This window comes from Oceanicola granulosus HTCC2516 (genome assembly GCF_000153305.1).
GTDB lineage: Bacteria > Pseudomonadota > Alphaproteobacteria > Rhodobacterales > Rhodobacteraceae > Oceanicola > Oceanicola granulosus.
Window position 1 is genome coordinate 1375010 of sequence record NZ_CH724107.1, and the last position, 54054, is coordinate 1429063.

Annotated in this window: 61 protein-coding genes and 1 tRNA gene (1 of these 62 running past the window's edge); 22 read left to right on the forward strand and 40 right to left on the reverse strand. The window is 70.6% G+C overall.

The genetic code is table 11. The annotated features are described in order from the left end of the window. Nucleotides 1-9: 9 nt before the first annotated feature. The 8 genes from OG2516_RS06495 to OG2516_RS06530 all read right to left on the reverse strand — a co-directional run bounded on the left by OG2516_RS06495 (nt 10) and on the right by OG2516_RS06530 (nt 7786). Nucleotides 10-885 (reverse strand): polysaccharide deacetylase family protein, encoded by an 876-nt coding sequence (locus tag OG2516_RS06495; protein ID WP_007254836.1) that lies wholly within the window; start codon nt 883-885, stop codon nt 10-12. Nucleotides 886-954: 69 nt separating this feature from the next. Continuing rightward, the gene (locus OG2516_RS06500; RefSeq protein ID WP_007254837.1) at nt 955-2061 is read right to left on the reverse strand and encodes an ABC transporter ATP-binding protein; all 1107 of its coding nucleotides are present in this window, start codon (nt 2059-2061) and stop codon (nt 955-957) included. Nucleotides 2062-2138: 77 nt separating this feature from the next. Then, a complete protein-coding gene (locus tag OG2516_RS06505) occupies nt 2139-3350 on the reverse strand; it encodes an ABC transporter substrate-binding protein (protein ID WP_007254838.1) in 1212 nt (403 codons plus the stop codon). A 52-nt stretch (nt 3351-3402) separates the two neighbouring features. Next, complete coding sequence (locus tag OG2516_RS06510; protein ID WP_007254839.1) at nt 3403-4155, reverse strand: SDR family NAD(P)-dependent oxidoreductase; 753 nt, start codon at nt 4153-4155, stop codon at nt 3403-3405. 14 nt (nt 4156-4169) lie between these two features. Further along, nucleotides 4170-4916, reverse strand: a complete 747-nt coding sequence (locus OG2516_RS06515) for an SDR family oxidoreductase (protein ID WP_007254840.1) — start codon at nt 4914-4916, stop codon at nt 4170-4172. Next, nucleotides 4913-5764, reverse strand: a complete 852-nt coding sequence (locus OG2516_RS06520; RefSeq protein WP_007254842.1) for an ABC transporter permease — start codon at nt 5762-5764, stop codon at nt 4913-4915. Before OG2516_RS06520 ends, OG2516_RS06515 begins: the two co-directional genes overlap by 4 nt. 13 nt (nt 5765-5777) lie before the next feature. Continuing rightward, nucleotides 5778-6686, reverse strand: a complete 909-nt coding sequence (locus tag OG2516_RS06525) for an ABC transporter permease (RefSeq protein WP_007254843.1) — start codon at nt 6684-6686, stop codon at nt 5778-5780. Further along, entirely contained in the window at nt 6686-7786 is a 1101-nt protein-coding gene (locus tag OG2516_RS06530; protein WP_007254844.1) for an ABC transporter ATP-binding protein, read from the reverse strand. The genes OG2516_RS06525 and OG2516_RS06530 overlap by 1 nt, the downstream gene beginning before the upstream one ends. A 266-nt stretch (nt 7787-8052) precedes the next feature. Between OG2516_RS06530 and OG2516_RS06535 the strand changes: the two genes are divergently transcribed. Beyond that, nucleotides 8053-9063: a GntR family transcriptional regulator gene (locus OG2516_RS06535; protein WP_007254845.1), complete on the forward strand. Its 1011-nt coding sequence runs from the start codon at nt 8053-8055 to the stop codon at nt 9061-9063. Here OG2516_RS06535 and OG2516_RS06540 read toward each other — a convergent pair. From OG2516_RS06540 to OG2516_RS06595, 11 genes are all read right to left on the reverse strand, one after another. After that, entirely contained in the window at nt 9053-10252 is a 1200-nt protein-coding gene (locus tag OG2516_RS06540; RefSeq protein ID WP_007254846.1) for a type 2 periplasmic-binding domain-containing protein, read from the reverse strand. The genes OG2516_RS06535 and OG2516_RS06540 overlap by 11 nt on opposite strands. Beyond that, entirely contained in the window at nt 10249-11217 is a 969-nt protein-coding gene (locus tag OG2516_RS06545; protein WP_007254847.1) for a 5-oxoprolinase subunit C family protein, read from the reverse strand. Before OG2516_RS06545 ends, OG2516_RS06540 begins: the two co-directional genes overlap by 4 nt. Further along, complete coding sequence (locus tag OG2516_RS06550) at nt 11207-12082, reverse strand: 5-oxoprolinase subunit B family protein (RefSeq protein ID WP_007254848.1); 876 nt, start codon at nt 12080-12082, stop codon at nt 11207-11209. The genes OG2516_RS06545 and OG2516_RS06550 overlap by 11 nt, the downstream gene beginning before the upstream one ends. A 21-nt stretch (nt 12083-12103) precedes the next feature. Then, entirely contained in the window at nt 12104-13462 is a 1359-nt protein-coding gene (locus OG2516_RS06555; RefSeq protein WP_007254849.1) for an acetyl-CoA carboxylase biotin carboxylase subunit, read from the reverse strand. An 8-nt stretch (nt 13463-13470) separates the two neighbouring features. Further along, complete coding sequence (locus OG2516_RS06560; protein WP_007254850.1) at nt 13471-13707, reverse strand: acetyl-CoA carboxylase; 237 nt, start codon at nt 13705-13707, stop codon at nt 13471-13473. 27 nt (nt 13708-13734) lie between these two features. Then, on the reverse strand, nt 13735-14499 hold the full coding sequence (gene pxpA / locus OG2516_RS06565) for a 5-oxoprolinase subunit PxpA (RefSeq protein WP_040615004.1): 765 nt from the start codon (nt 14497-14499) through the stop codon (nt 13735-13737). A gap of 123 nt (nt 14500-14622) precedes the next feature. Next, complete coding sequence (locus OG2516_RS06570) at nt 14623-15321, reverse strand: hypothetical protein (protein ID WP_007254852.1); 699 nt, start codon at nt 15319-15321, stop codon at nt 14623-14625. A 6-nt stretch (nt 15322-15327) separates the two neighbouring features. Continuing rightward, the gene (locus tag OG2516_RS06575; RefSeq protein ID WP_007254853.1) at nt 15328-15603 is read right to left on the reverse strand and encodes a hypothetical protein; all 276 of its coding nucleotides are present in this window, start codon (nt 15601-15603) and stop codon (nt 15328-15330) included. A gap of 672 nt (nt 15604-16275) precedes the next feature. After that, nucleotides 16276-16352 (reverse strand) — tRNA-Arg (locus OG2516_RS06585). 55 nt (nt 16353-16407) lie between these two features. Continuing rightward, nucleotides 16408-17751: a lyase family protein gene (locus tag OG2516_RS06590; protein ID WP_007254855.1), complete on the reverse strand. Its 1344-nt coding sequence runs from the start codon at nt 17749-17751 to the stop codon at nt 16408-16410. 40 nt (nt 17752-17791) lie between these two features. Next, nucleotides 17792-18493: a CDP-alcohol phosphatidyltransferase family protein gene (locus OG2516_RS06595; protein WP_007254856.1), complete on the reverse strand. Its 702-nt coding sequence runs from the start codon at nt 18491-18493 to the stop codon at nt 17792-17794. Between the two features lie 152 nt (nt 18494-18645). Here OG2516_RS06595 and OG2516_RS06600 point away from each other — a divergent pair, with 152 nt between their 5' ends. Beyond that, nucleotides 18646-19362: a DUF484 family protein gene (locus tag OG2516_RS06600; protein ID WP_040615005.1), complete on the forward strand. Its 717-nt coding sequence runs from the start codon at nt 18646-18648 to the stop codon at nt 19360-19362. Continuing rightward, a complete protein-coding gene (locus OG2516_RS06605; protein ID WP_040615631.1) occupies nt 19359-20273 on the forward strand; it encodes a tyrosine recombinase XerC in 915 nt (304 codons plus the stop codon). Before OG2516_RS06600 ends, OG2516_RS06605 begins: the two co-directional genes overlap by 4 nt. 15 nt (nt 20274-20288) lie before the next feature. On the opposite strand, the gene OG2516_RS06610 is transcribed toward OG2516_RS06605, so the two are convergent. Next, nucleotides 20289-21647, reverse strand: a complete 1359-nt coding sequence (locus OG2516_RS06610; RefSeq protein WP_040615006.1) for a FliI/YscN family ATPase — start codon at nt 21645-21647, stop codon at nt 20289-20291. Nucleotides 21648-21713: 66 nt separating this feature from the next. Here OG2516_RS06610 and OG2516_RS06615 point away from each other — a divergent pair, with 66 nt between their 5' ends. Genes OG2516_RS06615 through OG2516_RS06650 form a run of 8 tightly spaced genes read left to right on the forward strand, consistent with a single transcriptional unit; the run spans nt 21714 to nt 27896 of the window. Then, the gene (locus tag OG2516_RS06615) at nt 21714-22109 is read left to right on the forward strand and encodes a flagellar basal body rod protein FlgB (RefSeq protein WP_007254860.1); all 396 of its coding nucleotides are present in this window, start codon (nt 21714-21716) and stop codon (nt 22107-22109) included. 19 nt (nt 22110-22128) lie between these two features. Continuing rightward, nucleotides 22129-22539: a flagellar basal body rod protein FlgC gene (flgC, locus tag OG2516_RS06620; RefSeq protein WP_007254861.1), complete on the forward strand. Its 411-nt coding sequence runs from the start codon at nt 22129-22131 to the stop codon at nt 22537-22539. A 10-nt stretch (nt 22540-22549) separates the two neighbouring features. Then, complete coding sequence (gene fliE / locus OG2516_RS06625; protein ID WP_007254862.1) at nt 22550-22879, forward strand: flagellar hook-basal body complex protein FliE; 330 nt, start codon at nt 22550-22552, stop codon at nt 22877-22879. A 12-nt stretch (nt 22880-22891) separates the two neighbouring features. After that, on the forward strand, nt 22892-23158 hold the full coding sequence (locus OG2516_RS06630) for a flagellar biosynthetic protein FliQ (protein ID WP_007254863.1): 267 nt from the start codon (nt 22892-22894) through the stop codon (nt 23156-23158). Then, on the forward strand, nt 23158-23913 hold the full coding sequence (locus OG2516_RS06635) for a lysozyme family protein (RefSeq protein WP_007254864.1): 756 nt from the start codon (nt 23158-23160) through the stop codon (nt 23911-23913). Before OG2516_RS06630 ends, OG2516_RS06635 begins: the two co-directional genes overlap by 1 nt. 29 nt (nt 23914-23942) lie before the next feature. Then, nucleotides 23943-26000 (forward strand): flagellar biosynthesis protein FlhA, encoded by a 2058-nt coding sequence (gene flhA / locus OG2516_RS06640; RefSeq protein WP_050769152.1) that lies wholly within the window; start codon nt 23943-23945, stop codon nt 25998-26000. Nucleotides 26001-26002: 2 nt separating this feature from the next. Then, the gene (gene fliR / locus OG2516_RS06645) at nt 26003-26758 is read left to right on the forward strand and encodes a flagellar biosynthetic protein FliR (protein ID WP_007254866.1); all 756 of its coding nucleotides are present in this window, start codon (nt 26003-26005) and stop codon (nt 26756-26758) included. 16 nt (nt 26759-26774) lie between these two features. Beyond that, nucleotides 26775-27896, forward strand: a complete 1122-nt coding sequence (locus tag OG2516_RS06650; protein WP_007254867.1) for an EscU/YscU/HrcU family type III secretion system export apparatus switch protein — start codon at nt 26775-26777, stop codon at nt 27894-27896. Nucleotides 27897-27913: 17 nt separating this feature from the next. Here the strand turns inward: OG2516_RS06650 and OG2516_RS06655 are convergent, their stop codons facing one another. The 4 genes from OG2516_RS06655 to OG2516_RS06670 are packed head-to-tail and all read right to left on the reverse strand — an operon-like array spanning nt 27914 to nt 30472. After that, the gene (locus OG2516_RS06655) at nt 27914-28537 is read right to left on the reverse strand and encodes a MotE family protein (protein ID WP_007254868.1); all 624 of its coding nucleotides are present in this window, start codon (nt 28535-28537) and stop codon (nt 27914-27916) included. A gap of 4 nt (nt 28538-28541) precedes the next feature. Continuing rightward, complete coding sequence (locus OG2516_RS18915; protein ID WP_007254869.1) at nt 28542-28949, reverse strand: hypothetical protein; 408 nt, start codon at nt 28947-28949, stop codon at nt 28542-28544. Then, nucleotides 28927-29877 (reverse strand): flagellar motor switch protein FliM, encoded by a 951-nt coding sequence (locus tag OG2516_RS06665; RefSeq protein ID WP_007254870.1) that lies wholly within the window; start codon nt 29875-29877, stop codon nt 28927-28929. The genes OG2516_RS18915 and OG2516_RS06665 overlap by 23 nt, the downstream gene beginning before the upstream one ends. A 4-nt stretch (nt 29878-29881) precedes the next feature. Further along, nucleotides 29882-30472 carry a flagellar basal body-associated FliL family protein gene (locus OG2516_RS06670; protein WP_040615007.1) on the reverse strand — a complete coding sequence of 197 codons (591 nt, stop codon included), beginning with the start codon at nt 30470-30472 and terminating at the stop codon, nt 29882-29884. Between the two features lie 130 nt (nt 30473-30602). On the opposite strand from OG2516_RS06670, the gene fliF reads away from it, so the two are divergent. The 5 genes from fliF to OG2516_RS06695 are packed head-to-tail and all read left to right on the forward strand — an operon-like array spanning nt 30603 to nt 35274. Then, the gene (fliF, locus tag OG2516_RS06675) at nt 30603-32291 is read left to right on the forward strand and encodes a flagellar basal-body MS-ring/collar protein FliF (RefSeq protein WP_007254872.1); all 1689 of its coding nucleotides are present in this window, start codon (nt 30603-30605) and stop codon (nt 32289-32291) included. 2 nt (nt 32292-32293) lie between these two features. Beyond that, nucleotides 32294-32941 carry a FliH/SctL family protein gene (locus OG2516_RS06680; RefSeq protein ID WP_007254873.1) on the forward strand — a complete coding sequence of 216 codons (648 nt, stop codon included), beginning with the start codon at nt 32294-32296 and terminating at the stop codon, nt 32939-32941. Beyond that, on the forward strand, nt 32934-33332 hold the full coding sequence (locus OG2516_RS06685; protein ID WP_007254874.1) for a FliM/FliN family flagellar motor switch protein: 399 nt from the start codon (nt 32934-32936) through the stop codon (nt 33330-33332). The genes OG2516_RS06680 and OG2516_RS06685 overlap by 8 nt, the downstream gene beginning before the upstream one ends. Next, nucleotides 33329-34177 (forward strand): flagellar type III secretion system pore protein FliP, encoded by an 849-nt coding sequence (gene fliP / locus OG2516_RS06690; protein ID WP_007254875.1) that lies wholly within the window; start codon nt 33329-33331, stop codon nt 34175-34177. Before OG2516_RS06685 ends, fliP begins: the two co-directional genes overlap by 4 nt. Nucleotides 34178-34203: 26 nt before the next feature. Continuing rightward, nucleotides 34204-35274, forward strand: coding sequence for a flagellar motor switch protein FliG (locus tag OG2516_RS06695; RefSeq protein WP_007254876.1), 1071 nt, complete (start codon nt 34204-34206; stop codon nt 35272-35274). 9 nt (nt 35275-35283) lie between these two features. On the opposite strand, the gene OG2516_RS06700 is transcribed toward OG2516_RS06695, so the two are convergent. From OG2516_RS06700 to OG2516_RS06730, 7 genes are all read right to left on the reverse strand, one after another. After that, entirely contained in the window at nt 35284-36108 is an 825-nt protein-coding gene (locus OG2516_RS06700) for a DUF1217 domain-containing protein (RefSeq protein ID WP_007254877.1), read from the reverse strand. Continuing rightward, nucleotides 36105-36527, reverse strand: coding sequence for a flagellar biosynthesis repressor FlbT (locus OG2516_RS06705; RefSeq protein ID WP_007254878.1), 423 nt, complete (start codon nt 36525-36527; stop codon nt 36105-36107). The genes OG2516_RS06700 and OG2516_RS06705 overlap by 4 nt, the downstream gene beginning before the upstream one ends. A 14-nt stretch (nt 36528-36541) precedes the next feature. Continuing rightward, entirely contained in the window at nt 36542-36940 is a 399-nt protein-coding gene (locus tag OG2516_RS06710; protein WP_007254879.1) for a flagellar biosynthesis regulator FlaF, read from the reverse strand. Between the two features lie 100 nt (nt 36941-37040). Further along, nucleotides 37041-37880: a flagellin N-terminal helical domain-containing protein gene (locus OG2516_RS06715; protein ID WP_040615008.1), complete on the reverse strand. Its 840-nt coding sequence runs from the start codon at nt 37878-37880 to the stop codon at nt 37041-37043. A gap of 121 nt (nt 37881-38001) precedes the next feature. Continuing rightward, on the reverse strand, nt 38002-38388 hold the full coding sequence (locus OG2516_RS06720; RefSeq protein ID WP_007254881.1) for a hypothetical protein: 387 nt from the start codon (nt 38386-38388) through the stop codon (nt 38002-38004). Then, entirely contained in the window at nt 38385-38705 is a 321-nt protein-coding gene (locus OG2516_RS06725) for a rod-binding protein (protein WP_007254882.1), read from the reverse strand. The genes OG2516_RS06720 and OG2516_RS06725 overlap by 4 nt, the downstream gene beginning before the upstream one ends. Further along, the gene (locus tag OG2516_RS06730; protein WP_007254883.1) at nt 38705-39823 is read right to left on the reverse strand and encodes a flagellar basal body P-ring protein FlgI; all 1119 of its coding nucleotides are present in this window, start codon (nt 39821-39823) and stop codon (nt 38705-38707) included. The genes OG2516_RS06725 and OG2516_RS06730 overlap by 1 nt, the downstream gene beginning before the upstream one ends. Nucleotides 39824-39982: 159 nt before the next feature. Between OG2516_RS06730 and OG2516_RS06735 the strand changes: the two genes are divergently transcribed. Further along, nucleotides 39983-40717 (forward strand): response regulator transcription factor, encoded by a 735-nt coding sequence (locus OG2516_RS06735; RefSeq protein WP_007254884.1) that lies wholly within the window; start codon nt 39983-39985, stop codon nt 40715-40717. A 19-nt stretch (nt 40718-40736) separates the two neighbouring features. Here OG2516_RS06735 and OG2516_RS06740 read toward each other — a convergent pair whose 3' ends face one another. The 4 genes from OG2516_RS06740 to OG2516_RS06755 form a co-directional block, all read right to left on the reverse strand. Beyond that, entirely contained in the window at nt 40737-41798 is a 1062-nt protein-coding gene (locus tag OG2516_RS06740) for a flagellin (RefSeq protein WP_007254885.1), read from the reverse strand. A 10-nt stretch (nt 41799-41808) separates the two neighbouring features. Then, nucleotides 41809-43221, reverse strand: a complete 1413-nt coding sequence (flgK, locus tag OG2516_RS06745; RefSeq protein WP_007254886.1) for a flagellar hook-associated protein FlgK — start codon at nt 43219-43221, stop codon at nt 41809-41811. Nucleotides 43222-43240: 19 nt separating this feature from the next. Further along, the gene (locus OG2516_RS06750) at nt 43241-44539 is read right to left on the reverse strand and encodes a flagellar hook protein FlgE (protein ID WP_007254887.1); all 1299 of its coding nucleotides are present in this window, start codon (nt 44537-44539) and stop codon (nt 43241-43243) included. Nucleotides 44540-44631: 92 nt separating this feature from the next. Beyond that, complete coding sequence (locus tag OG2516_RS06755; protein ID WP_007254888.1) at nt 44632-46374, reverse strand: hypothetical protein; 1743 nt, start codon at nt 46372-46374, stop codon at nt 44632-44634. A 109-nt stretch (nt 46375-46483) separates the two neighbouring features. Here OG2516_RS06755 and OG2516_RS06760 point away from each other — a divergent pair, with 109 nt between their 5' ends. The 5 genes from OG2516_RS06760 (at nt 46484) to OG2516_RS06780 (ending at nt 50085) form a co-directional block, all read left to right on the forward strand. Then, a complete protein-coding gene (locus OG2516_RS06760) occupies nt 46484-47230 on the forward strand; it encodes a flagellar hook-basal body complex protein (protein WP_007254889.1) in 747 nt (248 codons plus the stop codon). A gap of 13 nt (nt 47231-47243) precedes the next feature. Next, entirely contained in the window at nt 47244-48029 is a 786-nt protein-coding gene (gene flgG, locus OG2516_RS06765; RefSeq protein ID WP_007254890.1) for a flagellar basal-body rod protein FlgG, read from the forward strand. A 1-nt stretch (nt 48030) separates the two neighbouring features. Beyond that, nucleotides 48031-48687, forward strand: coding sequence for a flagellar basal body P-ring formation chaperone FlgA (gene flgA, locus OG2516_RS06770; protein WP_007254891.1), 657 nt, complete (start codon nt 48031-48033; stop codon nt 48685-48687). Further along, a complete protein-coding gene (gene flgH / locus OG2516_RS06775) occupies nt 48684-49436 on the forward strand; it encodes a flagellar basal body L-ring protein FlgH (RefSeq protein ID WP_007254892.1) in 753 nt (250 codons plus the stop codon). Before flgA ends, flgH begins: the two co-directional genes overlap by 4 nt. Nucleotides 49437-49521: 85 nt before the next feature. Beyond that, the gene (locus tag OG2516_RS06780; RefSeq protein WP_156799281.1) at nt 49522-50085 is read left to right on the forward strand and encodes a hypothetical protein; all 564 of its coding nucleotides are present in this window, start codon (nt 49522-49524) and stop codon (nt 50083-50085) included. On the opposite strand, the gene OG2516_RS06785 is transcribed toward OG2516_RS06780, so the two are convergent. The 5 genes from OG2516_RS06785 to OG2516_RS06805 all read right to left on the reverse strand — a co-directional run. Then, nucleotides 50082-50750, reverse strand: a complete 669-nt coding sequence (locus tag OG2516_RS06785) for a flagellar hook assembly protein FlgD (RefSeq protein WP_007254894.1) — start codon at nt 50748-50750, stop codon at nt 50082-50084. The two genes, OG2516_RS06780 and OG2516_RS06785, sit on opposite strands and share 4 nt — an antisense overlap. Nucleotides 50751-50760: 10 nt before the next feature. Further along, the gene (locus OG2516_RS06790; protein ID WP_007254895.1) at nt 50761-52176 is read right to left on the reverse strand and encodes a flagellar hook-length control protein FliK; all 1416 of its coding nucleotides are present in this window, start codon (nt 52174-52176) and stop codon (nt 50761-50763) included. Further along, on the reverse strand, nt 52173-52898 hold the full coding sequence (locus tag OG2516_RS06795) for a sigma-70 family RNA polymerase sigma factor (RefSeq protein ID WP_007254896.1): 726 nt from the start codon (nt 52896-52898) through the stop codon (nt 52173-52175). Before OG2516_RS06795 ends, OG2516_RS06790 begins: the two co-directional genes overlap by 4 nt. An 85-nt stretch (nt 52899-52983) precedes the next feature. Beyond that, a complete protein-coding gene (locus tag OG2516_RS06800; RefSeq protein ID WP_156799282.1) occupies nt 52984-53742 on the reverse strand; it encodes a hypothetical protein in 759 nt (252 codons plus the stop codon). A gap of 135 nt (nt 53743-53877) precedes the next feature. Beyond that, a protein-coding gene (locus OG2516_RS06805; protein WP_007254898.1) for a flagellar motor protein MotB crosses the window boundary here: on the reverse strand, nt 53878-54054 show its end. Its footprint extends 861 nt past the window's final position; 177 of the gene's 1038 nt are visible here — the last part of the coding sequence; its start codon lies beyond the right edge, outside the window; its stop codon occupies nt 53878-53880.

Below are 54054 nucleotides of genomic sequence, written 5' to 3' on the forward strand. Positions count from 1 at the left end.
GCCGGGAGCCTAGCGCGGGAACCGCTTGTCGTAGTCGTTCGCGATCTCGTCGAAGGTCGCCCACTCGACGCCGGGGTGGCTGTTGATGTGGTTGAACAGCCGCTCGAGCATCATCAGCACCTGCGGCTTGCCCGACACGTCGGGGTGGATCGTCAGCGTGTAGACCGCGTAATCCATCTCGCGGTAGACCCAGTCGAACTGGTCGCGCCAGATGTCCTCGAGGTGGCGCGGGTTGACGAAGCCGTGGCTGTTGGGCGCGGCCTTCATGAACATCATCGGCGGCAGGTCGTCGAGGTACCAGGAGGCCGGGATCTCGATCAGGTCGGTCTCCTCGCCGCGCACCAGCGGCTTCATCCACTCGTGGGCCTGCTTGGAATAGTCGATCTTGGTCCAGCTGTCGCCGACGCGCACCCGGTAGGGGGTGAAGTCGTCGTGCATCAGCGAGTGGTCGTACTTGATGCCCTTCTTGAGCAGCAGCTCGTTGGACACCTTCGAGAATTCCCACCACGGCGCGACGTAGCCGGTGGGGCGGCGGCCGCAGAGGTCCTCGATGAGGCCGATGGACTTGTCCATCACCGCCTCTTCCTGCTCCGGGGTCATCGCGATCGGGTTCTCGTGGCTGTAGCCGTGCATCCCGATCTCGTGGCCGGCGTCGGCGACGGCCTTCATCTGCTCGGGGAAGGTCTCGATCGAGTGGCCGGGGATGAACCACGTGGTCTTGATCCCGAACCGCTTGAACAGCTCGAGCAGGCGCAGCGAGCCGACCTCGCCCGAGAACATGCCCCGGCTGATGTCGCAGGGGCTGTCCTCGCCGCCGTAGCTGCCGAGCCAGCCGCCGACGGCGTCCACGTCGACGCCGAATGCGCAGTAGATTTTCTTGGCCATGATGATCTCACTCCCTGTGATGTTGGGCACTGTGTAAAGGTCTGGTGGTGGTGACGGCGGGGGTGGCGCTCAGGCCGCCACCACCGTGGCGCGCTCGGCCTTCCAGGTCAGGTCGACGGCGCCGCCGGGTTCGAGCCCGGCCTGTTCGATTTTCTCCCGGTAGGCTTCGATGCGGATCGGCTTGATGCCCGGCAGCGCGACGGTCACGTAGACCACCTGCCCCACCGGCTCGATGCTGGAGACGGTGCCGGCGACGGTGTCGTGGCCCTCCTGCAGCCCGACGCCGCTGCCGGCGCGGGTGATCTCCACGTACTCCGACGGCGCGACCAGCATCACGTCGTCGCCCGGCCGCACCCGGCCGGGGTCGAAGCTCGGCACCCCGGCGAGCGTGCCGAAGTTGGTCTTCACCCGGGCGCGCCCGTCGCGCGCGTCCTCGAGCTTGCCCTCGATGATCTTGTTGCGGCCGATGAAGCGCGCGACGAAGGGGCTCTTGGGGCGGGTGTAGAGGTCGAAGGGCGAGGAGATCTGCTCGACGCGACCGGCGTTCATCACCACCACGCGGTCGCCCATCGATAGCGCCTCGGACTGGGCGTGGGTGACGAAGATGAAGGTGATCCCGAGGTCGCGCTGCAGGATCTTGAGCTCTTCCTGGATCGACTTCCTCAGGTTGGCGTCGAGCGCGCCGAGCGGCTCGTCGAGCAGCAGGATGTCGGGCTCGGTGACGAGGCCGCGGGCGAGGCTGACCCGCTGCTTCTGGCCGCCCGACAGCGCGCTCTCGCGGGCGTCGCGGATGTCGCCGATCTGCAGCTTGTCGATGATCGCGTCGGTGCGCCGCTTGATCTCGGCGCTGTCGAGCCCGCGCACCTGCAGGCCGAAGGCGATGTTCTCGGCGACGCTCATGTGCGGGAAGATCGCGTAGTTCTGGAAGATCGTCGCGGTCGGGCGCTGCTCGGCGCGGACGTGGGTGAAGTCCTTGCCGCGGATCAGCAGCTCGCCCGAGGTGATGCTCTCGAGGCCGGCGATCATGCGCAGCGTGGTGGTCTTGCCGCAGCCCGAGGGGCCGACGAACGAGATGAACTCGCCCTTCTCGACCTGCAGGTCGAACGCCTCCACCGCCAGCGTGCCGCCGGGATAGACCTTCTTCAGTTTCTTCAGTTCCAGGTCGTAGGCGGACATGCGTCGGCTCCGGTCGTTGGCTGCGGGTCGCGGGCGTGGTCGGGGATGGGGCGGCGCGGACGCCGCCCCGGGGATCGTCAGGCGCTGAGGAACTCGTCCCAGCGCATGATGAGGTGGTCGTACTCGTCGGGCCACTGGTGCCAGTAGTTCACCTTGGAGGCGCGCTCCTCGAGGCTGCCGCCGTCGCGGACGTCGCCTTCCTCGATGCCGCGCTCCGGCGGGCCGACCCAGGGCTGGCCCTCGTACCAGAAGGCGTACTTGTTCGGATCCATCACGTCCTTGATGGTCGTGGTGGGCGAGTAGTAGCCCTGCTCGGAGACGATGATGCCGGGGGGGCCGGAGAGCCAGTAGTCGGCGTAGGCCTTCACGGCGGCGGCGTTGGGCGACGAGGCGATCTGCGTCACGCCGATGGCCCAGGCGCGGTAGCCCTCGCGCGGCACGGCGTAGGAGCACGGGATGCCCTGCGCCTTGACGGCCATAACCGCCGGCTGCCACGCGTCGGCGAGCACCATCTCGCCCGAGGCGAGCAGGTTGACGAGCTCGCCGAAGTCGCCCCAGAGCGCGCGGAACTGGCCCTGCTTCTTCTTGTCGATGAGGAACGAAGCGGCCTCGTCGATGGCGGCGCGGTCGGGGTTGCCCGGGTTCGGCACCTCGAGCAGGCCGAGCTCGTTCATCGCGAGGATGGCCTGGCCGAACGCGATCAGCGGGTCGACGTTGAGGCCGGTCTTGCCCTTGAACTTCTCGTCGAACAGCGAGGTCCAGGTGTTGGCCTCCTCGGCCTCGACGAGGTCGGGGCGGTAGCCGATGGAGTCGAAGTTGTAGACGCTCGGCACCATCCAGAGCTGGGTCTTGTCCTCGTCGGCCCAGATCTGGCCCGAGATCTGGGCGCGCGCTTCCATCCGCTCGTCGGTCTCGACGAAGGTGTCGCGGATCGCGTTCCAGTTCTGCAGGTCGGCGACCGGGATCGGCTGGACCGTCTCGGTGATCGTCATCGCGGGCAGGCGCTCGCCGATGATCTCCCAGCAATCGTAGGCGGTGGAGCCCGACAGCAGTTCGGTCTGGGTGTTGGGGAAGATGTCCGCCTTGCCCGAGACCGAGTCGACGCCCGACTTCTCCTGGAAGTCGTTGAGGATGCGCTCCTGCACGGTGACCGAGAGGCCGACGGTGCGGAGCTCCTGGTCGCCCAGGTTCTGGGCGAACGCCATCTGCGGCGTCATCAGCGAGGAGGTGCCCGCGAGCGCTCCCATGCCTGCAAGCACCTCGCGGCGCGAAAGGTTGAATTTGGTCATGTTGCTTCCCTGTTGTCTTCGGTTGCGGTTCAAGTCAGCTGCCGCCGGCGCTTCAGTAGCGTCCGACCAGCAATCCCCCGTCCACTGTTATTGTTTGCCCGGTCATGTACCGGGCCTGGTCCGAGGCGAGGAATAGGATGACGTCGGCGATGTCCTCCGCTTCGCCGACGCGGCCGATGGGGATGAACTCGGCGGCCTTCTCGAGGCCGGCCGGCCCCAGCGAATGCTTCTCCGACAGCGCCTGGGCGGTGCGGATGTAGCCGGGCGCGACCCCGTTGACGCGGATGCCGTCGCGCGCCAGCTCGACGGCGAGGCCGCGCACGAGGCCGACGACGCCGGACTTGGCGGCGGAGTAGTGTACGTGCTCGTCCCAGCCGTAGGCGACGCCCATGATCGACGACAGGCACACGATGGCCCCCTGCCCGCGCTCGCGCATCGCCGGCGCGGCCGCGCGCACCAGGCGCATCATGCCCTTGAGGTCGATCTCGAAGGTGCGGTCCCACGCCTCGTCGCTCATCTCCGCCAGCGGCACCCGGTGGGCGATGCCGGCGTTGAGCACCAGCGTGTCGAGCGGGCCGTAGGCCTCCTCGACGGCGGCGACGACGCGGTCGGCGGCCTCGCTGGAGGTGACGTCGAGCGGGTGGAATTCGGCGGTGCCGCCGCTGGCGTTGATCTCGTCGACGACCGCGCGGCCCTCGCTTTCGAGCACGTCGGTGACGATGACCCGGTGGCCGTCGGCGGCGAAGGCGCGGGCCGTGGCGCGGCCGATGCCGATGCCGGCGCCGGTGATCAGAACGGTTTTCATGGCGTCGCTGTCCCTCAAAGCATCACGTCCCCGGAATTCGGCCCGAGTGTCTGGCCGACGTAGATCTTGGCGTCGTCCGACGCGAGGAAGGCGACGGTCGCCGCCACGTCCTCCGGCTCGCCGAAGCGGCCGAGCGGCAGCTCCGCCGCCTTCGCCGCGCGCCACTCGTCGGAAAGCGCGCGCACGAGATCGGTGTTGATCGGCCCCGGCGCGACGGCGTTGACCCGCACGCCCCGGTCGCTGACCTCGCGCGCCAGCGCCTTGGTCAGCCCGATGATCCCGGCCTTGGCGGCGGAATAGTGCGTCAGCTCCACCCCGCCGATCTGGCCGAGCTGGGACGCCATGTTGATGATCGTCCCCCGCCCCGCCTCGAGCATCGGCCCGAGCGCGCGGCGGCAGCCGAGGAAGGTGCCCCGCAGGTGCACCGCGATCATCCGGTCGAAGTCGGCGACGCTCATGTCCTCGAGCCGCGCCTGCTGGACGATGCCGGCGTTGTTGACGAGGCAGGTGATCGCGCCGTGCGCCGCCTCGGCGGCCTCGAAGGCGCGGTCCATGTCGGCCTCGTCGGAGACGTCGCCGGCGACGCCCGCGGCCGTGCCGCCCGCCTCGCGGATCGCCCGGGCGACCCGCTCGGCGGCGTCGGCGTCGAGGTCCATGACACTCACCGCCGCGCCCTCCGCGGCCAGCCGCTCGGCCACCGCGGCGCCGATCCCGGCGCCGGCCCCCGTGACGAGGGCGTGCTGGCCCGCCAGGCGGCTCACTCGATGTCCTCCTGGACCGCCGCGAACTTGGCGCGCCGCACCGACATCGCCATCAGGATGCCGTAGGTGCTCAGCAGCGCGAAGCTGAACAGCGTGGTGAGGACGCCGAAGGCGAAGATGTTGGGGTGAATCTCCACCGCGAAGGTGCCGTAGATCGCGATCGGCATCGTCACCTCGGAGCCGCCGGTGAACAGGGTCCGCGGGAACTCGTCGTAGGACAGGGTGAAGGCGAAGAGCATGGCCGACAGCACGCCCGGGAAGATCATCGGGAACGTGATCTTGCGGAACGTCCGCCCCGGCGACACCCCGAGCGCCCACGCGGCCTCCTCGACGGACTTGTCGAAGCGGTTGAAGATCGCGAGCATCACCAGGAAGGCGAAGGGGAAGGTGTAGACCACGTGCAGCACGAAGGCCGTGCCCCACCAGGTGCGGGCAATGTCGAGCTGGTCGGCGACCAGCGCCATGCCGAGGCCGAGCAGCACGCCGGGCACCATCATGCCGAGCACCACCAGGTAGAAGACCGGGCCGGAGCCGCGGAAGTTGCGCCGGAAGCCCTGGGCGGTCAGCGTGCCGAGCACCGTCGAGACGACCATCGTGGCGAAGGCCAGGGTCAGCGAGCGCAGCAGCGCCTCGCCGATCGGCAGCGGCGCGACGCGCGAGGGCGGCGTCAGGCCGAAGACGTGGCGGTACCAGTAGGTCGACCACTCGATGATCGGGAACTGCGGACCTCCCTCCGGGCCGGCCTGGAACGACAGGATGCCCATGACCACGAACGGGCCGTAGAGGAAGATGATGAACAGGGCGGTGTAGAGGCCCAGCGCGGTACGAAGAAAGCCGTTGTTTTGCATTGTTCCAGCTCCTTCAGAGTTCGCGCCGCAGGTTCACCACCCGCAGCAGGCCGCCGATGACGATGGCCATGATGACCGTGAGCACCACGCCGATGACGGCGGCGAAGGCCCATTTCAGCGATCCGACCTGGGTGACGATGATGTTGCCGAGCAGGTTCACCTTGCGGCCCGAGAGCGCCGAGGCGGTGGCGAACTCGCCGAGCACCATGACCGACACGAAGATCGCGCCGACCACCACGCCGGGCAGCGACAGCGGGAAGATGATCTTGCGGAAGATCGTCCAGGTCGACGCGCCGAGGTCGCGGGCGGCCTCGATCAGGCTCTCGTCGATCCGCGCCAGCATGAAGGCGATCGGGCCGACCATGAAGACGACGTAGATCTGCACCATCCCGATCACGACCGAGAGCTCGGTAAAGAGCAGCACCTCGATCGGCTCGGAGATGATGCCGAGGCGCAGGAGCACGATGTTGATCGCGCCCTCGAGCCCGAGCATCGGCCGCCAGGCCAGCACGCGGATCAGGAACGACGTCCAGAACGGGATGACGCAGGTGACGAGCAGAATCGTCTGCACCGTCTTGTCGCGCACGAACTGGCCGATGAAGAGCGCCGTCGGGTAGCCGATGACGAAGGTCAGGGCGAGGACGATGATCCAGATCTTGAGCGTGCGCAGCAGCGCGCCGAAGTAGGTTTCGGAGCTGAAGAAGGTGATCCAGCTCTGCAGCGTCAGGTCGGACGAGATCGAGAAGGTCGTCTGGGTCCAGAAGCTGACATAGACCATCATGCCCAGCGGCACGACGAGGAACAGCACCATCCACACGATCCCCGGCGCGAGCAGGAGCCAGGTGCTGTGGCGGGCGAAGAAGCCCGATTGGCGGCGGGCGGGGCCGGCTGTGCCGACGGCGGGGACGGTCTGGTCGGCCATCAGGCGGCTCCTTTCATGGCTGGCGCGCCGATGCGGTTTCCGTCGGCGCCGAAGTGGAGGGCGTTGCGCGGGTCCCAGCTGACCATGCAGCGGGTGCCGGCCTCGAGGTGGATCGGGTCCTCGCGGCTGAGGTGACGCTCGACCTCGAACACGGTGCCGTCGTCGAGCCGCAGGAAGTAGAAGAACCGGCTGCCGAGGAACTCCTCGGTCACGAAGGTCGCCGGCAGGGCGACGGCGCCCTCGGGGGGCTCGCTGCCGTGGTGGATGGTCGCCGCGTCGTGGCGGATCGCGTAGTAGCCCTTGCCGTCGGGCGCGCCGGCGGCGGGCAGACGGGCGTCGTCCTGGAGGAAGGCGCCGTCGGAGACGCGGCCCTCGAGGATGTTGTAGGCGTTGACGAAGCGCGCGACCGCGACGTTGTCGGGCTCGCGGTAGACCATGTCGGGAGGCGCGACCTGAAGCAGCCGGCCGTGATCGAGCACGATCATCCGGTCGCCCATCGCCAGCGCCTCGTCCTCGTTGCCGGTGACGTGCATGAAGGTGACGCCCAGCGCCTCGCGGATCTTGCGCAGCTCCACCGTCATGCGCTCGCGCAGGTTGGCGTCGAGCGCGCCGAGCGGCTCGTCGAGCAGGCAGACCTTGGGCTCGGTGACGAGGGTGCGCGCGAGGCTGACCCGCTGCTTCTGGCCGCCCGAGAGCTGGCCGACCATGCGCTGCCCGAGCTCGCTGAGGCCGACGAGGTCGAGCATCGCCTTGACGCGGCGGTCGACCTCGGAGCTGTCCTCGATGGGGTTGTGGGTGCGGTGGCGCAGGCCGAACGCGACGTTGTCGAAGACGTTCATGTGCGGGAACAGGCCGTAGCTCTGCTGCACGAAGCCGAGATTGCGCAGGTGCGTGGGGCTGTAGGTGATGTCCTCGCCGTCGAGCGAGATCGTGCCGGAATCGCAGACCTCGAGCCCCGCGATGAGCCGCAGCAGCGTCGATTTCCCGGACCCGGACGGGCCGAGCAGCGTCAGGTACTCGTCGTCGTGGATCGTCAGGTCGACCGCGTCGATGGCGGGCACCCCGGCGAACGCCTTGGTGACCCGTCTTAGCTCCAGCATACCTTGCTCCCCGCTTCTGCTTTCAGCCTCCCCTCCTACCTACAACGTATTTTGTGTGCAGATACAGTAAAAAGTGCAGCCGAGGCGCTAACGATGGGTCACTTTTTGCCCCGTCTGGGCTGGATGACGCAATTTCAGGCACTTCCGCCGACCTGTGAGCGCTACCGGGAAAAGCAAAAAATACATTGTCGACGCAGTACGTTTTGAGTTCTTCGCGTTATGCGAGTATGTAGGGGTAACGACAGAGGCAGGAGGCCGTGGGCCCGGTGGAGAATCTGACTGTTCCGAATCGCTCGGCGCCCCGTTACGCGGCCATCACCGAGGCGCTCGAGGCCGCCATCTCGGAGGGCCGCCTCGCCCCCGCCACCGTCATCTCGGAGGAGCCTGTCGCGCGGGCGTTCGGCACGTCGCGCACCCCGGCGCGCAAGGCGCTCGCCGAGCTGGTCGAGCGGGGACGGCTCGAGCGGTTCGAGGGGCGCGGCTTCCTCGTGGCGGGCGCGGGCAAGGGCGCGGCGCCGCGGCGCATCGAACTGACCGCCGAGTCGCTGGGCGCCGACGCCGCGCCGCTCGCCGATGTGCCGCGCCAGCGCGCCGAGCGCATCGCCGAGACCTTCGAGCGGGTGATATCGAGCGCCCTGCCCTTCGGCCGCTTCCGCATCAACGAGGTCGCCGCAGCCGAGTATCACGGCGTGTCGCGCACCGTCATCCGCGAGCTGCTGCAGCGCCACCAGGACCGCGGCCTCGTGCGCAAGGACCGCCGCTCGCACTGGATCGTCGGCCCGCTCACCGCGCGCGACATCTCGCACTACTTCGCGATCCGCCAGCAGCTCGAGCCGCTGGCCCTGCGCGACAGCGCGCCGCGCACCCCGACCTCGGTGATCCTGACGATGATCGAGGAGACCGAGGCCGCCCACGCCGTGCCGCTCGTGTCGTCCGCGGAGGTCGCCCGGCTCGAGCGCGACCTGCACTGGACGCTGCTGCAGCGCACGCCCAACGGCCACCTGCTGCGCTTCATCGAGCAGAGCCAGATCGCCCTCGTGGTCAACGCGGTCTTCTCCGACGCCATCGGCGGACGTCCGTTCCAGGTCGCGCTGCGCGAGCACCTGATCGTGCTCGAGTTCCTGCGCCGCGGTTCGGTCGAGGCCGCGAGCCAGGCGCTCGCCGAGCACCTCCACCTCTCGGCGGAGCGCACCCAGAGGCGGCTGATGTCGCTGTCGGTGTTTCCGCCGCCCGAGCTGCCCGGCTACATGATGCGCGAGACCCGCTTCAACGAGTGAGCGCGTGCTCCCAGCGGCGCACGAGGTAATTGTGCTCGCACATCACCGTGTCCCAGATCGCCACCCGCGCCATGCGCTCGGCGTAGGAGCCGCCCTCGCGCCGCTCGCCGGCCCTGAAGACGACCATCCCGTCGGCGTCGCGGATCTCGGTGGCGGCGGGCTTGCCGTCGTACCAGAAGTCCCATTCGGCCTCGGTGAGGTAGCTGCGCAGGGTGTCCTGCGCCATCATGTAGGCGCCGCTGCGCGACATCAGCGCCCCGGCCCGGCCCGCGTACCACCAGTTGAAGTAGTCGTAGGCGGCGTCGAGGTGATAGGCGGCGGCGCGCGCCGAGAGCGACAGCCCGCCGAACCAGCCGCGATAGCCGTAGGTCGGCGTGACCAGCTCGACCGGCACGCCGAGGGCGCGCAGCTTGATGAAGCCTGGCCACCAGAGCGAGCCGATGAAGCGCTCATTGCGCGCGAAGGCGCGCACCGCGTCGCTCTCGTCGGCCCAGAGGCAGCCGAAATGGCCGTTGCGCCGGTAGGCCTCCACCTGCCCGACCAGCGCGTCGATCTCCTCGAGCCCCAGATCCCCGGCATCCTTCGGGCGCATGTCGCCGCGTGCGTGGAGCGCGAGCGTCATGTCGAGCACGCCGATGGCGGCGTCGGTCTGCAGGCTCACGTTTCCGGCCCAGGCGGGATCGAGCAGCGCGTCCCAGTTGCGCACGCTCCCCGGCTCCGCGCCGACGACGCCGAAGCTGTCGGCGTTGTGCACCGTGGGCAGCATCGACACCCACTCCGTCGCCGCGTCGCCCAGCGTGCCGTCCATCTGGACGAACAGCCGCTCCGAGGGCTCCGAGCCGGACGCCATGGGCGCGCCGCTGTCGCGGTTGCGGATGCGGGGCAGCGCCTCGATCTCCGACCAGCGGTTGATCCGCTTGGCGTCGATGGGCTGCAGCGAGCCGGTGGGCCAGATCAGGTCGATGTCGTGGAACCACTGGTCGTAGACGTCGAACCTGTCGGAATGGAGCGCGCCCCAGCGCTGCGCCTCGGTGCCGTCGAGCGAGATGAACTCGAGGTCGATCCCGAGGTCTTCCACGGCGGCGCGCTTGAGCGCCGCCGTGTGGGTCACGGTGGTGCCGAGCACCCGCATCGGCTCGCGCACGCGGTTGACCCGCGGCGCGAGCGGCATGAGGTCGGTGGCGCTCACGCCAGGGCGGCCCGGATCTCGTCAAGGGTCGATTGCCGCGCGCGGCGGGCGTCGAGCGCCTGGTCCATGTCGACCTGCCGGAAGCGCACCGGCACGTTGGGCTGGAGCTGCCCGATCAGGTCCATGTCGGCCGAGATCACCGCGCCGATCATGAAGTAGCCGCCGCCCGACACCGCGTCGCGGTGCAGCACGATCGGCTCGGTGCCGCCGGGCACCTGGATCGAGCCGTAGGGGTAGCAGCCGTCGACGATGTTGGATGGATCCGAGCCCGCGCCGAAGGGCTGCTCGCGCTCGACGAAGTCGACGGGGCGGCCGCCGCGGAAGCGGTAGCCCATGCGGTCGGCCTCGGGCGCGACCTTCCACTCGTCCTCGAAGAACGCCTTCTGCGACGCCTCGGTGATCCGGTGCCAGTAAAGCCCCGGCAGCACCCGCAGCTCGGCCGGCTGGCCCGGCCGGCGCCGCAGGGCCTCGGGGACCGTGCGGCCCGCGATGCCGTCGCCCTCGCCCACCGGCAGCACGTCGCCCGCCGCGACGGCGCGGCCGTCGACGCCGCCGAGCGCGCCGATCGCGTAGGTCGCGCGCGAGCCGAGCTTGGCCTCGGTGGCGATGCCGCCCGCGACGGCGATGTAGATGCGCGCACCCTCGGAGAGGTAGCCGAAGCTGACCACCTGGCCCTTCTTCGCGGCGAAGGAGGTCCAGGTCTGCACCGGCTCACCGTCGAGCTTGATCGGCATCTCGCCGCCGGTGACCGCGAGCACGGTGTCTTCGGTGACGGTGAACTCGGGCCCCATGAACACCGCCTCGAGCGCCGCGGCGCCCTCGTCGTTGCCCACCAGCCGGTTGGCGGCGCGCAGCGCGAGGCGGTCCATCGCGCCGCCGACGGGGATGCCGAGATGGAAGTAGCCGGGGCGGCCGAGGTCCTGGATCGTCGTGAGCAGTCCCGGTTTGCGGATTTCAAGCGCCATCGAGAGCCTCCATCAGCTTCGCGTTAACCCCGGCCATGTCGGCGTTGAAGGCGTCGAGGTCGAAGGTCACCTCGGCGATGCGCGGCCGGTAGCTGCCGTCTTCCACCGCCGCGAGGATGCGGTCGTACTCCGCCCGGTCGATCGGCGCGAACTTCACGATGTCGCCGGGCCGGAAGAAGACCATGAAGTCCTTCAGGTAGCTGACCGTCTGCTCGGGATCGAAGATCGTCATCGGGGTGATGCCGAACATCTGGTAGCCGCCCGCCCCGCGCACCGAGTAGATGCAGGAGAAGCAACCGCCGTAGCCCACCGTCTGCTTTGGCGTGTCGGTGCGCGGGCGCAGGTACTTCGGCACCTGCAGCTGCTTCTCGCGCTCGACGAGCTGGTAGAGGAACGGCAGCCCCGCCACGAAGCCCACCATCGACACGAACCAGGGCGACGAGTGGTGCGCCTCGATGAACGCCTCGGCGCTGTCGTAGCCGTTGATCTTGGCGGCGTAGTCGAGATCGGTGCCGTCCGGATCCTGGTGGCGCTCGCGGAAGCGCATCAGCGTCTCGTGGGTCCACGGGTCCTGGTAGAAGACCGGCACCTCGACGATGCGCGTCGTCATCTTCTTCTCGGCGGACTCGGCAACGTCCTCGAGCGCCTTGAGCTTGTCGAGCATGTCGCCGGGCGCGATCACGTCCGGGTCGAACTTGACCTGGAACGAGGCGTTGGCCGGACAGATCTCCGTCACGCCGTCGATGTCGGCCTCGCGCAGGGCGTTGGTCATCGACAGGCTCTTGAAGAAGGCGTCCAGCGACATCTCCTCGTCCACCTCGACGAAGATGTGCTCGTCGCCACCGTGGGAATATCTCGTCTTCACGTCGTCCTCTCCTTCCGGCGCTCAGCCGAGGCCGGCTGTCTTCAGCCAATCCTCGAGCCAGGTGGTGTGGTAGTCGCCGCGCGCCACGTCCGGGTCGCGCGCGAGCGCGGCATGCAGCGGCAGGGTCGTCTTGAGGCCTTCGAGCCGGGTCGCGTCGATCGCCTCGGCGAGCCTGGCCAGCGCGGCGGCGCGGTCGTCGCCCTTCACGATCAGCTTGCCGAGCAGCGAGTCGTAGAACGGCGGGATCGCGTAGCCCTCGTAGAGCATGGTGTCGAAGCGCACGCCCTCGGGCAGGTGCATCGCGCCGGTCACGCCGGGGAACGGCATGAAGTTCTTCGCCGGGTCCTCGGCGTTGACGCGCACCTCGATGGCGTGCCCGTCGAGGCGGATGTCGTCCTGCTCCAGCGACAGCGGCGCGCCGAAGGCGACGCGGATCTGCTCGGCGACGAGGTCGATGCCGGTGACGAGCTCCGTCACCGGGTGCTCGACCTGGATGCGGGTGTTCATCTCGATGAAGTAGAACTCGCGCCGCGCCTCGTCGAAGAGGTATTCCAGCGTCCCCGCGCCCCGGTAGCCGACGCTCTCGGCCAGCCGCACCGCCGAGGCGCAGAGCGCCTCGCGCTCCTCCTGGGACAGGCAGGCGGCGGGCGCCTCCTCCCAGACCTTCTGGCGCCGGCGCTGCAGCGAGCATTCCCGCTCCCAGGCATGGACCGCGCGGTCGCCGTCGCCGAGGATCTGCACCTCGACGTGGCGCGCCTTGTCGACAAAGCGCTCCATGTAGAGCCCGCCGTCGCCGAACGCCGCCTCGGCCTCGGATTGCGCGGCGGGCATCTGCTTGGCGAGGTCGGCCTCGGACTCGATGACCCGGATGCCGCGCCCGCCGCCACCGGCGGCCGCCTTGATCATCACCGGGTAGCCGAGCTCGCCCGCGATCCGCGCCGCCGCCTCGACGCTCTCGATGCGCCCGTCGCTGCCCGGCGTCACCGGAACGCCGGCGGCGATGGCGGTCTCGCGGGCGCGCGCCTTGTCGCCCATCCGCTCGATCGTGTCCGCCGAGGGGCCGACAAAGATCAGCCCCGCCGCCTCGACCGCGCGGGCGAAGCGCGGGCTCTCCGACAGGAAGCCGTAGCCCGGATGCACCGCGTCGGCGCCGCTTTCCCTGGCCGCCGCGACCACGCGGTCGACGTCGAGGTAGCTCTTCGTCGCCTGCGCCGGGCCGATCTCCACGCCCTCGTCGGCCAGCCGCACCGCGAGCATGTCGGCGTCGGCCTCGCTGTGGGCCTGCACCGTGCGCAGCCCGAGCGCCTTGGCGGCGTGGACGATGCGCACCGCGATCTCGCCGCGATTGGCGACGAACAGGGTCTTGCCGGTCAGATCCATCGGCGCGCTCAGTCCATCTTCGCGAGGACGGTGCCCGCGGTGACCTGCCCCTCGTTCTCGACCTCGAAGCGGATGTTGTCGCCCGCCTCCTCGGCGGTGACCTCGTGGAACGACTTCATCACCTCGACCAGCCCGATCACCGTGCCCGCCGCGACGGACGCGCCGTCCTCGACGAAGTTCGGCTCGTTCGGCGCGGGCTTGCGGTAGAAGACGCCGGGAAGCGGGCAGTGGATGTCCTTGGCCATGTCTGGTCCTTTCTGATGTGGAGACGCTCAGGCGGCGCGGGTGACTTCGATGCCCTCGGCCTCGAGCGCGGCCCGGATGGCGGCGCCGATGCGGGCGGCGCCGGGGGTGTCGGAGTGGAAGCAGATCGACTCGAAGGCGACGTCGACGTCGTGGCCCTCGGTGCAGCGGACCTTGCCCTCGACGCAGGCGCGCACGCACTTGTCGGCCAGCGCGGCGGGATCGAAGGCGGGCACCTTGCGGGCGAACACGATCGCGCCCGTCGCGTCGTACTCGCGGTCGGCGTAGAACTCGCGCCGCGCCGGGTGGCCCTTGGCCTGCGTGACCTGCCACGTCTCGGAGACGCCCATGCAGTAGAGCGGCGTGTCGGGCGCCACCACCTGCAGCGCGTCGACGAGCTTCTCCGAGAGGTCGCGGTCCTTGGCGGCGGTCATGTAGAGCGCCCCGTGCGGCTTGATGTGCGACAGCGCGATGCCGTGGCGGCGGGCGAACATCTCGAGCGCGCCGACCTGGTAGAGGATGTCGGCCACCAGCTCCTCGCTCGTGGCGTTGATCGCGCGCCGCCCGAAGCCCTGCATGTCGCGGTAGGCCGGGTGCGCGCCGAGGCCGACATCGTGCTCGGCCGCCAGCGCGGCGACACGGTCCATCGTCATCGGATCGCCGGCGTGAAAGCCGGTGGCGACGTTGGCCGACGAGATGATCTCCATCAGCTCCTCGTCGGGCGCGTCGCCGTAGCTCCAGTGCCCGAAGCCCTCGCCCATGTCGCAGTTCAGGTCCATGCGCCTCGTGGTCATCTCGCGTCCTCGCATCCGTACTTTGTGTGCAATGAACAACGAGACTAGCCGGAAATGCAACGCCTACATTGCGCCAGCCGCCGCGAGAGCGGCCGATGACGATGGTTTCGGCCGCCCGCGCCCTCAGAGGATGCGATGCTGGGCGATCCGCTTTCGCACATTGTAGAACCGCACGAGGCGCTGCCGTCCGCCCGGCTCGAGGTCCACCACCCGGTCCGGGCTGAAGAACCGGCCCGCCGGCGCGAGGCGCAGGGCGCGGGCGGCGGCGTAGCAGGTGTTGCGCCCGGCGATGAAGCTCCGGCGGCCGAGGCGGTCGATGATCCCGGGCGGCACGGGCCGGCGCAGGCGCGGCGACATGCCGAGGCCGGCGAATTTCAGCTCGTGGGGCGACCACAGCAGCATGTCGTCGGTGAAGATCGTCGCGCCGTCGGCGGCGCGGCCGGCGATGAGCACCGACTTGCCCGCCTTGCGCTCGCCGAACACGACATGGCTGCCGCTCTCATCCTCGAAGGCCGCGGCGTGGAGCAGGGTCAGGTCGGGGCGGTGCTGCACCAGCGTGAAGGCGATCGCGATCAGCAGTTCGTTGAGCAGATCGACCGGGTCCGAATAGGTGCGCGGTGGCGTGTACGCCTCGGAGTCGAGCCGGTAGCGGGTCTCGTGGGAGACGCGGATCTCAGGCTCCGCGTCTCCGATCTCGATCCGCCAGCCGGCCAGCGTCGCCGCCAGCAGCTGGCGCACGGCGGCGGGCGTCTCGAGCCGGACCGTCACGCCGAGGCGGGGCGCCTCGAGCGCGAAGCTCTCCGGACCTTCGGCGGCGCTCACGCCGGCTCAGCTCCAGCTGCCACCGCGGGTCTTGCAGTAGGTGTCGACCTCGAACGCGTCCGCCTGTTCCGTCGAGACCACGCGGCAGAGCCGGTCGGCCGACGCCGCCGTCGAGACAATCTCGAAACGCTGGCCGGTCGACGGCAGGACCGCCCGGTAACCGTCCGGCTGCGTGTCGAGCGCACCCGCGAGGGCGGGCGTCACCGTCGGCGCGACCGGGGCCACGGCGCAGGCGGACAAGGCGACGGCGGAGGCGAGCGCGAGGATCGGGAGCCGGATCATTGGAAGTCCTGAAGAACCTGCTGGAGATTGTCGGCGGACACGGGGCGGAGCCCGTCTTCGCTCAGGGCCCCCTGGACCCGCTCCAGCACGCGCTGTCGGCTGGCGCGATCCGAAGCGGCCGAACCGCGCAGCGTCGCCTCGGCGCCGCTCGGAGCCGAGGGACCGGACGCGCGCGACGGCGCGGAGGCAGCGGACGGCGCGGACGCGACGGACGGCCGGGAGGCGCGTGACGGCCGCGACGGCGCCGAGGCGGCGGACGCGACGGACGGCCGGGAGGCGCGCGACGGCCGCGACGGCGCCGAGGCGGCGGACGGTGCCGACGCCGCGGAGGCGGCGGAGGGTGCGGAGGCCGCAGACGGGGCAGACGCGGCGGAGGCACGCGAGGCGGCAGACGCGGCGGAGGCGCGCGAGGCCTCGCTGGCCCGGGCGGCGGTGGCGAAGAGGGCGGTTCCGGCCGCCGCGGTCTGGAGCATGAGGAAGCCCCGGAGGAAGTGTCGACGCAGCATAGTGTTGATCCTTGATGAAGTCGGATTTTCCCCGCGAGTACAGAGTGCGAAAAGTGTCCTCAAGTTGGCGAGACTTGGACCATGAGCGGATCTCGGCCTGCCCGTCTCCGCGCGACGGATCACCGGGCTGCCGTCGCTCTACCGGGAGAAATCGCAGGCTGCGACTTGGCGATCCCTCGAGGACTCGAACCCCGAACCTGCTGATTAGAAGTCAGCTGCTCTATCCAGTTGAGCTAAGGGACCGCGCTGGCCGCGAGAAAGCGCAGGACCGGCTGAAAATCAAGCCCGATCTCGTTTGTCAGCCGATGGCGGCGGCGCGGGTGCGGGCGGTGGTGGCGAAGGTGCGGGCGTCGGCGGGGGCGGTGCCGAGGTGGGGCGCGGGGGTGAAGAGCCCGTCGAGATGGAAGTCGGGAAACGCCTCGGCGGCGAGGTCGACAAGGGAGCGGCTTTCGGCGGTGACGCGGGCGCAGAGGGCCTCGACGCGGGACTGCGCCTCGGGGCGCGGCATGGCGGTGGCGAGGCGGAAGGAGAGCGCCTCGGCGTAGATCAGGCCGGTGCCGTCGTCGATGTTGGCGCGCATCCGCTCGGGGTCGGGTGCGAGGCCAGCGGCGACCTCGCCGGCGGCGGCGAGGGCGCGGTTCAGGCCGAGGCAGATCTGCGGCAGGCTCAACCACTCGCCGATCCAGGCCGCGCCGTCGCGTTGCTGGCGGTGGACGAGGCCTGCCTGCACCGCGCCGTTAAGCGCGGCGGTGTGGCCGGCGAGCGCGACGAGCAGCGCGGGAAGCACCGGGTTCTGCTTCTGGGGCATCGTCGAGGAGCCTCCGGTGCCGGCGAGGCGGATCTCGCCGAGGCCGGTCTGGGCGAGCAGCACCAGGTCGTCGCCCATCTTCGCGAGTGCGCCCGTCACCTGCGTCGCCCACGTGGAGAGCTCGGCGATCGGCTGGCGATCGCTGTGCCAGGGACCGCCGGGATCGGCGAGCCCCAGCCCCTCGGCTAGGCGGGCGCGCACCTCGGGGCCACGCGGCCCCATCGCCGACAGCGTTCCGGCGGCGCCGGCGAGGCTCACCGTCAGCAGGCCCGCGCGCAGCGGCGCGAGCCGGTCGTGCAGCGCCAGCAGCGGCCGGCCCCAAGCGGCGACGACGGCGCCGAAGGTGGTCGGCGTCGCCGCCTGCCCCCAGGTACGCCCGGCCATGGGCAGCTCCGCGTGCGCCTCCGCCAGCCGTGCCAGCGCCGCGAGCAGGGCGCCGAGGCGGCGCTCGGCGAGGGCGAGCACCTGGCGCAGGCGCAGCACGAGCGCGGTGTCCATGATGTCCTGGCTGGTGGCGCCGAAATGCACCCACTGGGAATGCTCTGGCGCCTGCATCGCGCTGCGGAAGGCCTCGACCAGCGCCGGCACCGGCACGCCGCCCTGCCCTGCCCCGGCGGCAAGGCCGGCCGGGTCGAGCTGCAGCTCGAGCGAGGCGCGATGGATTGCGGCGGCGGCGGTCTCGGGGATCAGCCCGAGCGCGCCCTGCGCGCGGGCGAGCGCGCCCTCCACCAGCAGCATCGCGCGCACCTCGGCGGTGTCGGAGAACAGCTGGGCGGTGTCGCGGTCGGTGACGAGGTCGCGGTAGATCGCGCTATCGAACAGGGAGGCAGCCATGGACCCTGCTCTGCCACCTCCCCGCCGGGATGCGCAAGCCTCAGCGGCTGCGGCGCGCCGGGACGAGCTGCTGCACCGCGCCCGCCGACAGCAGGTAGAGCGTCGTCGCCACGAACAGCACCCGGCCCCAGCCGGCCATGTCGAAGCCCGACCACGCCGACCAGACCGCGAGCAGCGTCCAGACCAGCGCCACCGGCAGCGACACCGCTCGCCAGCGCGCGGTGCGCACCGGGTGGATGAACTTGACCGGCAGGAACATCAGCACCGCCAGCACCACCACGAGCGGCACGATCACCGCGGGCGGCGGGCTCAGGGCGAACAGCACCAGCACCACCATGTTCCAGCAGCCCGGAAAGCCCGAGAACGAATTGTCGCCGGTCTTCATCCGGGTGTCGGCGAAGTAGATGACGCTGGTGTAGGTGATGACGAGGATCACCACCCAGCCCGTCCAGCCCGGCAGCAGGTCCGTCGAGAACAGCGCGTAGGCCGGGATGAAGACATAGGTCAGGTAGTCGATGATCAGGTCCATGAGCACGCCGTCGATCTGCGGCGCGTGGGTGTGGACCTGGTACTTGCGCGCCAGCGGCCCGTCGACGCCGTCGACGACGAAGGCGATGACCAGCCACAGGAACATCGCCGTCCACTCTTCCTGGACGGCGGCGAGCATGGCGAGCATGGCCAGCACGGCCCCGGTCGCGGTGAGCAGGTGGACGCCGAGCGCCGCTTTGCGGACATGTTTCATACCCCCTGTCATGGAGCATCGCAGCCCTGAGGCCAAGCGGCTTCGCCGCCGGCGACGCCCGGGCCACACAGAAGCGGCATCGGCGCGAATGAGGCTAGGCCCGGCCCGCGCCGCTCTGATAGGATCGCCGCCAACAACAAGACGAGAACGGCATGAGCAGCAATTCCCTTATGGACGACGGCGTCCGTGAGCGCATCATCTCCGACCCCGAGGCGCTCCTGGACGACCACGACATCATGCGCGCCCTGGTCGCCGCCAACGAGGCGTCGATGGGCCAGAACATCGTTGATCTGCGCGGGATCGCGATGGAGCGGCTCGAGGCGCGGCTCGACCGGCTCGAGGACACCCACCGCAACGTCATCGCCGCCGCCTACGAGAACCTCGCCGGCACCAACCAGGTCCACCGCGCGGTGCTGCGGCTGCTCGACGCGGTGAAGTTCGAGGAGTTCCTCGCCGGCCTCGGCGGCGAGGTGGCCGACATCCTGCGGGTCGACGCGATGGTGCTGGTGCTCGAGAGCCCCGCCGGCGGCGACAGCGCGCTCTCGGGGCTGGGCGGGGTGCTGCACGTGGCCGAGGCGGGCTTCATCGACCGCTACGTCTCCCCCGGCCGCGCCTCGGCGTTCCGCAGCGTGGTGCTGCGGCAGGTGACGCCCGAGCCCGGCTCGCCCGGCGCCACGCTCTACGGCGACAAGGCGGTGCACGTGCGCTCCGAGGCCTGCATCCGGCTCGATTTCGGCGCCGGGCGGCAGGCCGGCCTGCTCGCGATGGGCAGCGAGGACCCGCACCAGTTCACGCCGCAGCAGGGCACCGACCTGCTCGGCTTCTTCGGCGGCGTCTTCGAGCGCGCCATGCGGCGGTGGCTGTCCTGATCTCCCCGGCGCTCACCGACGCCGCGGAGGCGTGGCTCGCCCACGCCCGCGCGCTCAGGGGCGCCTCGGAGAAGACGATCAACGCCTACCGCACCGACGTGCTGGGCTTTCTCGCGTTCATGGCGGAGCACCACGGCGGCCAGCAGGGGCTGGCTCCGCTGGCGCGGGTCGGGGTGTCGGACATGCGGGCCTGGATGGCGCACGAGCGCGGCCGGGGCGTCTCGGCGCGCTCGCTGGCGCGGGCGCTGTCGGCGGTGAAGGGGTTCTACCGCTGGATCGCCGAGCGCGAGGGGTTCGAGCCGACGGCGGTGCTGTCGACGCGCTCGCCGAAGTTCCAGAAGAAGCTGCCGCGTCCGCTCGCCGTGGATGCCGCGCAGGCGATGATCGACCGGGTCGAGCTGCAGGCCCGCGAGGGCTGGGTCGCGGCGCGGGACGTGGCGGTGGTGACGCTGCTCTACGGCTGCGGGCTGCGCATCTCCGAGGCGCTCGGGCTGACCGGCGCGGCGGTGCCGCTGCCGGAGGTGGTGCGCATCGTCGGCAAGGGCGGCAAGGAGCGGGTGGTGCCGGTCATCGCGCCGGCGCGCGACGCGGTGGACGCCTACGCCAGGCTCTGCCCCCACCCGCTCGAGCCGCACCTGCCGCTGTTTCGCGGGGTACGCGGCGGGGCGCTCAATCCGCGCGCGATCCAGAAGGTGATGGAGCAGGCCCGCCTGCAGCTCGGCCTGCCCGCCACCGCCACGCCCCACGCGCTGCGCCACTCCTTCGCGACGCACCTGCTCGGCGCGGGCGGCGACCTGCGCTCGATCCAGGAACTGCTCGGCCACGCGTCGCTGTCGACGACGCAAGCCTACACCGCCGTCGACACCGCGCGGCTGATGGAGGTCTACGACAAGGCCCACCCCCGCGCCTGAGGCCGGGCCCGGAACTCAGGCCGCCTCGGGCGGCAGGTCGACCTCGATTCCGGCGTCGACCAGCAGCCGGTAGAGGTCGGCGAAGGTCTCGCGCGGCGGCGTCGCCTCGCCCTTGCGCTGACCGAGATAGGCGGCGACCGGGTCGGCGAAGCGGATCGCGGCGTCGGTCTCGGGGTCGCTGCCGGGGCGGTAGGCGCCGATGCGCACCAGCTCCTCCATGTCGCCGTAGCGGCCGAGGGCGCGGCGGGCGGCGCTGAGGATGGCGAACTCGTCGGGGCCGTGGCAATCGGGCAGCATCCGGCTCACGCTGCGCTGCAGGTCGATCGCCGGGTAGCGGCCGCGCTCGGCGATGCGGCGGTCGAGGATGACGTGGCCGTCGGTGATGCCGCGCACGCTGTCGGCGACCGGCTCCTCCATGTCGCTGCCCTCCACCAGCACGGTGAACAGCGCGGTGATGTCGCCCTGCCCGTCGCAGCCCGGCCCGGCCCGCTCGAGCAGCCGGGGCAGCTCGGCGAAGACCGTGGGCGGGTAGCCGCGCGAGGTCGGGGGCTCGCCGCCGGAGAGGCCGATCTCGCGCTGCGCGGTGGCGAAGCGGGTGATCGAGTCGAGCAGCAGCAGCACCTGCTTGCCCCGGTCGCGGAAGTGCTCGGCCACGGCCATCGCCGTCCAGGCGGCCTGGCGGCGCATCAGCGGCGGCTCGTCGCCCGTCGCCACCACCAGCACGGCGCGGGCCAGACCCTCTGGGCCGAGATCGGCCTGGATGAAATCCTGCACCTCGCGGCCGCGCTCGCCGATCAGCCCGACCACGATCACGTCGACGTCGGCGTTGCGCGCGAGCATCGCCATCAGGGTCGACTTGCCGACGCCGGAGCCGGCGAAGACGCCCATCCGCTGGCCCCGGCACAGTGGGGTGAAGGCGTCGAAGGCGCGGATGCCGGTCTCGAGGCGCGCACCGACGCGGCGGCGGTCGAAGGCGGGGGGCGGACCGGCCCGCACGGCGCGGGGGCTGCGGCCCTCGGGCAGCGGCCCGGCGCGGTCGAGAGGGCGGCCGAGCGGGTCGACGACGCGGCCGATCCAGCCGTCGCAGGGCCGCACCCGCTCGCCTTGCGGGCTGACCTCGACCTGGTCGCCCGCGACGATGCCGTCCCACGTGCCGAAGGGGAGGATGTGGCTGCCCGCGCCATCGACGCCGACCACCTCGCCGAGCACCGCCCCGCCGGCGCCCAGCACCCGGCAGCGCTGGCCGATGCCGATGGCGCGCTCGAGCCCGGTGGCGGTCAGCAGCAGGCCGCGCACGGAGCTCACCCGGCCGATGATCCGGGTCGTCTCCATGCCTCTCGCCGTGCTCGTCAGCTCGGAAAATACGGTCTGCATGAATACATTCCCGTTGATCTTTACGCTATACATGTTAATCCTTGTTTAACGGAAAGGAAATACCGGATGACGCTCGAAGCCATGTCCTTCTTCCGGATCGCCTCACAGCGCATGCAATGGCTCGGCACGCGCCAGCAGGTCGTCTCCGAGAACATCGCCAACGCCGACACCCCCGGCTACCGCGCCCGCGACGTCTCCCCGTTCGAGTCGATGGTGACGCGCTCCGACGCCGGCTCCGGCCCCGCCGTGAGCAACCCGGCCCACATCACCGGCAGCGGCCGGGGCGCGGCCGTCGACGTGCGCGAGGACGAGGGGACGTGGAACGTCAGCCTCGACGGCAACACCGTCGTGCTAGAGGAACAGTCGATCAAGGCCAGCGAGATCTCCGAGAACTACCGCCTCGCCGCGCAGCTCTACCGCAAGGGCTACGAGCTGCTCGGCCTGGCGGCGTCGAGCAAGTAGGTAGCCCGGGAGCACGCCCATGGACCCGTTGAAATCGATCACCTCCATCGCCGCCAGCGGGATGCACGCCCAGGGGCAGCGGCTGCGCATCGTGGCCGAGAACGTCGCCAACGCCGACAGCCGCGGCACGACGCCGGGCGCCGATCCCTACCGGCGCAAGACCGTGTCGTTCGAGGAGATGATCGACCGCGAGAGCGGCGCGGCGCTGGTCAAGGTCGGCGAGATCGGCCGCGACACCACCGACTTCACCCTCGTCCACGATCCGGCCCACCCGGCCGCCGACGAGAACGGCTTCGTCAAGGTGCCCAACGTCAACGCCATCATCGAGATGACGAACATGCGCGAGGCGGCCCGCAGCTACGAGGCGAACATGAACATGTACGAGGCCGGGCGCGCGATGCGCCAGCAGATCCTCGACCTGCTGAAATAGGGGCTGAGCGATGAGCGACTTCACCTCCATCGTCTCCACCAACGCGGTCCGCGGCGCCTATCGCAGCGCCCAGACGCTCAACGGCGAGCGGCCCCCCCTCGCCGAGGGCCAGGCCGCCAAACCCGACAGCTTCTCCAGCTTCGTGCAGACCGCCGCCACCGACGCCGTCGGCACGGTGCGCGAGGCGGACGCGGCGATGAAGGCGGGGGTGACCGGCGAGATGGACACCCAGGCTGTCGTCGAGGCGACGCTGGCGCTGGAATCCACGGTCAAGGTCGCGGTCTCGGTGCGCGACAAGGTCGTCGAGGCCTACCAGCAAGTGATGCAGATGCCGATCTAGGGAGGCTCCCGGGTGAGCGCCGCCGACATCTACGCCGTCCTCTCCGACGCGATCCTTGCGGTGCTCCTCGCGTCGGCCCCGGTGCTCGTGGTCGCGCTCGTCGTGGGCCTCGGCATCGCGCTGTTTCAGGCGCTGACGCAAATCCAGGAGATGACGCTGACCTTCGTGCCCAAGATCGTCGCCATCTTCGTGGCGCTGCTGGCCTCCCTGCCCTTCGTCTACGCCACGCTCGAGGGGCTGTCCGACACGGTCTTCGACCTGATCGTCAGCGGGTTCTGATGCTTCGTCGCGCTCTCGCCCTCGCCGCCGCCCTCCTCGCCGCCTCGCCCGCCGCGGCCTGGAACCTGTTCGGCACCCGCTCCGCGGCCCCCGCCACCGCCGTCGCGCCGGCGGGCGACGCGGGGCTCTGCGTGCGCGAGATCCTGATCGCGCAGGAGCGCTACGGCATCCCCGACAACCTGCTGCTGGCCATCGGGCTGCAGGAGGCCGGCGTGACCCATCAGGGCCGGCTGACGGTCTGGCCGTGGGCGGTGAACGCCGCCGGCGAGGGGCGGATCTTCCAGTCGCCGCAGGACGCGCTCGGCTGGATCCGCAGCCGGCAGGCGGCGGGCGTGGAGTCGATCGACGTCGGCTGCATGCAGATCAACCTGCGCTGGCACCCGGACGCCTTCACCTCGGCCAGGCAGGGCTTAGACGCGGCCGTCAACGTCGACTACGCCGCCCGCTTCCTGGTGCGGCTGCACGGGCAGACCGGCGACTGGCTGACGGCGGCGGGCTCCTACCATTCCTTCACGCCGGACAAGCGCGAGATCTACCTCGCCTCCCTCACCCGCAACATCGCCGTCGCCAACGAGCGCGCCCCCGCCCTCGCCGCGCTGGCCGGCGCCGCGCCCCCGGCGGCGGCGCGGCTCGCCGAGGCGCCGGCCGGTCCGGGCATCGCCTGGTCGACCGCCCGCGACGGCGCGCGGGTCAGCATCTACTCGGCGCAGGGGCTCCAGCCCGTTCTGCCCGCCTTCGCGCGAGCCCCCTCGTGAGCGCGCCCGGCACCACCAGCGGCCGGCAGATGCTGTCCTTCGGCCTGAACAACCGCGACACCGCCTTCGCCGTCGGCGTGGCGCTGGTGCTGGGGATGCTGTTCGTCCCCCTGCCCCCGGCGGTGCTCGACCTCGCGCTGGCCTGCTCGCTATCGGTCAGCGTGCTGATCCTGATGGTCGCGCTCTGGATCCCGAAGCCTCTGGAGTTCAACTCGTTCCCGACGCTGCTGCTCGTGGTGACGATGCTGCGGCTGTCGCTCAACGTCTCCTCCACCCGGCTGATCCTGAGCGAGGGCCACACCGGCACCCACGCCGCCGGCGGCGTGATCGAGGGCTTCTCGCGCTTCATCGTGGGCGGCGACTTCATCATCGGGATCGTGATCTTCGCGATCCTCGTCGTCATCAACTTCGTCGTCATCACCAAGGGCTCGACCCGCATCGCCGAGGTCTCGGCGCGGTTCTCGCTCGACGCGATGCCGGGCAAGCAGATGGCGATCGACGCCGATCTCGGCTCCGGCCTGATCGACGAGGCGCAGGCCAAGGCGCGGCGCAAGGAGCTCGAGGACGAGAGCGGCTTCTTCGGGGCGATGGACGGTGCCTCGAAGTTCGTGCGCGGCGACGCGGTGGCGGGGATCATCATCACGCTGATCAACGTGGTCGGCGGCATCCTGATCGGCGTGCTCAGCCACGGCATGAGCCTCGGGGCGGCGGCCAACAACTACACCGTGCTCACCATCGGCGACGGGCTGGTGACGCAGATCCCGGCGCTGATCGTGTCGCTCGCGGCGGGCCTGATCGTCACCAAGGGCGGCACCGTGGGCGCGGTCAACGAGGCAATCCTGTCCCAGCTCGGCCGGTTTCCCAAGGCGATGTTCATGGCCGCCGGCCTGCTGGCGATGATCGGGCTGCTGCCGGGCTTTCCGACGCTGGTGTTCTTCGCGCTCTCCGCCGCGCTGGTCGGGCTCGGCATCGTCATGCGCCGCCACGCCGCCGACGAGGCCGACCGGGGCGCGCGCGAGGCGGCGGCGGCCGAGCAGGCGGAGGCGAAGGGCGAGGACAGCGTGCAGGACAAGATGCGGATCGACGACCTGCGGCTCGACCTCGGCGCCAACCTCGTGCCGCTGCTGACCCGCCCCGACGCGGCGCTGCCGGGCAAGATCAAGAGCCTGCGCAACCTCTTCGCGCAGGATTTCGGCTTCGTGCTGCCGCCGGTGCGGATCAAGGACGAGGCCGCCCTGCCCTCCAACAGCTACGCCATCCTCGTGCAGGGCGTGGAGGCCGCGCGCGGCGAGCTGCGCGCCAACGCGATGATGGTGATCAACCCCGCCGGCAGCGACATCGACCTGCCCGGCGAGCGCACCCGCGAGCCGACGTTCGGCCTCGACGCGGTGTGGATCGATCCGAGCCAGGTCGATCTGGCCGAACAGAAGGGCTACACGGTCGTCGACCCCGAGAGCGTCGCGACCACCCACCTCACCGAGGTCATCAAGGAGCACATGCCCGAGCTGCTGACCTACGGCGCGGTGCAGGACCTCGTCGAGGGGCTCGAGCGCAGCTACCAGAAGCTCGTCTCCGACATCTCCGCCCCGACGCCGCAGATCCTGCTCCAGCACGTGCTGCAATCGCTGCTGACGGAGCGCGTCTCGATCCGCAACCTGCCGCTGATCGTCGAGGCCGTCGCCGAGATCACCCGCCAGACCAGCAACGTCACGATGGTCACCGAGCACGTCCGCCAGAAGCTCGCCAACCAGATCTGCCGCGCGCTGATGGACCCGCAGGGCTTCGTGCCGGTCATCACGCTGTCGGCGGCGTGGGATCGCGAGTTCAGCGAGTCGGTGCGCGTCAACGGCGACCAGCGCAACTTCCTGATGTCGCCGCAGCGGGTGCAGGAGTTCATCCTCGCCGCCCGCAAGGTGATCCAGACCTTCGCCCAGCGCGACGAATGGCCGGCCCTGATGGTCGGCCCCGAGGTGCGCAGCAACGTGCGCGGCATGATGGAGCGGGTGAGCCCGATGACGCCGGTCATCAGCCACGCCGAGATCCACCGCAAGGCGTCGCTGCGCACCGTCGGCACCGTCGAGACCTGACGATGTCGCTCGAGGAGATCCTTCTCGGGCAGCTCGGCGGCTACATCCTCGCCTTTGCCCGCATCGGCGCGATCTTCGTGTTCATGCCGGGCTTCGGCGAGCGCCCGGTGCCGGCGCGGTTCCGGCTGTTCATGGCCTTGGCGGTCGCGCTGGCGCTGTACCCGGCCACCGGGATCGAGCCGGTGACGCTCGACGCCCCGGTCGCCTTCCTCGGCCTGCTGGCGCTGGAGGTGACGATCGGGCTCTGGATCGGGCTGACGGCGCGGATCGTGATGTCGGCGCTGCAATTCGCCGGCTACCAGATCGGCTACGTCGCGGGCCTGTCGAACGCGCTCGCGCCGACCACCGGGCAGTTCGAGGGCGCGACGATGGTGGCCGGGGCGCTGATGATGGCGGCGACGGCGCTGATCTTCGCCACCGACCTGCACCACCTCATCATCCGCGCCCTGCTCACCTCCTACGAGGTGTTCCCCGTCGGCCGGATCATGCCCGGCGACCTGGCCGCGCAGACCGTAGCGGCGGTCGGGGCGAGCTTCTACGTCGGGCTGGCGCTGTCGGTGCCGTTCTACGTCATGGGCATCGTGCTCAACGTCGGCCTCGGCCTCGCCAACCGGATGATGCCGACGCTGCCGGTGTTCTTCGTCGCCGGGCCGGTGCTGATCGCGTCGGGCCTGATCGTGCTGCTTGCGGCGGCGCCCACGATGCTCGATCACCACCTGCAGGAGCTGGCCGCCTGGCTGGAAACCTTCCGCTTCTGATCACGGAGGCCCCGCGTTGGCCGAAGACGAGGACAAGCATTCCAAGACAGAGCAGCCGTCCGAGCGGAAGCTCAAGAAGGCGCGCGACAAGGGCGACGTCCCGGCCTCGCGCGAGACCGGCACCGCAATGGTGGTGTTCTCGCTGATGCTGCTGTCGGCATTCCTGATCCCGAGCGTCGGCTCCGGGCTCGTCGCCGCGCTCGGCGCGCTGATCGACGTCGCCGGCCAGGTCGAGATCGACAGCGGCCGGGCCGGCCTCGCCGACGTCTCGGCGCTCAGCTCCGAGCTGACGGGCCAGGTCGGCCGGGTGCTCGCGCCGCTGTTCCTGCTGATGATCGTCGGCGCGCTGTTCGGCGTGCTGATCCAGGGCGAGACGGTTGTGTCGCTCGAGCGCATCCGGCCGAAATACAGCAAGATTTCGCCCCTCGGCGGCGTCAAGCGGCTGTTCTCGGCCGACATGATCGTCGAGTTCCTGAAGAACACGCTCAAGGTCGTCATCGTCGCCGCCATCGGCACCTGGATCGCGCGGCGCGCGGTATCGCAGGTCTGGATGGGCAGCCTGGCGCCCGAGGCCCTGCCCGGCTTCGTGCGCGGCGAGGTGACGGCGATGCTGATGGCGACGGCGGCGCTGCTGGTGCCTTTCGCCATCGCCGACATCCTGTGGAAGCGCGCGCAGTGGACGAAGAAGCAGCGGATGAGCCTCAAGGAGGTGCGCGACGAGCACAAGGAGACCGAGGGCGACCCGTTCATCAAGCAGAAGCGCACCGACATCCGCCGCGAGCGGGCGCGCCAGCGCATCGCGACCGCCGTGCCCAAGGCGACCGTCATCATCACCAACCCGACCCACTTCGCCGTCGCCCTGCGCTACCAGCCGGGCGTGGACCAGGCGCCGGTCTGCGTCGCCAAGGGCGCCGACCACGTCGCGGCGCGCATCCGCGAGCTCGGCCGCGAGAACGACATCCCGATCCTCGAGAACAAGCCGCTCGCGCGCAGCCTGCACGCCGTCGCCGAGATCGACGCGGTGGTGCCCGTCGAGCACTGGCAGGCGCTGGCGGAGATCATCAGCTGGGTGATGGACCTCAAGCGCAACGTGCGCCGCGCGCCGCCCGCGGGATCGGGGCTGCGCGAGGAGCCGTGACGGTCAGGCGGTAAGGGTCACTCGACGCGGATGTCGTCGAGGCGCTGGTCGCCCGGCAGGCGCGCGCGCTCGAAGATGATGCGCGAGATGGCCTGGGCGCGCACCGGGGTGAGCTGGGCCATGATCGGCGCCGCGTCGCGCTCTTCCATCGCGCCGAGCAGCGTCACCGTCACCTCGAGGTCGAGCTCGTCCATGATCGCCGCGGCCTCCTGCGGCTTCATGTTGCGGTAGAGGTTGATGAGCCGCCCGAGATCGCCGTTGTGGGCGGCCTCGACCTGCGCCAGCACCCGCTCCAGCTCCGCCTTCAGCTCGTTGAGCTGGGCGGCCTCGATGCTCAGCTGCTCGCGCGCGAGGTCGACCTCGGCGCGGCGGCGGGCGATGTCCTCGCGCTGCTCGGCGAGCAGGTCGCGCTCCTGGGCGATGGCCTGGAAGATCTCGTCGGGGGCCTCGCAGACCGCCGGCTCGGCGGCGGCGGCGGGCACGACGGGCGCGGGCGCCGTCTCCTCGGCCTCGGCGCCCGCCGCCTCGGCGGCGGCGATGAAGTCGATGCCGAGGTCCGGCACCGCGCCCTGGAGCGACAGCCCGGCCTTCAGCGCACCGACCGAGGCCAGCGAGATCAGCAGAAGGCGGAACTTGCTCACGGGATCAGGCCTCGCTGCGGCGGGTGGTGTCGAAGAACTGACGCACCAGGTCGGACTTCGCCGCCGGGCGCGCGGGCTGCGGCGCGGCGCGCGCGGGCGCCTCCGGCTTGGCCCTTGCCTGCGCCTGCGGCTGCGGCGCGGCCTGCTTGGCGGCGACGCGCTTGCTCACCGCGCCGATACGGTGCCCGACGGGACGGCGCGCCTGGCTCTGGGCGGCGTCGGTCGCCTCCTTCAGCGCGCTCACGGAGGTCTGCGACTTGTCCACCGCGTCGGAAAACTGGCCCACCATCGGCCCAAGTTCGGCGAGTGCCGACATCAGCCGTCGCAGCCGGCGGTCGACGAAGTAGGCGTAGCCCAGCGTCCCCGCGAGGAGCAGCAGGATCAGGGTATCAATCAGTTGCGAAATCGGCATCGTCGGCCTCCGTTCCGGTGTCTTCCTCGATCAGCCGCAGGGCGACCTGCCCCGTCGCGCGGCGGCCCATCTGGCCGCGAAACATCCTGCGCTCGCCGCAGACCACGTCGACCGGCTGTTCGGCGCTGATGCCCAGGTCGATCGTCTGGCCCTTGCGCCAGCCCAGCGCCTCCTGGACCGGTACCCGCAGGCGGTGCAGCGACGCGGTCAGGGTGACGGTGGTGTCCTCGATCTTCTCCTCGAGATCCTTGCGCCAGCTCGTGTCGCCGCCGATCTTGCCGCCGAGGAACGGCTGGTTGAGGACCGGGCGGACCGTGTCGAGGGCGGTGTAGGGAATGAGGAAGTAGAGCGCCCCGCCGCGCTCGCCGACGGTCAGGTCGAGCGTGACCCAGACGGCCGGGCTGCCGCTCGGGGCGATGGCGATGGTCTCGGGGGCGCTCTCGAGGCTGTCGATCTCGAAGCTCACCTCGCTGAGCTGGCGGAAGCTCTGGGAGAACTCATCGAGGATCATCCGCGCCAGCCGGCCGCCGAAGCGGCGCTCGATGGCGGTGAAGCTGCGCGGCTTCCACAGCTGCCTGCCCCGGCCTTCGCGCCCGCCGAGCATCACCTCGAGCACCGAGAACAGCAGGTCGGGCGACAGCGTCATCAGCACGTTGCCGCTCCAGGGCGTCGCGGTGGTCAGCGCCGAGAGCGACGGCGCGGGCAGGCCGGAGAGGGCCGTGCCGCAGGTGACGTAGTCGAAGCTGCGCAGGGTCACGTCGAACGGCATCCCCGAAAAGCTCTTCATCGCCGAGGCGAGCGCCATCACGTAGCGGTCGAACACCACCTCGAGCATCGGCATCCGCTCGAAGTTGAGCGACGACAGCCGAATGATCTGCTCCTCGACCGTTTCGGCGCCGTCTTCCGGCTGGGGGGCGTGGGCGTTCATTGGGTCACTGGATGATCAGGTCGGAGACGAGGATTTCCTGCGGCGCGTCGCCGCCGACGACGGCGCGGGCGCGGCGCAGCAGTTCGGCCTTGAGCCGGTGCAGGCCGAGGCTGCCCTCGAGCTCGGTCTCCGACAGCTGGCGCAGGTAGTCCTGGAAGGTGTCGCGCAGGAACAGGGTGCGGGCCTCCAGCTCGTCCGCCCCCGGCGCGGCGGGGTCGTAGACGATGGCGACGTTGACCTTGAGGAAGCGCGTGGTGAGGCGGCCGCTCGCGGAGGCGGAGGTGACGTTGACGATCATCTCGTCGAGATGGTGCAGCGCCTGCTCCGCGCCCGTGCCGGTCCCCGTGCCGCCGTAGCCGTCCTGCGTGCCGTGCCCGTCGTCGGCGGGCTCCGCGCCGTGGTCGGCGGCCTCGTCGGCCGGCGGGGCGTCGCCCGAGGCCAGCGCGCGCAGCCCGTCGAGCCCCGCGCCGGCGACCAGGCCGCCGGCCAGGGCCGCGCAGCACAGGGCGGCCACGAGGAGAAGGCCGCCTGCCCGGCTGCCTTTCCTTGCTTCCGCCGCGATATCCGTGCTGCTCGCCGCCATGTCGAAGTTCACTCCGCTTCTTGTGGTGGACCATTGCAGCACCCCGCCAGATTTTCAAGTATAGAATAAGACCTAGCAGTTGCTTTTCATGTGGAAGCGTGCTGTCTCTACATGGACAGGCAAGAATAATATTTGGCGAACCGTGCAGTCCATCATCAACAACCTGATGTCTCTGGGCCAGAGACGCCTCATCGCGCTCGCCGCGACCGGCATCGGCCTGACGGCCGCGTTGCTGCTGGGCGTCGGCGCCGTGCTCGCGCCCACCTACGCGCCGCTCTACAGCGGTCTCTCCCCCTCCGGCGCGGCGCAGGTGGTCGGCACCCTCGAGCAGGCCGGCTTCCGCGTCGACGTCTCCGCCGACGGCACGATGGTCAGCGTCCCCGATTCCGACCTCGCCCGCGCCCGCATGGCGCTCGCCGACCAGGGCCTACCCGACGAGGGCGTGCCGGGTTGGGAGCTGTTCGACAACTCGACCGGCCTCGGCATGAACAGCTTCATGCAGCGCATCAACAGGCTGCGCGCGCTCGAGGGCGAGCTGGCCCGCAGCATCCAGACCATCGATGCCGTCGACAGCGCCCGCGTCCACCTCGTCCTGCCCGAGCGCGAGGCCTTCTCGCGCGCCCGGCCCGAGCCCAGCGCCTCGGTCATCGTGCGCGCCTCCGGGCGCAGCGAGATCGGCCGCAACCAGGCCCGCGCGATCCGCAACCTCGTCGCCGCCGCCGTGCCCGATCTCGCCCCCTCGCGGGTGACGGTGCTGTCGGCGAGCGGCGAGACGATCCTCGCCGACGACGGCGAGCCGGGCAGCGACGTGTCGCTGCAGTCGGTGCGCGCCTCGCTCGAGGACCGGATGTCGCGCAGCATCGACCAGATCCTCTCGGCCCGGGTCGGCGCCGGCAACGCGCGGGTGCAGGTCAGCGTAGACCTGACGACCGAGCGGCAGGTGATCCTGCAGCAGAGCTACGACCCCAACCAGCGCGTCGTGCGCTCCACCGAGACCCGCAACGAGACGGTCGAGGACACTCAGGCCGGGCAGGACCAGGTCGACGCCGCCGGCAACCTGCCCGAGGCGCTCGGCGGCGAGGCCGAGGGCAGCACCGGCGCGCGCAGCAACCGCACCGCGGCCGACGAGATCGTCAACTACGAGATCGGCTCCACCCGCAGCGAGGTGATCCGCGAGCCCGGCGACGTCGAGAAGATCTCCGTCGCGGTGCTGGTCAACGGCATCTACAACCGCCTGCCCAACGGCGACGTGGAGTACGAGGAGCGCCCGCCCGAGGAGATCGAGCGGCTGACCCGGCTCGTTGAGAGCGCCGTCGGCTACGACGCCCAGCGCGGCGACACTGTCTCCGTCGAAAGCCTGCGGTTCATGGATTACTCGATGGAGCTCGGCGACGGCACCGGCGGCGGGATCGGGCAGTTGCTGCTCGGCAACGCGAGCGCCGCGATGCGCGGGCTGTTCGCCATCGGCATCGTCGCGCTGGTGATGCTGTTCGGTGTGCGCCCGCTCGCCACCCGGCTCACCGCCCGGCAGGAGCCCGACGGCCTCATCGCCCAGTCCCCCGACGGCGCGCCGCTGCCGGCGGTGCGCCCCGCCGAGGCCGCGCCCGGCGCGCCGCGCCCCGCCGCCGGCGCCGGCGCGGAGGGGGTCTCGGCGATGCCCGATGCGGAGCTCTACGATCCGCTGCGCGGCGCGCAGGGCGAGTACGTCAACCTCGCCGCCGTCAACGGCAGCGTGCAGCGCAACCGCCTGCAGGCGATCGGCGAGCTGGTCGAGGTCGAGCCGGCCGAGTCGCTGCGGGTGCTGCGCACCTGGCTGGCGCAGGAGGCCTGACGATGACCCTCGAGCCCCTGCTCTTCCGCAATTTCGACGAACCCGCCGAGGCCCCCGACGCGCCGCCCGCCTACGACGCCCAGGAGCTCGAGGCGGCGCGCCAGGCGGCCTATGCCGAGGGCGTCGCGGCCGGGCGGCAGGCGGCGTTCGAGGAGGCGGCGCAGTCGCTGCAGGCGCGCGAGGCGGCCACCCTCGCCTGCCTCGATGCGCGCCTCGGCACCCTCGTCTCGGAGGCCGGTGCGCACCGGGCGGCGCTCGAGGAGCAGATGCTCGATTTCGTGCTCTCCGTCGCCGAGCAGGTGCTGCCGGAATACGTCGCCGCGCACGGGCCCGCGCGGGTCGAGGCGGAGCTGGTGCGCACCATCCGCCTCGCCCTCGGCAGCCCGCTGCTGCGCGTGGTCGTCGCGCCCGACACCGCGCCGAAGGTCGGCGCCCGGCTCGAGGCCGCGGCCGCCGCGCACGATTACCGGGGCCGCCTCGAGGTCGGCACCGACGAGCGCCTCGCGCCGGGCGAGGCCACCGCCGCCTGGGAGACCGGGTTCATGGAATACAGCTACCCCGACGTCTGCGACCGGATCCTCGCCGCCCTGCGCGGCCGACGTCCCGCCGCCGACCGGTCCACCCCCAGCAGGAGCCACGCCGATGCCTGACCCCAAGACGGACAAGCCCTCCCCCGACACGGCCGCCCCGGGGCAGCCCGACGACACGCTGCTGCCCGAGCTGGAGGCTCCGGAGGAGCAGACCGTGCTCGAGAACATGGTCGGCGAGCAGGTGAACGGCGACGGCGGGCGCAGCATCGAGGCGATGCTCAACGTCGGCCTCGAGGTCAACATCGTGCTCGGCCGCTCACGGATGCCGATCTCGCAGCTGCTCAAGCTCAGCCGCGGCTCGATCATCGAGCTCGACAAGCGCATCGGCGAGCCGGTGGACATGATCGTCAGCGACCGCCTCGTGGCGCGCGGCGATCTGGTGCGGGTCGGCGACAACCGCGTCGGCGTCACCCTCACGGAGATCGTGAAGGACTTCGTCAGCGACACATGATGCCCCTCCGCCCCGGCCTCCCCTCGCGCGCACCCGCCGCCACTCTTGCCGCCGCCACGCTGCTCCTGCTCGTGGCCGGTCCGGCGGCCGCGCAGGACGGCGGGGAGCTGCTCGGGGCGATCTCGGACGCGCTGAGCGACCAGCCCGCCGGGGCCGACGGCACGTCGGAGCTGTCGGGCCGCATCCTCCAGCTCATCGCGCTGATCACCGTGCTCAGCCTCGCGCCGGGGCTGCTGATCGTGATGACGAGCTTCACCCGCTTCGTCATCGTGTTCTCGATCCTGCGCTCGGCGCTCGGGCTCAACCAGACGCCGCCGAACGTGGTGCTCACGAGCATGGCGCTGTTCATGACGTTCTTCGTGATGCAGCCCGTCTTCGAGGACGCCTGGGAGGACGGGCTGCAGCCGCTGATGTCGAACGCCATCACCGAGGAGCAGGCCGTCGAGCGGATCGCCGACCCGTTCAAGACCTTCATGTTCGCCAACACCCGCCCCGTCGATCTCGACCTTTTCCGCGAGATCGCCGCGCGGGCCGGCGGCGACGACGCGGGCGCGATCGAGCTGCCGCCGCCCGAGACGGCCGCCGACGCGAGCTGGCGCGAGCTGGTCCCGGCCTTCATGATCTCCGAGCTGCGCCGCGCCTTCACCATCGGCTTCCTGATCTTCCTGCCCTTCATCGCCATCGACCTGATCGTCGCCTCGATCCTGATGAGCGCCGGCATGATGATGCTGCCGCCGGTGCTGATCTCGCTGCCGTTCAAGGTGATCTTCTTCGTGCTGATCGACGGCTGGCACATGCTCGCCGGAAGCCTTATCGAATCCTACCTGCCCGCCGCCGGCGGCTGACGAGACAGAGAGAGGAGACCGCTCCCGTGGCCATTGCCGCCCAAATCGCCGACGCCTCCGACACCGCCGGGAAGGTCCCCCTCAACGCCGCCACCAAGGCGCTCAAGCTGAAGGGACCCGAGAAGGCGGCGATCCTGTTCCTGTGCCTCGGCGAGAAGCGCGGCACCGAGCTGATGAAGAAGCTCGACGAGGGCGACATCCAGACCATCACCCGCGCCATGTCGGGCCTCGGCACGATTCCGGCCGAGGTGGTGGAGGACGTGATGACCGAGTTCACCGTCGAGGTCACCGATCTCGGCGGCGTCGTCGGCTCGTTCTCGATCGCCGAGAACATGCTGAAGAACTTCCTGCCCGACACCCAGGTCGCCGACATCATGAAGGAGATCCGCGGCCCCAAGCGCGAGCGCGGTCTCTGGGAGCGCTTCGAGGCGCTGAGCGAGTCGGTGATCGCCAACTACCTCAAGAGCGAACACGCCCAGACCGCCGCGGTGATCCTGTCCAACGTCTCGCCCGAGGTCGCGGCCCGCGTGCTGCCGCTGCTCGAGACGGAGCAGATGCAGGACATCGTCGAGCGCATGATCGGGCTCGACTCGGTCCCCCACCACATGCTGCGCGAGATCGAGGAGACGCTGCAGCAGGACGTCGTCGCCTCCGCCTCGCAGCCCACGGCGACGGAGCTGCAGCAGCGCATGGCCGACCTGTTCAACCGGCTAGACCCCGAGGCCTTCAGCCGCGTCGCACCGGTGCTCGAGGAGCGGGATCCGGACACGTTCAACAGCATCAAGCAGAAGATGTTCACCTTCGACGACCTCGCCCGCCTCGACCAGCAGAGCCTGGCGCAGGTCATGCGCGGCGTGCAGGGCAACACCCTGCCGCTGGCGCTGCGCGGCGCGAGCAAGGAGCTGCGCGACCTGTTCCTCGCCGCCCTGCCCCAGCGCTCGCGCGACATGCTCGTCGAGGAGATGGCGACGATGGGTCCGGTGCGCGGCCGCGAGGTGCGCGAGGCGCAGGCGGAGCTGGTGGACATGGCCAAGGACCTCGCCGAGCAGGACGTCATTCGCCTGCCCACGGGCGATGACGACGAGCTGATCGAGTAGCGCGGCGCCCTAGCGGTAGGGCGCGCTCGGCAGCGAGGTGATGGCGGAGATGTCGAGGGTGATGGGCACGTAGCTGCCCGCCATGCCCGCGGCGCTGTTGGAGAGCATCTGCACCGCCGCGCTGTTGCTGGCCGCGCTGCCGCTGAGCGCGTCGGAGATGATCGCGTACTTGCGCACCAGCTTCTCGACCTCGGCCGGGTCCTGCAGCTTCGTGATGTCGAACTTGCGTGCGAAGAGCTCCGCCTGCTTGTCGATGTCGAGCTGCGCCACCGAACTGGGCACGCCGAGCGCGGTGCGCATCAGCGTCGACAGGTCGGCGTCCTTGAGCACGTCCATCCAGGTGGAGATCTCGGGCGCGGCGCGGCGGAACTCGAGCGCCACCCCCACCGTCGCGTTCTGATCGGCCTGGGCGTTGATGAAGTGCTGCTCGACGTAGCGGTCGACCATCGCCTCCTGCCACGCCGGGTCGAGCGTGTTGGCGTTCTTGGTGCCGCCCTCGGTGAAGCCGAGCCCGGTGTAGAGTTCGCGCATACGGGGGTCGGTCAGGCGGTTGATGAGCGCCTTGCTGTCGGTGATATCGCCCTCGAGCACCTTGCCCACCAGCGCCTTGCCGAAGATCTGGTCCTCGAGATCGTAGGCGCGCATGACGAAGGCGTAGACGTCCTGGTCGGCGAGCAGGTCCTCGACCGTCTCGATGCCCCCCACCCGCTCGCGGAAGGTGTCGATGGCGCGGGCGTGGCGGGTGCTCGATCCGATCATCTCGAGCTGCTGGTCACGGGTCGCGTCCACCAGCTTGAGCGCAGCCGGCGTCGCCAGACCCGTGATCGGGATCACTCGGCCGCCTCCAGCATCGCCCCCGCGGGCGGCATGGCGGCGAAGATCTCCTTCTCGCGCTTCATCAGCGGGCGCAGGGCGCGCAGGGCCTTGTAGTAGTCGCGGGTGCTGACGAAGTTGGCCGCCTCGAACACCAGCGCCCGGCGCTCGGCGCCGAAGACGGTGCAGAGCTCGGCCAGCTTGGACTGGCAGACGGGGATCAGCTTGTCGCGGATCTCGGCGTTGGTCAGCGCCGTCTGGATCAGGAAGTAGACCTGCGCCACCGGGGTCGCCGCGTCGTGCTCCTCGAGCAGGTCGTGGCCGCGGATGATGTCGCCGTGGGTCTCCACCACCATCACGTGCCGGCGGCTCGAGTTGCGCATGACGCAGCCGTTGACGACGATGCGTTCCTGCGGCTTGAGGGTGAGCTTCAGTGCCATCCGACGCCCTCCCCTCAGGCCTGCGGCGACGGCGCGCGGCCGGCGAGGCCGTCGACGACGCTGCGGTTGACGGCCGCGAGCTGGACCAGGCCCTGCCCGCCGCCGAGGATGCGGTTGGTCTGCTTCTCGATCCACAGCGACAGCGAGATCAGCTGCACGCGCAGCGCCGGCGGAAGCTCGTTGGCGGGGCTCGAGAGGTCGTAGCGGAAGTGCAACCAGACCGTCACGTTCTCGGCCAGTGCGTCGCGCAGGCCACCGGCGAGGATGGCGATGCGCTCGGGCGCGGTGGCGGCGGTGTCGTAGGCCTGGGCGGCGTCCTCGAGCCGGGCGGTGAGCTGGGCGAGAACGCGTCGTTCGATCTGTCTGGGTGTTTCGCTTTCGCGGATGGTGCGCTTGTAGGCTGCGATGCTCATGGCTTCTGCTCCCTGTCAGCCCCGCCATTCTGGCGCGGGCGCCTGCCTGCCTCTGCTTGATGCGGAGGGGCCGGATGGCCGGCCCCTCCGAAGGACGTCCTCAGCGGAAGAGGCTGAGGATGTTCTGCGGCGCCTGGTTGGCGATCGACAGCGACTGGGTGGCCAGCTGCTGCTGCACCTGCAGGGCCTGGAGACGGGCGGCCTCTTCCTCCATGTCCGCATCGACCATGGAGCCGACACCGGAATCGAGCCGGTTGGTCAGCTCGGAGAGGAAGTTCTGCTGGGTCTCGATGGCCTTCTCGGCGACGCCGAGAGCGGTCGAATTCTCGATCGCCAGCGCGAGGTTGGACGAGGCCGTGTCCATCGCCGCCTTCAGCGTCGTGGCGTCACCGGGGGTGATGTCGACACCGTCGAAGGCCGCGTAGATCGCGCTCTCCATGTCGGCCGCGGCCACGGTGATGGTCGAGGTCGACACCGTCGCCCCGCCAACCCCGGTGACGCCGGAGACGATGGTCTTGGCGCCGGCACCGGCGGTCGAGAGCAGGTTCTCGCCGTTGAAGTTCGACTGGTCGATGGTCGTCTTCATCTGCGCGACGAGCGAGTCGAGTTCTTCCTGCACCTTCGCGTGGTCGACCCCGGTCTCCTGGGCGAACGCGACACGATCGATGAATTCCTTGGCGAGGTCGACGAAGGTCTCGGCGCCGAGGCGCGCGGTGGAGACCGAGTTCTTCGACAGGGTCAGGCCCTCGTTGATGGCCTTGTTCATCCCGCTTTCCGAGCTCAGCGTCGTCGAGATCGAGAAGTAGGAGGCGTTGTCCTTGGCGGAGTTCACCTTGAGGCCGGTCGAGATCCGGTCCTGGGTCTGGTTGAGGTTGTTGTTGATGCTCCGCAGCGTCGACAGGGCGTTCATTGCGGAATTGTTGGTCAGAATGGAAGACATGCTTCACTGCTCCGTATTCGTTCTGATTACGTTTGCATCGTCTTTCTGACGAAAAGCGGCGTGTGCCGTATCAAGGAGATGGGCGCGGATGGTTAAGCGAGGGTTTACGTTTGCGTACTCTTCAGAGCGACGCGTCGATCCGGTTGGCCGGCGTTTCGGGCGCGCCGCGCGTTTCGCCGGATTTGCCGTAGAGCCCGCGCAGGCTGTGGCGGTCGCGCACCCGGCGCAGCTCGCGGGCCACGTCGCCCGTCGCCCGGGCGGCACGCTCGAGCAGCTCCGCATCGCGCGTGATCAGCGCGCCGAGGGTGGCGAAGTCGCTCGCGAGCGCCCTCTGCTCCGTCGGCGTCAGCGCGGCCGCGGCGGCCTCGAGCTCCGCGCCGAGCCGCTCCTTGTCGGCGGCGAGCTCGTGCACCAGTGCGAAGCGGCCGGCCTGCAGCGCGGCGATCTCGCGCTCCAGCAGGCGGCTCAACGCGCGGATGATGCGTCCGCAGGTCTGGCTGTCGCTCATGCCTCGTCTCCTCCGGTAATGCGGCTCTGGTAGGCGTTGATCGCGGTCTCGATGCTGGTGGCGATGCCGGTCGTGCCGCCCTTGGCGACCTCCTCGGCGAAGGCCCGGCTGAGGAAGCCGCGCCACGTCTCCTCGGCGTGGCCGCCGCCGAAGATGCCGCCCTCGACCGTGCTCATCATCTGCTCGACGGCCTGGGTGAGGAACACCGCCTCGAACTCCACCGCGATCTTGCGCGCCTCCGCCTCGCCGGCGCCGCGCGGGCGCGCCGCGCTGCTGGCGGGGAGGGGCTGGCGGATGCCGTCGGCGGGGGCTTCCATCAGATGATCTCCAGGTCGGCGTGCAGCGCCCCGGCGGCCTTCATCGCCTGCAGGATGGAGATCGTCTCCGTCGCGCCGAGGCCGATCGCGTTGAGTCCGTCCACGAGGCGCTGCAGGCTCACGTCGCCCTCGATGATGGCGAAGTTGGTGCGCCGCTCCTCGACCGTCACCGTGGTCTGCGGCACCACGACCGTCTCGCCGACGCTGAACGGCTCGGGCTGGCTGACCTCCACGTCTTCCTTGACGATCACCGTCAGCCCGCCCTGGCTCACCGCGACCCGCCCGATGCGCACCTCGGCGCCGATGACGATAGTGCCCGAGCGGGCGTCGATGACCACCTTGGCGACGCTGTCGGGGTTGACGCGCAGGTTCTCCAGCCCGGCCATGAGGCCCGGGATGTCGGACTTGTCGGATGGGTAGACCTCGATGGTGCCCGGGTCGAGCGCCCGCGCCGTGCCGCCGCCGAGCGCGGCGTTGATGACGTCCTGCACCCGCACGGCGGTGGTGAAATCGGGCACCCGCAGCGCGATGCGCACGCTCTCGAGCTCCTCGAGGCGGAAGCCGATCTCGTTCTCGATCAGCGCCCCGTTCTCGATGCGCGCCACCGTCGGCACGCCCTCCACGATGGCCGCGTTGGCGCCTTGCGCGGCGTAGCCGGCGACGGCGATGGGGCCCTGCGCGACCGCGTAGATCTCGCCGTCGGCGCCGGTCAGGGGGGTGACGATCAGGGTGCCGCCGCGCAGCGAGGACGCGTCGCCCAGCGAGGAGACCACCACGTCGATCGTCGAGCCGCGCCGCGCGAAGGGCGGCAGCGAGGCGGTGACCATGACGGCGGCGGTGTTCTCCGTCTTCATCTGGTCGTCGGAGAGGTTGCCCACCCCGAGCCGCTCGAGCATCCCCTGGATGGATTGCTGGGTGAAGGGGCTGTTGCGCAGGCTGTCGCCGGTGCCGTTGAGGCCGACGACGAGGCCGTAGCCGACGAGCTGGTTCTCGCGCACGCCTTCGAAGGTGGCGATGTCCTTGATGCGCACCTGCGCGCTGGCGGACGTCGCCGCGAGCAGCAACAGCAGCGCCGCGGCGAGAAGCGGTTGCAGACGCAAGGCCGGATGAAGCTGCATTGGAAGCCTCCGCATTTCAGCCTCTACATGACCACAATTGCGAATTAGCATCAACAGGTAAATATACGCGGCCGTTTAACCTTGACTATCCTTGGCCATCCGCTCAGGTTCGTCATCGAAGGCCGCGCGGCCGCAATTGCCAGCAGCGAGGAAAGCGGGATGCATATTTACCTCTACGAGCCGAGGTCCGAACGGCATCAGGGGCTGACCCGCGAACTCGCCACCGCCGGGATGCGCCCGGTGATGATCGGCCCCGAGTTCTTCCGGACCGATCTCAGTCTGCTCAACCGCGGCGGCAACGACCAGCGCCCGTTCCTGCTGGCCGCCGAGGGCGAGGCGACGATCGCGCAGATCCGCCTGCTGCGCAGCGCCGGCTGCGCCAACCCGATCATCGTGCTGCGCGACTTCCGCAATTCCACCCACACCGCCGAGGCGCTCAACGCGGGCGCCGACGACGACATGACGATCCCGCTCAAGGTGATCGAGCTGCGCTCGCGGCTCAACTCGGTGCTGCGCCGCGCCAAGGGGCATGCCTCCGAGAGCGTCACCGTCGGCGAGGTCACCGCCTATTTCGACGGCCGCGACCCGGTCGTCGCGGGCACCCGGGTGCGGCTGTCGCGGCGCGAGCACGCGATCTTCCAGCACCTGGCGCTCAATCCCAACCGGATCGTCAGCAAGGCGGCGATCTACGACGCGGTCTACGGGATGGCCGAGGAGCAGCCGCTCGACAAGGTGATCGACGTCTACATCTGCAAGATCCGCAAGAAGATCGACGCCGCCGCGGTCTCGGGCCGCCCCTACATCGAGACGGTCTACGGCCGGGGCTACAAGCTGACCGCCGAACACCCCGACGCCGCCCCGCTCGACGACGTCCGCACCGCCGCAGTCGCCTGAGCGGGCGCGCGGCAAGGCCTTACATGTATCGCAGGAACGACAGGTCCGCGAGGCGCCGGGTCACCAGGTAGGACGCCTCGAGCTGGGTCTCGAGGTCCGCCAGCCGGGTCGCCGCCTCGTAGGGGTCGACCGACTGCAGGTCGTTGATCTGCGCGTTGTAGAGGTCGCTGCGGCTTTCCAGCAGCGCCAGCGTCTCGTCGAGCGCGTTCCGCTGGCTGCCCAGCCGGGCTTCCATCTCGATGGTGCCGCTGATCCCGCTCGACAGCGCATCTGTCGCCGCGCCGATCCAAGCCTCCCTCGCCGGACCGTCGGCGATGGCGGAAACGTCGAACGCGGCGAACATGGCGAGGCCGCGATAGAGGTCCCTCAGCGGCCCGTCGTTGGCCTGCACGCCGAAATCGAGCGTCACGCCCGCATCGATGCGCGCCGACAGCCGCGGCACCGGGTTGCCGGCCCCGTCGACCTGCGGCGCGCCGTTGTAGAAGGTGGCCTCGAAGTCCGGGCCGGCGAACAGCGCCTCGAGGTCGGCGGCCTTGGCGGCGGCGTCGGCGGCGTCGGTGATGCCGCCGCCGATGATCCCGGCCACCAGGTCGCGCGGCACCTGCCCGGTGCCGGTGTCGGCGTCGGTCCAGCCGGTGAGCGCGGCCGAGGCCGTCTCGACGCCCGCGAACAGGGCGGCGCCGGCATGGCGCGTGTTGAGCTGGCCGATCATGTGCTCGAGCGCCGTGTGCGACGCCGCCTTCAGCGCGCCATAGTCGCCCGAGCCGGTGACGGTGAGGTTGACGGCGGCGGTGCGGACCTGCTCGCCGAGGGTGCGGATCGAGTCCATCACGCTCGACATCGCGTCGAGCCGCGTGGCGAGGGCCTTGTCGGCGTCGATCTGGGCCTGCTGGCGTTCGAAGGCGGCGTGGAGCTGGAGCAGCTCGGTCGCGTCGGCACCCGCGGCACGGTAGATGTCGGTGCGCTTGCCGGTGGCGACCTCCTGCCCGACATTGTCGAGCCGGTCGCGCACGGTGGCGACATCCTGGCGCAGGCTGGAGGACTGGCCGTAATTGGCGACCGGGTTCAGGACGATGGGCATGTCGCGCTCCTCAGATGGCCGCCAGCAGATCGTCGATCATGCGCACCACGGTCGTGAGCACCTTCGAGTTCGCCGCGTAGGTCTGCTCGATCTCCAGCAGCCGCTGCATCTCCGCGTCGATGTCGACGCCCTGCCGCGCGGCCCGGCTTTCGGCGACGGCTGCGGTCGCGGTGTTCAGCCCCTCCAGCGCGGTGTCGGCGCGGGCGCGCACGGCGTGCTGGTCGGCCATGAGCTGCGCGGCGAACTCGCCGAGCGGCGCGCCGCCCTGCAGCCCCGTCGCCGGATCGTAGACCTGCCCCTGCGCCAGCCGGTCGAGGATGCCGTCGACGACGGTCGCGTCGCCCGGCGGCCCCTCGCTCACGGCGCCCATCCCGTCGCGCACACGCCACAGCGCTCCGCCCGCCTCGGGGCGGGCCGCGTCGTTGACGGTGATGCGCCCCGCCAGCCCCTCGTGGAGCGCCGGGTCGTATCCTGCGCCTGCATCGGTGAACAGCCCCGCGCCTCCTGCGCCGACGGTCGGGTCGGCGTCGGCGAAGGTCTGGACCAGCGCCCGCGCGGTCTCGTCGAGCTGCATCCGGAAACGCGGCAGGATCTCGCTGCGCAGCTCCGTCAGACCGGCCAGCACCCCCTCGGTGATGCCGCGCCCGACCGCCTTGCCGGGGGTGATGTCGACGCCGTCGAAGGCGAGGCCGCTGTTCGGATCGAAGGTCAGCGGCGCCGGGTCGTCGCCATCGAGCATGACGGTGCCGTCGGGGGTGAAGATGTCGAGCCCGCCATCCACGCGCTCGCGCACCTGGAAATCGAGCGAGGTGGCCAGCGCGTCGAGCCGGCCGTCCATCCGGTCGCGCAGTTCGGCGCTGGCGGCGGTCCCCTGCTCGGTCCCGGCCATGCGCGCGTTCATCGCGGCGAGTTCCGAGAGCAGCCCCTCGACCCGCTCGACCTGCCCCGCGATCTGCTCGCCGACACCGCGCACCGCGCTGTCGAGCTGGCGCGACAGGCCGTTGAGCGCCGCCGCCGCCCCCTCGGCGGCCTCGAGCACGCTGCGCTGCGCCGGCCCCGAGCCGGGGGTGGAGGCGAGCGCGACGAAGGCGTCCTGCAGCCCGCCGAGCCGGGCGCTGAGGGTCGTCGGGTCGCCGGGCTGGCCGAGCGCGGTGGCGTAGGCCTGCAGCCGGTCGCTGATGGTGGACTGGGTCGCGCCCTCGGCGAGGTGGTCGCGGTGCAGCCGGGTCAGCGCGGCGTCGCTGTCGCGCGTGATGCCGGTGACGATGACCCCACCCCCGACGACGTTGGTCGACAAGCCCACGTCGCGGCGCACGTAGCCCTGCGTCTTCGCGTTGGCGACGTTGCCGGCCGTGGTCTCCGACCAGCGGCTCACCGCGAGCAGGCCGCTCCTGCCGGCCGAGAGGGCGTTGGTCAGGCTCATCGGCCGGCTCTCCTAGCGGTCAGCGCTTGATGCGGGTGGTCTCGTCGAGCATCTCGTCGGCAGTGGTGACGACCTTGGCGTTGGTCGAGTAGGCCCGCTGCGTCGCGATCAGGTCGGTCAGCTCCTCGGCGATATCGACGTTCGAGCCCTCCAGGGCGCCGGCATAGATCGAGGCGGTGCCGCCCCCGCCCGCGATGCCGAGCGTCATGGCACCCGAAGCGCGCGACAGCTTGTAGGCGTTGCCGTTGCCCGCCACGAGCCCTTCGGGATTGCTGACGTTGGCAACGGGCAGGCTGAAGAGCGACATCCGCTGGCCGTTGTCGAAGAAGCCGAAGACGGTGCCGTCGTTCTCGATCTCCACGCGGGCGAGGTTGCCGGCTTCCGAGCCATCGCGGTCGATCTGCGGCGGCGTGTAGTCTCCGGCGAATTGGGTCATGCCGTCGAATTCGCCCGGCGCGCCGAGGTCGAGGGTGATGACCTGCGGCGTGTTGCCGTTGTCGATGGTCAGCGTCGCCTGGCCGGTGGCGTCGTTGAAGGCGAAGTTGGCGCCGCCGCCATTGGGCATCCCCTGGTAGGTCAGCGGCGAGCCGGCGTTGGGGCCCGAATCCTCGAAGGTCGCCGTCACCCAGCCGTAGGGCGGCTGGTTCGGGTCGGGGCCGGAGATCTCGAGCGTCCACTCGTTCTTGTTCATCGAGGGCAGCCAGCGCAGCTCCAGCCGCTCCGCGCCCCCGAGCGGGTTGAAGTACTCCGCCGAACTGATGAACGGCGCGCCCGGAGTGGCGAGGCCGCTCTCCTGCGCGGGCAGGTTGCCGCTGAGGGCGATGGTGGTGGTCGGCGCGCCCTGGATGCTGCGCTCGAGCACGTTGACGGTGCTCAGGTCGCCGAAGCTGGTGCGGTCGATGCCGCCGGTCTGGCCGTTCTGGTCCGTCGGAAAGCCGGCGAGGTAGAATCCGGCGGCGTTCTTAAGATTGCCGTTCTCGTCGGGGGTGAACGAGCCGGCGCGGGTGAGCATGTAGTTGGAGGCGAGCGGTTCGTCGGGCCGCTGCGACACGACGAAGAAGCCGCCGCCTTCGAGCGCGAGGTCGGTGGCACTGTCGGTCGGGCGCATGGAGCCCGGGGTGCCCATGTCGATCCGGTCCCGCGCGATCACGCCGGACATGGAGGACGGGTTGGTGGTGGTGGTGGTCACCATCTGCGAGAAGCTGCGCCGGAAGCCGTCGGTGTTGGCGTTGGCGATGTTCTCGGAGATGTTCGCGACGGAGGCGGCATTGGCCTGCAGGCCGCTGACACCGGTCTTCATGGCGCCGAGGATACTCATGTTACTGCCCCTTGCTCTATTCTTTGGCCTACCCTAGCACAAAGGTAAGGCAAGATCTTTTCACGAAGATTAAACCGGAGATCCTTGCCGGATCATGTGTCTTCCGGGTCATCCGCCCGGTTGATCCCCTCCAGCGTCCGGTCGGCGCGCTCCAGCGCGTCGAGCGCGTCCTGCCGGCGCAGGGGCGTCTCCTCGCCGCTCTCGCCGGTGATGATGAGGGTCTCGGCGAGGCTTGGGTAAGCGGCGGCGGCGCGGTCGCGGGTGGCGGTGTCGCCGAGGCGGTGGGCGGCGAGGAACAGGTTGATCGCGTCGCTCCCGGGCAGCGCTCCTTGGGCGTCCCAGAGCCGCAGGTAGGCGTCGCGCGCGCCGGCCCAGTCGCCCTCCTCGTAGCGCGCCCGCGCCACGATGCGCAGCACGCCCTCGCGCTCCCCGGGCGCGTCGAGCGACAGCAGGTCGGCCGTGCTGCCGGTCTCGGCAAGGATCTCGGCCCACAGGCTCGCATGCCAGTCGCGCAGCTCCGGATCGTCGCCCTTCAGCCCGCCCGCGAGCACCGCCTGCGCCGCCTCGAAGCGGCCGCCGCGCATCAGTGCGTCGGCCTGCTTGAGCAGCAGCCGGTCGTCCTCCGCCGCGTCCGCCTCGGCAAGGCCCAGCTCGATCGCGGCGCGGCGGTGGTCGCGCAGAAAGGCGAACTCGTCGGCCGCCGCCCCCGTGACGCCGCTCGCGAGCAGGCGGTCGGCGAAGCGTTCGGCGCCGCTCCAGAAGTCGGGGTCGAAGCGGTAGCGCCCGGCGATGCGGCGGTGGCCCGGCAGGGCCTCGGCCAGCCCGATCTCACCCTCGGCACTGCGCGCGTACCAGTCGCGCAGCAGGGCACGGGCCATCTGCGCCGCCTCCGACGCGGCAACGCTGCCCGGTGCGCGGGCGCCGATCAGCGCGAACGTGTCGAGCGCCGCGACCTCGCGGCCCGTCGCCAGCTCGGCGCGCGCCAGCAGGTGCAGCGTCTCGCTCTCCAGCGGCCCGCCCTTCCAGAGCCGCGCGATGGCCTCGAGCATCGCCCATTGCTCCTCGGCCTCCAGTGTCCCGCTCTCCTGCCCGAGCCGCACCAGCGCCAGCCGCGCCCGGTGGGCGTCGGGCCCGCTGCCGCGCGCGGCGGCCTCGTAGCGGTCGAAGGCGGCGACGAGATCACCGGTCTGCGCCATCACCCGGCCCATCAGGTAGTCGTAGCGCGGATCGCCCGCGAGTTCGGGGAGGCCGTCAATGGTGCGGGCGATGTCGCCGGCGAGCTGCCACTGCTCCGTGACGATGGCCGCCTCGAACAGCTCCGGCATCAGCGCGACGGCGAATTGCGGCGGGTAGGTCGACAGCTCGAAGAACGCCCGCTGCAGCTCGGCCGAGGCGGCGACCGGGTCGTCCTGGCGGATCGCGAGCAGCGCCGTCCAGAGCGGCCCGACGGCGGCGGCGGCGCCCGGCTCGGGGAGCGTCACGCCGGCTCGATCGCTCATCAGCGCGAGGCGCACCGCGAGCCGGTCGTGGCGCCGCCGCTCGGCGCCCGAAAGCGCCTCGGCATCGACGCCCGACAGCACCGACAGGCCCTCGGGGATCATCACGTGCGCGAGGTAGAAGCCCGCGAGGTCGAGCAGCGCCCGCCGCTCGATGGCGGTGCCGGGCTCGGCGAGCGTGACCTCGATGCCCAGCGCCCGTCGGTCCTCGAGGAAGGTCGGCCGCAGGTAGCCTGCGAGCCCGGCGCCGCTCGGCACGCCCCCCTCCCCCGCCGCGGCGGTCGCGAGGGCGAAGGCCAGCGCCCCGGACACGGCGGCGATGCGGACGCCTGCAAACATCTGCTCAGACTTTTCTTGACAAATCATGCGTTGCACATGGATAAACTACACAAGCGAGGCAGATTTTCAAACAATAAACCGCCCGAAGGCGTTCGAGGCAGCACCGCCCATGGAAAATTCCAACTACATCGCCCTGTCGCTCGCGACCGTGATGCAGCGCTCCATCGACGTCGCCGCCAACAACATGGCCAACGCCAACACCGCTGGCTTCAAGGGCGAGCGGATCCTGTTCGACAGCTACCTCAGCCCCGGCGATGCGGGCGAGGAGAACGGCGCGACCTTCGTGCTCGACCGCGGCTCGTTCATGGACGACAGCCAGGGCCCCGTGCGCAACACCGGCAACGTGCTCGACGTGGCGCTGCAGGGGCCGGGCTGGTTCTCCTACCAGACGCAGGACGGCCAGCAGGCCTTCGGCCGCGACGGCCGCTTCGCCGTCGACGCGCAGGGCAACCTCGTCACCCAGGCCGGCGCGCGCGTGCTCGACGCGGGCGGCCAGCCAATCGCCCTGCCCCCCGACGCGGTGGCCGAGCTGGTGATCGCCGACGACGGCACGCTCTCCTCCCCCGCCACCGGCGCGCTCGGACGGCTCGGCGTCTTCGACGTGCCCGACCTCAAGTCCTACACCCGCATCGGCGCCGGCATGTTCGTCGCCCCCGCCGAGGCCGACGTCGCGGCGCCGCTGCCCGATCTCGCCACCAAGGTCGTGCAGGGGGCGCTCGAGGGCAGCAACGTGCAGCCCATCGTCGAGATGACGCGGATGATGGCGATCCAGAAGAGCTACGAGCAGGCGACGAAGTTGATGGGCACCGGCGACGAGCTGCGCAAGGACGCGCTGCGCCGCCTCGGCCAGGTCTGAAAAGGATAGCACCATGAAGGCACTCGGCATCGCGACGACCGGCATGTTGGCCCAGCAGACCAACGTCGACGTCATCTCCAACAACATCGCCAACGCCAACACCACCGGCTTCAAGAGCAGCCGCGCGGCGTTTCAGGACCTGATCTACCAGAACGTCGCCCGCGAGGGCGCGCTGACGGCCGAGGACGGCACCGTGCGCCCCACCGGCGTCGACATCGGCCTCGGCGTGCAGACCGTGGGCACCGTGCGGCTCAACACCCAGGGCGGCCTGATCGCGACGGGCAACGACCTCGACCTCGCCATCGACGGGCCCGGCTACTTCGCCGTCAACCTGCCCGACGGCTCGCAGGGCTACACCCGCGACGGCGGCTTCCGGGTCAACGCCGAGGGCCAGCTCGTCAACCTGCAGGGCCACGAGATCGACCCCGGCCTCGTGATCCCCGAGCTGACCACGAAGGTCGAGATCAACGAAAGCGGCGTCGTCATGGCCTATGTCGAGAACGACCCCGCCCCCGTCGAGCTGGGGCAGCTCACGCTGACCACCTTCATGAACGACAGCGGCCTGCGGCCCGTCGGCAACAACCTGTTCCTCCAGTCCGAGGCCTCCGGCGAACCCGTCCCCGCCGTTCCCGGCGAGCCGGGCATCGGCATCATCCGGCAGGGCCACCTCGAGGGCTCCAACGTCAACATCATCCAGCAGATCACCGACCTGATCGCCGCCCAGCGCGCCTACGAGATGAACTCCAAGGCGATCGAGACGGCCGACCAGATGATGAACACCGCCAACCAGGTCCGCTGAGATGCTGCTGCGCGCCCTCGCCCTGATCGCCGCCGTCCTCGGCGGCCCGTCCCTCGCCGAAGACCTCGCGGTGCTCGTCGAGGAGCGCGCCCGCGACCAGCTCGGCGCGACCCTCCCCGACACCGCCGAGTTCGAGGTCACCCTGCGCGAGGGCGACGCGGCCGACGTGCTGATGCTGGCCGAGTTCTGGATGGACGGCTCGACGGGCCAGTTCGTCGCCAACGCGGTGCTCGCCTCGGGCGAGACGCGCCGCGTCATGGGCCTGGCGCTCGCGACGGTGCCGGTCCCGGTGCCGGTGCGGCGCATCCTGCCCGACGAGATCATCGCCGAGGCCGACCTCGACGTGGTGCGCCTGCCGATGGGCCGCGTCGGCGCCTTCGCCGTCGTCGACCTTGAGGCGCTCGTGGGGATGCAGGTCCGGCGGGTGCTGAGCCAGGGGCGGCCGGTGATGAGCCAGTCGGTCATCGAGCCGCTGGTGATCGAGCGCGGCGACGCGGTCTCGATCCGCTATTCCGATGGCGCGCTCGAGCTGACCGCGCCGGGGCGCGCGATGGCCGGGGCGCATCGCGGACAGGACGTGCGCGTGGTCAATCTCGCGAGCAACCGGCTCGTCACCGGCATCGCCGCCCGCGACGGCATTGTGGAGGTTCTGCGTTGAAGCATCTCGTCACGGCGCTCGCCGCCACCGCCCTCGTCGCCGGCTGCGCCAGCGCGCCCGCCTTCAACCGCGAGCCCGCCGTCTCCAACCTCGACCTGACGCGCCAGACGATGCCCGAGGTCGCCAGCGTGCAGGTCCCCCTGCCCGTCCCGCAGCCCGTGCCGGTCCCGACCCGCGCCGAATCGGCCTCGCTCTGGGCGCCCGGCGCGCGCGGCTTCTTCGGCGACCAGCGCGCGACGGCGGTGGGCGACATCCTCACGATCGACATCGAGATCGACGACGAGGCCAGCCTCGCCAACGCCAGCAGCCGCGAGCGCGACGGCGAGGGCTCCGTCGCCATGCCCACGGCCCTCGGCTACGAGAACCACCTCGCCAACGTCATTCCGGGCATCTCGCAGGACGAGCTCTCCGACCCGCTGATCGGGCTGCGCTCGGAGACCAACGCCAGCGGCTCGGGCACCATCCGGCGCAACGAGTCGATCAAGCTCAAGGTCGCCGCGATGGTCATCCAGCTCCTGCCCAACGGCAACATGGTGGTCGCCGGCCGGCAGGAGGTGAAGGTCAACGACGAGCTGCGCGAGCTGCGCGTCGCCGGCATCATCCGGCCGCAGGACATCCAGATGAACAACACCGTCCCTTACGACAAGATCGCCGAGGCGCGCATCTCCTACGGCGGCGAGGGCTCGCTGTCGCGCACCCAGACGCGCGGCTACGGCGAGGACGTGATGGATATCGTCCTGCCCTACTGATCCCCGCAAAGCGCCGCCCCCGCGCGGCAATCTCGCCACATTCCTCCTGCAGGTTCCTTGGGCCGATGCATGGGGGATTGCGCGCGTGATGAAGAAACTCCTGCCGTTCGTGGTGGCTCCGCTGACCTTCGCGGCCGTGGGCTATGCCGCCGGGTCGACACTCGTCCCCGAGGCCTCGCTCGCCGCCGAAGAGGCCCACGCCACACCCGCCGCCGCACCCGGCGACGAGGCGGTCGACGAGGCTTCTGCCGACGGCCACACCACCCCCGACGGCCCGGCCGGCGACGCCTACGACACCCAGGCCGAGGCCCCCGGGCAGGACGAGCACGTGCCGGTCCTGCGGCTCGGCCGGATCACCGTCCCGATCCAGCAGCCGCGCACGATCACCTACATCGTGCTCGACCTCGCCCTCGCCTTTGAAAGCCAGTCGCTCGCCGATTCCTACCGCGCCGACGGGGCCTTCACCGCCCTGCGCGACGCCAGCCTGTCGGCCATCCACCGCGCCGCCGAGCGGCAGTTGATGCAGGGCGCGACCGTCGATTCCGAGCGGCTGTCGTCATTCGTGACGCAGGAGGTGGCCGCGGCCTTCCCCGACGTGCAGGACGTGCTGTTCCTGACCCTCTACAAGCAGGCCGTGCCACGCACCTAGCCGCCGACGCCCGCCAGCGTCACCGCGAGGACCTCCTCGCCGTTCTCCATCGTCAGCATGCTGCCGTCCGGCCCGAACTCGAGCGCGCGGGCGACGGAGGAGGCGTAGCCGCTGTAGCCGATCTGCTCGCCGTCGGCGTCGACGGCGCGGATCTCGGCGGTGAAGGTACCGTCCGGCACCGGCAGGCCCTGCGAGTCGCGCCCGTCCCACGTCACCGCGTGGCGCTCGCCCGGCGTGACGGCCAGCCCGCCGATCTCGCGCAGCACCTGCCCGTCGGCGCCGGTGATGACGAGCTTGGCCGACGCGGCCTCGGCATCGAGGCTGTAGAGGTAGTCGGCGCTGCCCCCGGCGAGGCTGATGCGGTCGCTGGCGTAGGTGACGGGCTTACCGATCAGCTGCACCTCGGCCATCGAGCCGAACGACTGCACCCCGGCCAGCAGCTCGCGCAGGTGGCCGTTCGACTGCACCGTCTGCTCCACCTGCGACAGCTGCGCGAGCTGGGTGACGAAGGTCGAGCTGTCCATCGGCGCGAGCGGGTCCTGGTTGGTCACCTGCGCGGTCAGCATCTTGAGGAAGTTCTGGTAGTTGCTGTCCATCGCGGCGTTGCTGCCGGTGGTCGCGGTCTGGGTGGCGGAGGCTGCCGGGGTGATGCCGGTGAGGGCCATGGGCGTGTCCTTACGTGATGATGTCGACGCGCCCGTCGCCGAGGATCGGCCGGTCGTCGCTCTGCTGGTCGGGCTCGGGGTCGCCGCTGGCGGCGAGGGCGGTCTCGGGCGCGTCCTGCTGCTGTCGCTGGCCGCCGCGCTCGAAGGTGCCGAATTCGAGGTCTCCCGCGCCGAGATCGCTGCCGGCGGCGCCGAGAAGGCCGAGGAGCGTGTCGCGGTCGGTGCGCAGCGCTTGCAGGACGCCGGGATTCTCGACCTTCATCACCACCCGCAGCGCACCCTCCTCGGTGCGCATCAGCTCGACCTCGATCTGGCCGAGCCCGTCGGGGCGCAGCTGCACCACCGTCCGGCCCTCGCCGACGCCGACCTGCTGGATCTGCGCCGCGATCTTGCGCGTGAAGGGCGCGGCCTCCGGCGGCGCGGGCGGCGCGGCGGGCGTGGCCGCGGCGGGGGCGGCGGGGCGCGGGGCGCTTTCGGTGGCCGGGAGCGCGGCGGGCTCGGCGGCGGCCTCGGGCGCGGCGTTGGCGAGCGCGGTGACGGCGATCTCCACCAGTCGCGGCCCGGCGGGCAGTTTCGGTGCGGCCTTCAGGTCGGGCGCGGCGAGCGCCTGGGAGACCTCGATCCTCTGCGTCGCGGCGGGCGTCGTGGGCTGCTCGGGCGCGCCGGGCGGGCGGACCTCCCCGACGGCCGGGCTCAACCGGATCGCCTCATTGCTCGGCGCCGTCCGCGTCATGAGAGCCTGCTCCGGCACGGCGTCTTGGCGGCCCTGACCGGGCGCGGCGAGGGGCTGGGCCGTCTCGCCTGCTGGCGGCGCCGGGGCGGTTTCGGGCTCTTGCTGCAGCACACTTGAGGCGGGGATATCGGTCGCCACCGGCTGAACCGCCTCGGCTCTCGGGGGTGCGGCGCGCGCCACGGCCTGCTCCGGTGCGGCCCGCGCCATGGTCTGCTCCGGTGCGGCCCGCGCCATGGTCTGCTCCGGTGCGGCGAGCGCGCGGACCTGCTCGAACAGGTCCGGCAGCGTCGGCGCACTCTCGGCGCTGCCGGGTTCCAGTGCCCCGGCCAGCGCCGCCCGCACCTGACCCAGCAGCCCGGCGCCGGTCTCGGTGTCGAACGCGGCGATCAGCCCCGCGAGCGCCTCGAGGCCCTCGGCCAGCACCGCCTCCGCCTGCTCGGGCGTCACCGCCGCCGCGAGATCGTCCGACAGGCCCGTCTCCAGCGCCTCGAGCGCCGCGAACAGCTCCGCCACCGGCTCCTCGGCGGACACCTCCGCCGGGGCCTGTGCCTGCCCCTGACCCTGCCCCGCCAGCGCCTGCATCACCTGCTGCAGCGCCTCGGCGAAACCGGCCACCGCCGGCGCCTGCCCGGCGGCCACCGGCGGGACGGCACCGGAGGAGACGGACGGCGAGAGAAGCGCGACGAGGTTCATGTGAGCATCCCCTTGGAGAACCCGCCCTCGATCAGCCGCTGGCGCAGCCGGCCCATGGCGCGTGTTTCGATCTGGCGCAGCCGCGTCGGGCTCATCGACAGCTCCGCCGCGAGCGCGTCGACCGGCGCGGGGCGGTCGCTCAGCTTGCGCCGGGCGAGGATGGTGCGCTCCGTCTCCGACAGGCTCGCGAGCGCCGCGTGCAGCAGCCGCGCGGCGGCGTCGCGGCTCGAGTCGCGGATGATGCGGTCCTCGGGGGTCGGCTCGGGGCAGGCGAGCCGGTCGGACATGTCGTCCTCCTCCGACGCCCGCGCCCCGCCGTCGAGCGCGACCACGTTGCGCTGCGCCAGCGCCTCGCCCGCGCGCCGCGCCTCGGCCAGCGCCTTGACCGGCACGTCGATGACCGCGCTGATCCGCCCGTAGGCCTCCGCCATCGCCGTCCTCAGCCACCAGGCGGCGTAGGTCGAGAAGCGCACCTCCCGGGTCAGGTCGAACCGCTCGGCGGCGCGCATCAGGGCGATCATCCCCTCGGCCACGAGATCCTCGATGTAGGAGGGGTTGTCGGTCCAGCGGGTCGCCTGGGCGTAGGCCTGCCGCGCGTGCGAGCGCAGCAGCAGCTCGAGCGACGCCCGGTCGCCCTCGCCCTGCCATTTCTCGATCGCCTGTCGCTCCTGGTCGAGGCCGAGGAGCGGCTCCTTGAGAGCTTCGGCGTAGCTGTAGCCCATGTTTTGGCGCTTATCTATTCTTGCTCAACAAGAATAGATAAGCACATCTGCACGAGTCGGGGAACGCTCCTGCGGTTAAGGAACCTTAACGGTCGCGGCTGAGCACCTGTGCCGCCCGCCGCTCCTCGCGCGCGAGGTGGGCGGTGACGGCGCCTTCGGCCTCCTCGAGCCACGCATCGTGCGCCCGCAGGCCGCCCGAGAAGCACATCAGCGACGCCGGCACCGCGCGCGGCGGCACGAAGCCCGCGTCGCACGAGGCGAGGTAGGCGTGCAGCCGGCTGTCGGAGAGGAAATCGGGGCTGACGAACATGCCGCTCGTCTCCGTCCGGCTCGAGCGGGCGCCCGACCAGTAGGCGCCGAGCGACGCGCCGAGCCCGGCCCGGAAGCGCTCCGGCGACAGGCCGAGGTGGCGGAACTCGGTGCCTTCGGCGAGCCGCGCGTAAGAGGCCGCCATCGCGAACAGCGCCCGCGTCTCCACGTCGAGCGCGAAGCCGCCGCGTTCGACCACGCCGACCAGCGCCTCGCCGACCACGGACCCGATCCGGTAGGAGACGGCCTCGGGCGCCGCGTCCCAGGCGCCTGCCGCCTGGATCACCACGAGCGAGCCGTAGGGAACGTCGATGTCGAGTTCTTCCGCCAGAACGTCGCCGAGCGGCAGCGCCGGCATCAGTTCGGTCTCGTCACCCAGCACGAGGGTGCGCTCGATGCCGTGACTGGCCTCGAGCATGATGGTGCTGACCGGCAACAGCCGGTGCAGGAGGTCTTGTGCCTTGGTGGTTGCGGGGGATCTGGAAGGGGCGAACGCGCCCTGCCAGACAAGCTCCATAAGGGTCCTGTCTCTCATGATTTTGCGGCTTTCTGCCTACTGCCTCAGATTTATTATTACCCAGAGGCTATTGCGGGCTGAAGCTCATGTGAAGACAAATTCGTTAAGACTTCCGAAACCGTTGCAGCGAGGTGTCGCTGCGGCAGTTCCGCGTCACTCGCCGGCAGGTGCGGCGGGGTACTGCATCAACACCTCGATGCGGCGGTTCTCCGGGGCGTCGGGAATGTCGGGAACGCGCAGCTCCGTCGCCGCGAGCCCGCTGATCTCGACGATCCGCGCCGCGTCGACCCCGGCCGCGATGAGCGTGCGGCGCGCGGCGTTGGCGCGGTC

What these genes read in the sequence shown, in the direction of transcription:
- OG2516_RS06495 (WP_007254836.1), bottom strand. Translation starts at nt 885, where the DNA reads ATGGCCAAGAAAATCTACTGCGCATTCGGCGTCGACGTGGACGCCGTC.
- OG2516_RS06500 (WP_007254837.1), bottom strand. Translation starts at nt 2,061, where the DNA reads ATGTCCGCCTACGACCTGGAACTGAAGAAACTGAAGAAGGTCTATCCC.
- OG2516_RS06505 (WP_007254838.1), bottom strand. Translation starts at nt 3,350, where the DNA reads ATGACCAAATTCAACCTTTCGCGCCGCGAGGTGCTTGCAGGCATGGGA.
- OG2516_RS06510 (WP_007254839.1), bottom strand. Translation starts at nt 4,155, where the DNA reads ATGAAAACCGTTCTGATCACCGGCGCCGGCATCGGCATCGGCCGCGCC.
- OG2516_RS06520 (WP_007254842.1), bottom strand. Translation starts at nt 5,764, where the DNA reads ATGCAAAACAACGGCTTTCTTCGTACCGCGCTGGGCCTCTACACCGCC.
- OG2516_RS06525 (WP_007254843.1), bottom strand. Translation starts at nt 6,686, where the DNA reads ATGGCCGACCAGACCGTCCCCGCCGTCGGCACAGCCGGCCCCGCCCGC.
- OG2516_RS06530 (WP_007254844.1), bottom strand. Translation starts at nt 7,786, where the DNA reads ATGCTGGAGCTAAGACGGGTCACCAAGGCGTTCGCCGGGGTGCCCGCC.
- OG2516_RS06545 (WP_007254847.1), bottom strand. Translation starts at nt 11,217, where the DNA reads ATGGCGCTTGAAATCCGCAAACCGGGACTGCTCACGACGATCCAGGAC.
- OG2516_RS06555 (WP_007254849.1), bottom strand. Translation starts at nt 13,462, where the DNA reads ATGGATCTGACCGGCAAGACCCTGTTCGTCGCCAATCGCGGCGAGATC.
- OG2516_RS06560 (WP_007254850.1), bottom strand. Translation starts at nt 13,707, where the DNA reads ATGGCCAAGGACATCCACTGCCCGCTTCCCGGCGTCTTCTACCGCAAG.
- pxpA (WP_040615004.1), bottom strand. Translation starts at nt 14,499, where the DNA reads ATGACCACGAGGCGCATGGACCTGAACTGCGACATGGGCGAGGGCTTC.
- OG2516_RS06575 (WP_007254853.1), bottom strand. Translation starts at nt 15,603, where the DNA reads ATGATCCGGCTCCCGATCCTCGCGCTCGCCTCCGCCGTCGCCTTGTCC.
- OG2516_RS06590 (WP_007254855.1), bottom strand. Translation starts at nt 17,751, where the DNA reads ATGGCTGCCTCCCTGTTCGATAGCGCGATCTACCGCGACCTCGTCACC.
- OG2516_RS06595 (WP_007254856.1), bottom strand. Translation starts at nt 18,493, where the DNA reads ATGAAACATGTCCGCAAAGCGGCGCTCGGCGTCCACCTGCTCACCGCG.
- OG2516_RS06600 (WP_040615005.1), top strand. Translation starts at nt 18,646, where the DNA reads ATGAGCAGCAATTCCCTTATGGACGACGGCGTCCGTGAGCGCATCATC.
- OG2516_RS06610 (WP_040615006.1), bottom strand. Translation starts at nt 21,647, where the DNA reads ATGCAGACCGTATTTTCCGAGCTGACGAGCACGGCGAGAGGCATGGAG.
- OG2516_RS06615 (WP_007254860.1), top strand. Translation starts at nt 21,714, where the DNA reads ATGACGCTCGAAGCCATGTCCTTCTTCCGGATCGCCTCACAGCGCATG.
- flgC (WP_007254861.1), top strand. Translation starts at nt 22,129, where the DNA reads ATGGACCCGTTGAAATCGATCACCTCCATCGCCGCCAGCGGGATGCAC.
- fliE (WP_007254862.1), top strand. Translation starts at nt 22,550, where the DNA reads ATGAGCGACTTCACCTCCATCGTCTCCACCAACGCGGTCCGCGGCGCC.
- OG2516_RS06635 (WP_007254864.1), top strand. Translation starts at nt 23,158, where the DNA reads ATGCTTCGTCGCGCTCTCGCCCTCGCCGCCGCCCTCCTCGCCGCCTCG.
- flhA (WP_050769152.1), top strand. Translation starts at nt 23,943, where the DNA reads ATGCTGTCCTTCGGCCTGAACAACCGCGACACCGCCTTCGCCGTCGGC.
- fliR (WP_007254866.1), top strand. Translation starts at nt 26,003, where the DNA reads ATGTCGCTCGAGGAGATCCTTCTCGGGCAGCTCGGCGGCTACATCCTC.
- OG2516_RS18915 (WP_007254869.1), bottom strand. Translation starts at nt 28,949, where the DNA reads ATGCCGATTTCGCAACTGATTGATACCCTGATCCTGCTGCTCCTCGCG.
- OG2516_RS06665 (WP_007254870.1), bottom strand. Translation starts at nt 29,877, where the DNA reads ATGAACGCCCACGCCCCCCAGCCGGAAGACGGCGCCGAAACGGTCGAG.
- OG2516_RS06680 (WP_007254873.1), top strand. Translation starts at nt 32,294, where the DNA reads ATGACCCTCGAGCCCCTGCTCTTCCGCAATTTCGACGAACCCGCCGAG.
- OG2516_RS06685 (WP_007254874.1), top strand. Translation starts at nt 32,934, where the DNA reads ATGCCTGACCCCAAGACGGACAAGCCCTCCCCCGACACGGCCGCCCCG.
- fliP (WP_007254875.1), top strand. Translation starts at nt 33,329, where the DNA reads ATGATGCCCCTCCGCCCCGGCCTCCCCTCGCGCGCACCCGCCGCCACT.
- OG2516_RS06705 (WP_007254878.1), bottom strand. Translation starts at nt 36,527, where the DNA reads ATGGCACTGAAGCTCACCCTCAAGCCGCAGGAACGCATCGTCGTCAAC.
- OG2516_RS06710 (WP_007254879.1), bottom strand. Translation starts at nt 36,940, where the DNA reads ATGAGCATCGCAGCCTACAAGCGCACCATCCGCGAAAGCGAAACACCC.
- OG2516_RS06715 (WP_040615008.1), bottom strand. Translation starts at nt 37,880, where the DNA reads ATGTCTTCCATTCTGACCAACAATTCCGCAATGAACGCCCTGTCGACG.
- OG2516_RS06720 (WP_007254881.1), bottom strand. Translation starts at nt 38,388, where the DNA reads ATGAGCGACAGCCAGACCTGCGGACGCATCATCCGCGCGTTGAGCCGC.
- OG2516_RS06725 (WP_007254882.1), bottom strand. Translation starts at nt 38,705, where the DNA reads ATGGAAGCCCCCGCCGACGGCATCCGCCAGCCCCTCCCCGCCAGCAGC.
- OG2516_RS06730 (WP_007254883.1), bottom strand. Translation starts at nt 39,823, where the DNA reads ATGCAGCTTCATCCGGCCTTGCGTCTGCAACCGCTTCTCGCCGCGGCG.
- OG2516_RS06735 (WP_007254884.1), top strand. Translation starts at nt 39,983, where the DNA reads ATGCATATTTACCTCTACGAGCCGAGGTCCGAACGGCATCAGGGGCTG.
- OG2516_RS06740 (WP_007254885.1), bottom strand. Translation starts at nt 41,798, where the DNA reads ATGCCCATCGTCCTGAACCCGGTCGCCAATTACGGCCAGTCCTCCAGC.
- flgK (WP_007254886.1), bottom strand. Translation starts at nt 43,221, where the DNA reads ATGAGCCTGACCAACGCCCTCTCGGCCGGCAGGAGCGGCCTGCTCGCG.
- OG2516_RS06750 (WP_007254887.1), bottom strand. Translation starts at nt 44,539, where the DNA reads ATGAGTATCCTCGGCGCCATGAAGACCGGTGTCAGCGGCCTGCAGGCC.
- OG2516_RS06755 (WP_007254888.1), bottom strand. Translation starts at nt 46,374, where the DNA reads ATGTTTGCAGGCGTCCGCATCGCCGCCGTGTCCGGGGCGCTGGCCTTC.
- OG2516_RS06760 (WP_007254889.1), top strand. Translation starts at nt 46,484, where the DNA reads ATGGAAAATTCCAACTACATCGCCCTGTCGCTCGCGACCGTGATGCAG.
- flgG (WP_007254890.1), top strand. Translation starts at nt 47,244, where the DNA reads ATGAAGGCACTCGGCATCGCGACGACCGGCATGTTGGCCCAGCAGACC.
- flgA (WP_007254891.1), top strand. Translation starts at nt 48,031, where the DNA reads ATGCTGCTGCGCGCCCTCGCCCTGATCGCCGCCGTCCTCGGCGGCCCG.
- OG2516_RS06785 (WP_007254894.1), bottom strand. Translation starts at nt 50,750, where the DNA reads ATGGCCCTCACCGGCATCACCCCGGCAGCCTCCGCCACCCAGACCGCG.
- OG2516_RS06790 (WP_007254895.1), bottom strand. Translation starts at nt 52,176, where the DNA reads ATGAACCTCGTCGCGCTTCTCTCGCCGTCCGTCTCCTCCGGTGCCGTC.
- OG2516_RS06795 (WP_007254896.1), bottom strand. Translation starts at nt 52,898, where the DNA reads ATGGGCTACAGCTACGCCGAAGCTCTCAAGGAGCCGCTCCTCGGCCTC.
- OG2516_RS06800 (WP_156799282.1), bottom strand. Translation starts at nt 53,742, where the DNA reads ATGAGAGACAGGACCCTTATGGAGCTTGTCTGGCAGGGCGCGTTCGCC.